This is a genomic window from Arthrobacter sp. GW460-12-1-14-TSB2 (assembly GCF_059423525.1).
The window spans coordinates 57,672-113,971 of sequence record NZ_JBWKYC010000015.1 but is presented as its reverse complement, the minus strand read 5'-3'; the positions used below and the strand labels follow the sequence as shown (position 1 = coordinate 113,971).

The following is a 56,300-nucleotide window of genomic DNA, read 5'->3' as shown; positions in this document are numbered from 1 at the left end:
ACAGTACGTGCTTTCCGGCGGCGAGCAGGCCTTCCACCACTTCGCGATGGAGGGAGTTGGCGATGACCACGCTGACAACGCCGATGTCATCGGCTTCAGCGATTGCCTGCCATGAGGTGTCGTTGCGCTCGTAGCCAAAGCGGCGGGCGGCCAGCGAGCCGAATTCGGCGTTGACGTCGCCGATCGAGACCAGCCGGACCGGGGGAAGGACGGGGCTGTACAACGTAGACGCGGTCCGGTAGGCAGCGGCGTGGGCCTTGCCGGCCATCCCTGCGCCAATAACGGCTACGCCGAGGCTTTCAGCCATTGATTTCTCCTTTGAAATGTGGGCAGGACGATCGCCTGTCCGGGAAAATTGTAGCGCTACAAAAATGTCCGCTGGAAAAAGCGTAGCTTTGTCTATATGTCCTGTCAATCATCGTGCAGCTATCCTCGATAGCGAGACACGAAAGGCCCTGCCATGACGCTGAACACTCCTCGGACCCGCCGGCCCACGATCTACGACGTCGCCAAGACCGCCGGCGTGTCGCCGTCGCTGGTGTCCCTGGTCCTGCAGAATCCTTCGCGGGTCAGCGACAAGCGCCGCGAGGCCGTGCTGGCAGCGATTGCGCAGCTCGGGTACCGGCCCAGCCGTGCCGCAACAGCCCTCGCGAGCAGCCAGACAAAGAGCATCGGGCTGGTGATCGACGACTTCCGGAACCCGTGGTTCGTCGATCTGTTGCGCGGCATGGAATCCGCGCTCTCGGTGCACGGCTACCAGGTCACGGTGGCGGACTCACAGCCCGGGCAGAACCGGATCAAGGAGGCGACCGACGGCCTACTGGCCCTGCACGTTGCAGGCCTCGTGATCGCCGCGGAACCCAGCGAGTCGATGCTCTCCGGCACCTGGGTACCCACGGTCGTCGCGGGCTGGCGGAAAGGTGTCCCGGCCGGCGCCGACCTCATCACGAACGACGACGACGGCGGGGGCCGCCTGGCAGCCAGCCATCTGTTGGAGCTCGGCCATACCCGGATCGGCCACCTCACTGGCTCGGACGGGGCGGCGGCACACCGGCGTGAGGGCTACCGGAGCCGGATGGTTGAGGCCGGCCTTGGGGTTCGGATTGCCGGGGAATCCGGGGGAACGTCGGAAGAGGACGGCTACGCGGCGGCCTGCTGGCTGCTGGACCACCACCCCGACACCACGGCCATTTTCACGGCCAACGACACCATGGCACTGGGCGCGCTGGCAGCAGCGAAAACGCGGGGCCTTTCCGTGCCGGAAGACCTGTCGGTGATCGGCTACGACAACTCGCCGCTGGCGAAATCGCGGTATCTGGACATCACCACCGTGGACAACCGCAGCGACGTGGTCGGGGCTGACTCCGCACGCACGCTGCTGGCAAGGATCCAGGATCCCGCGCTGGAACCCGAACGCAAGCTGATCGAACCCGTCCTGGTGGTCCGTGGCACCACGGCCCGCATTTCCGGCTGACAACCACCGGGCCGGACCTGCGCCCGGCACCCCTTGCTACGCTGGAACCATGAAATCCCGCCTCGCCGCCCTGTCCGTTGCCGCCCTCATCGTTGCACTGACCGGTTGCGGCCAGGTCCAGGAGGCAGCCGAAAAAGCCGTGAGCGACGGCGCCTCCCAGATAGCCACCGCTGCCGCGGACCAAGTCAAGGGCCAGGTGTGCGCCCTCGTGGAAGACGGTCTGGTCAGCGTCAAGGACAAGGAACTCCTGGGCGGCCTCGTGGCTGGCGCTGAGACGGCGGGCGTGCCTTCCGAGATCACCACTCCGCTGCGCCAGATCGCGGCATCGGGCGATCAGGTTCCGGCGGAATCCGTCACTGCCCTCAAGGATGCCTGCACCGCCTAGCCTTAGCGGCAGGTGCGTATCACTGCACCGCCTGGACCTCGACCGTCTCAATGATCCGCGTGGACGGTTCACCGACCAGCGCAGGAGCAGTCACTCCGGTCTTCCAGGTGTCGGTCTGCAACCGGGCCAGAAAGTCCACGGCGGCCTCCTGCGTGTCGAAGTCCAACTCCAGCATCACGTAGTCCTCCTGGTCGAGCGGACGCGAAATCCGGTAGGACCGCACCCCCGACGCCAAGCGGTCCAGCGGGTCACTGTCGAAGGCCTTCCGCCACATGGCGAAGTCCCGGACCTGGTGTTCAATCTGCAGGGTGATCATGAAGGTTGCTCCCGTCGAAGGTTCCACACGCCCAACCATAGGCCCGGAATGCCGTTCAGCGCTTGCCTTTTTTCCGCGAACCTTTGCCCCGGCCCTTGTCCGGATTAGGAGCGTAGCGCTGGGCCACTTTGGGCTTCTTGACGCCGGTCCCCCGACGGTCAGGCTTCGGCTCCTTCTTGGGTGGCTCCACCTTCGCCGACGGCTGGCGGGAGCTCTGGGCGGTCCGGCCCCGGACAATGCCGATGAACTCCTCGATCACTTCACCAGTCGGCTGGTCCGCAGCGTCTGCCGCTGCCTCGCGGGTCGCCTCGTTGAGCCAGGCCAGCGCAATCTGGGTGGTGGGTGCGCCGGTGAGTTTCCGCGCCACCGTGTCCTTGACGTTGAAATGGCGGGCAACGGACATCGGAAGGATGGCGAGCCCCGCACCGGATGCCACCACCTGCAGGGCGGCTTCCGGGCCGCCGAGTTCCGCCACGTCCAGGAATGTTTCCGCGTCAAGGTCCGCCAAGGCCACTTCTTCAAAGACCGAAATCTCGTGCCCCTTGGGAGCAACCACCACTGGCTGCTCCTCATAGAGGGGGATCACGTTCAAGCCTTCGCGCTCCACCGGGAGCCGGACGAAGCTGAGGTCCGCGGAACCGTCACGCAGGACCGAAAGCTGTGTGCCGTCGTCGGACATGAAGGAGTGCAGCGGAACGTCCGGCATCCGCTCTTCCCACCGCCGGATCCACTTCCCCGGCGTCACGCCGGCAACGTAGGCGAAGCGCAGCTCCCGCACTGCATCGTCGGCCGGGATGGCGGCGGTTTCGTCGGGGGTCTGGGGTGCTTCTTCTGCTGCGGACACATGTTCACAGTACCGCCCGGGCGGGTGCTGAGTTCAGTACCGGTGCCCACTCAGGCTCTGGCCGGATACCCTTGAAGCATGACCTCTGCAAACTCCCAGTCCATGAAGCCGGCCACCGTTGCCAAGAAGCTTGGCATCTACCTGCCCGCAACACCCCAGGAGTTCCAGGATTCGGTTATCACCCGCGCCGATTTCGCCGAGCTCCAGGCCAACCCGCCGGAGTGGCTGGCTGAACTCCGCCGCAACGGCCCGCACCCCCGCCCGGTGGTGGCGCAGAAGCTGAACGTTTCCATCAGCGGCCTGGCCCGCGGCGGCGTCGAGGAAGCACTCACGACGGCGGAAATCACCGCGCTGCTGCAGGCTCCCCCGGCCTGGCTGGTCACCGAGCGCTCCACGCACGCCGCAGTCCGCGCCGAAGCACAGCGCGTCAAGGACGAGGCCGCCAAGAAGGATGCCAAGAAAGCCCGCGCCAAGGCGGAGTAGGCCCCTGAATTCCTAAGCTTGTCCGCGCATCCGCGCCGTGACAGCCGGGATCCGCGGACAAGCTTCTGACACGAGCGTGTTTAGCGGACGGGGCGAAGGTCGTCCGGGTCCTCGCGGTGGAACATGCGCCGCGGCGCTACGCCTTCGAACAGCACCCACACGGTGGAGGCGTCGTCGGTCATGGAGTCAACAATGCCCGACGCCGTGACCCGGTTGCCCCGCACAACCGCCACCTTGTCTCCGGGGCGCAGCTCCGACCAGTCGGTTTCCGGCCGTGCGGATCCGGCCGGCACGTTGTCGGCCTGATGACCGTGCGGAACCTGCGGTTCCGCGCCGAACAGCCAGGCGGACACGTCACTTCGCAGCACAAGGTGGGGACCGCCCGTTGCACTCACGCTTCCCGTGGGCACATAGTAGCCCCGGCCCGCGCCTGCCCCGCCGGCCGCCCTGTCCAGTGCGTCAACGAGGCGCCTGGTGAGGTGCCCCTGCGGACCAATCTCCCGGAGCTCGTCGAGCTCTTCCGGAGTGAGCCGTCCCAGCACAGCAGCAATGTCGGCCATGGTGGATCCCTTCTAGCGAATGGTGCCTGAAGGACCACGCTAGAACCCCGCCATTAACGGCGCATGAAATCCGGACGGCGAACAACGAACAAGTTCTACGGGTTCTACGGGGGACAATCCGGTCCGCCGCCTCGTTGAACCATTGACGCCACGCGCTGTACAGACCGCCCGAACGAAACGAGCCACCCTGCTGATTGTCCTCACCGGAATTGACGGTGCCGGAAAGACCACCGCTGCACGCGCAGCCGTTGACGCCGCACGCCTGGCAGGCGGCCGCGCCCTGCTGCTGCGCAACCACGCCGGCCGCCGCAACATGACCCAGTGGTCGGAACGCTCCGGCGTTCCCCTCAGCCCCCGCCTGGCTGACGCACTGGAGACAGTGATCCGGACGGCCAACGTGCTGGTGTCGCACGCCCGGGCACGCAGGTTTTCCGGCCTGGTGGTCATGGACCGCCACCTCTACTGCCAGCTTGCCCTGCGCAGCGTCCGGGGGATCCGGGCCGGCCGGTTCATCCCCTGGCTGCTGCGGCGCCTCCCTGCGCCGGACCTGGTGATCCACTTCGACGTCGCTCCGCAGCGGGCACTGGAGCGCATCCTCCGGCGGGGTACGGACAGCGAAACACTGGAGGAACTGACCGCGCTCAGTGAAGGCTACCGCGCCCTTCCGGACTTTCCGCGGTTTGTCCTGATCGACGCAGGCGCCACCCAGGACGAGGTCCTTGCCGAGCTCACCGACGCCATCCACGGCGCAGCCAGCGGTACAGCGGGCAATCCGGCCGGTGGAGCCCGACGGATCAGCGTGAAACAATCGACGTCACTGCGCTGACGAAGGGAGGCAGGGCCGCCACCGCTGCCAGGCCGAGAACCGCGCGCCCCGCCCAGTCAACGGCCCCTCCGCGACGGCCGGTCCCTGGCTTCCTGGCCACACGCGCCTCGCGGCCCGCACGCAGCCGCCGGGCCCGGATAACTGCAGCCGCCTGCGCCCACACCATCACCCCCAGTGCACCGGCGCCCAGCAACACGCCCGCAGGCACGAACAGCACGGCCGCCAGCAGCGGCAGGTAGTACTTCCAGTTCTGTCCGGAAGGAAGCGGAAGGCCTTGACTGAATGCCCCCGCCGCAGCCGCCACCACGGCACCGTGCAGGATGGCCATTACGGAGAAGAGCACCGCGGACAGCCAGCCCGGACCCACAATGGAAAAGTCGATGTTGTCTGCGCGGAACGGTTCCACCGAGGCACCGAAAACGAGAAGAATCAAAACGCCCAGCACCGGCCCTGCCCACCGGCCGGCAGGGAGCCACCGGTGTATGAGCACGTAAATGATGGCGGCGGCGAAGCCTGCCGGAAGTCCCGCGAAAAACAGCAGGGCAATACTGCCCTCAATGGTGGGAAAGCCCACATTGGCCTGGGCCTCGGTCAGGCGACCCTGGGCTGACGCGGGCGAAGTGACGGCCAGCACCCGCATGACCAGCCTTCCGCCGGCCCACCCGACCAGCAGCCCCGAAGCGACCCCGGCCACCGTGGCCACGTTGGCCCACCACCAGTACTTGCGCAGCGCCGAGACCTGGGCGTCCACGACAGCATCCCGTACGGGCGCTGACGAAGGCACCGGAAGATCCGCCGTTAAAGCCGCCGGCGCCGGTGGTCCACTTATGGAGCGTCCTCCCCAGACGATGACAATTGCCAAGGCAACCAACAGCAGGAACGTACAAACAACCACAATTGCCAGCGCCACGGGTCATCACCACCAAGATAAGGGTGGATTCATTGTGCTCCGGCCTCCGGCGGTTGAATAGGGACCCGTGCACATCCAGGGTGCTGCCATGCCCTCTGGTTGTGCGGGGCTCGGTTGCGTCGCCGGCTTCAGAGGTGCCGCCCTCAGATCAGGCAGTCACTCCTTGGGCATGATGATCCACAGCGCGATGTAGACCAATTCGCCCACGCCAAACAGGCCGAACAGCACAAAGCCGATGCGGACGAGGGCTGTTGAAACACCGAACCTGGCTGCGAGCCCGGCGCAGACGCCGGCGATCATTTTGCCATTCCTGGGCCGAACCAATGCTGCTGTCATGCGGCCACAGTACCAGCCGGCGCCTTGGTGGAGTCCAGAGTCCTTTAGCCCCTAGTCCTGCTGCAAAAGGTCTAGTCCTGGTGCAGCTGGACGAAGTTTCCGCAGCCGTCGTCCAGCACCACCGAGGTTCCGGTGGGGCCCTCCGCCGGTTCGTCCTGGAAGATGACGCCCAGTGCCGCGAGCCGCTTATGCTCGGCCCGCACGTCCGGAACGCCGAACACGATCGCCGGCATCCCGGCGTCGTGCAGGGCGTTCATGTAGTTCGCGCCGATGGGGTTGTCGCTGGGCTCCAGCAGGAGTCCCACTGACCCCGAACTGCCCCCGGCGGAGCCGGGATCCTTCACGATGTAGAGGTTGTATTCGGGCATGGCCATGAGCGTTTCAAAACCCAGTGTCTCCGTGTAGAACTGGTGGGCCGCGGCCGGATCCTTGACGTGGATGCTGCACATTTTTAGTCGCATGGTGCCTAGGCTACCGGTGCCCCGCCTCGCTCGGAACAGGGGCCGGCCCGCAACGCCGGGCGCACCACCCGTCAGGAAGTCCTGCCCATTGACGGCCGGCTTTGCCGGGATTCCAATGGAAGTAGCGGAGCCACCCAGCCCGGGCAGGTTCTGTTGGAGGTGGAACGGTGTCTGTCATAACGGAGTCGGTCCCCATGGGGCCCCTGCAGCTGGCGGTCTGCGCCGCCGTCGTGGTGTGCGGCGTGGCCGGCGCCGTATTTTCGGCGCGATATCACGCCAGGCGTGACGCCGGACAGCTAACGGACGCCGTCTTTTGGGACGGCTTCGCCGGGCTGGTGATTGTGTTCCCGGCCGTCCTGATACCTTCGCTCGCGTCCCCATGGCTGGGGTTCGCTGTAGGCACGCTCGCCGCCGCCACTGCCGCGGCCGCGTATGTGTGGAGTCCCCGCGTCATGGCCTGGCGGGACGCCCGGATCCACACGGGAACCGCCCGGGCGGAGATCGAAGCGGCAGCGGCCCGGCACCGGACCGTGCTGACCCGGTGGCAGCGCTACGAGCTTGATCCCGCCTGCTGCATCGACTACCCGGACATGACCGATGTGCGCCGTCCGGAAACGGCGGCCCTGATCAAGGCCATGAAGGAGGCCGAACGGCTCCGGGCGGCCGAGGCAGCCGGCTACGTTCCCGCCGTCGACCGGCTGGAACATGCCCTGGGCCGGGCGGAAGCCGCGGCGGGCGTGCCCTCCCGGTAAAGACTGGCGCCCTCGCAGGGAGCCGCGCTTTGGGTGAGTCCAGCCCCGCGGACGTTAACTGGTGTGTCGGGACCGTTGGCAAGGCCGGAACCGGCGGCGGTAGCATCCCATAATGGAGCCTTTAGTCACGGACACACGAGACCAGCACGGCAGGTTGCGATCGGACCGGGGAGTCTGGCGGCAGGCCACAACCCTCGCAGCGGCGGGCGAACTCACCGCGCGGTGGCTTGAATCCCACAGCGAATTCCAGCCGGGAACGTTTGCGCCCAGCTTCGATGAGGAGACCCGGCCCATCGCCGCCGAGCTGGCGGAAATAAACCGGAACGGCCTCTTCACCAAAGAATCCCAGCCCGGCATTCGCGCCGACGCCGGCCACGCCCAAAGACAACTCGCACAGAGGCAGTACGTGACCGGCTTCTGCAGCGCGGAGGCCGCGGCTGAACTCATGGCCCTGTCCACCAGGACCGAGCTGATCACCGTCGGCCATGCCCCCGGTGAAGTGAGCGCCGCGGCCATCCCGGTAACGTTCGACGGCGATGCTGTGGTCACCGTGCTCGGGTCCAGTGAGAACCCGGTGGACGAGGACCAGCTCCGCGACTGGTCGGACGAGACCAACGAAACGCTGGCCCTGCTCCTCGCCGATTCCTGGTACGTGGAAGTCCTGGATCCCGTGTGGGGCCGGAACGACGTGCTCCTCCCGGAGGTCCTTTCGGCCCTCCGGCAGCTGCCGTAGGAGTGCGGGGGGCTGTAAGGACTACAGGTCCACTGTCCCGCTTTCGCCGACGCTCATGCGGCTGTGCGTCACCTTGGACTTGATCCACTGAAGCACCGTTGCCGCCCTGCCGCCGGGGCTGGTCCAGTACTCCGCCGAATCCGAGTCGACCCGCAGCAGCACCACTTCCGGAGTGTCCGGCCCGTCCGGGAACCAGGCTTCAACCACCTGGTTCCACATGTCGTGGATCTTCTGCCTGTCCGTGACCACTTCCGCCGTGCCGGCCACCGAGACCCATTCGGTGTTCTTGCCGAAGGAGACGTTCACCCGCGGGTCGGCGCGCACGTGCGCTACCTGGGACGTTTCCGATGACGTGAAGAACCACATGTCGCCGTCGGCCTTGACTTCCTGGACAGCAAGCGGCCGGCTGACCAGGGCGCCTTCTTCGTTGATGGTGGTCAGCATCCCGATATGGGAACCGTTGATGATCTCTGTGACTTTGCTGATGCTCTCAGTGTCAGACATGCACTCACCTCGTTCGTGTCCAACGGGGAAGTTCCCCGCCAACCAAGAGTATTAGTAAGTTTGCTTACTTTCAACGGCTGGCGGGGACCTGTCCGGGCAGTTTGGCCACAGCCCTAAGCCGGAGCGCCCACCCTGGCGACGGCGGCAACCCGGGCGGCAGTCAGCTGGCCCATCCGGATGGCGCCGTCCACGTGCTGGTAACCCTCTGCCGCCAGGTCGGAGGAACTCCAGTAGATGGGACCTACGGGCTGGTGCTGGTCCTTGCCGTACCGGTGCAGTCCGCCGAGGTCGTAGCTGGAGGCGTAGGCGCCGCGGGTCCATTCCTCCGAGCCCCAGTCGGATTCGTAGTACACCTCGGGCTCCAGGGCCTGATCCCCCAGGAAGGCCGCGATCGATTCCAGGATGGCGCGGCGGCGGTCTTCGACACTGAGCTCGAAGACGGTGTCGGCCTTCTCGTCCGAGACGAAACCCACCAGCGTGCCGCGGGAATCCCCGTGGTTGGTGTTGTCGTACACCTCCTGCACCAGCGATCCGGCGCTGAAGCAGGTGCCGGACAGCCCCTCGCCGCGCCAGAACGGCGTCTTGTAGACGGCGTGCACCTTGATGACCAGGCCCAGCGACTGGTGCTGGTGCATCTGGTGCTGGCGGCGGGGCAGCGGCGGGTTGAAGGAAACCCGCGAATACAGGTTCGGCGGCACCGCCATGATCACGTAGCGGGCATTGACCGCGGCCCGCTCCGACACCACGGTGACGCGCGGGCCGCCGTCGCGCTCTTCCGTCCAGTTAATGGTGCGCACCGGACTGTTAAGCACGACGTCGTCACCCAGTTCGCGTGCCTGCAGCAGCGAAACCTGCTGCATCCCTCCCACAACGCGCTTGTCCAGGATGAAGTCCTCGTCCGTCAGGTGGCTGAAAGACCCCGCGGACGCGGCCATCAGGACGGCCTGCAGCGCGGAGAATGCGTGCGCGGGCTTGGTGAGCATGCCACCGGCAATGAACAGGCCGATGTTGTTGCAGGCTTCCTCATCCGGCGAGTTCTGCCGGAGCCAGTGATGGAAGGAGATGGTGTCCAGCTGGCGCGCCTTGGGGTGGGCCCAGGGTTCGGAAGCGCCAATTTCCGCAGCAAGCCCGTCCAGCAGGCCGATCAGCTTGTCCATTTCGGCCGCCGTGGTGTCGCTGACCGGGAAGGAATCGCCGGTGTAGCGGGTCTTCCTGCCGTCGGCCCCCACATAGATGGATTCACCCTCGCGGTAGCGGGAGTACGTTTCCAGTCCCAGCTCGTCCAGGAGTTCCAGGAGTACCGTCTGGTCCGGCGAGACCCACTGGCCGCCGATTTCCAGCATGGCGCCGTCAATGGTGTCCGTCCAGGTGCGGCCGCCCACGCGGTCCCGCGCCTCCAGCACGGCGACAGTGAGGCCGGCCTTCTTCAGTTCACGGGCTGCGGTGAGACCCGAGGGGCCGGCGCCTACGACGACGACGTCGCGGTCAAGTTCCAGCATGATGTCCTCTCCGTGGCCGCTCGAGTGATGCGTACCACTAAATGAATGCCATTCATTTATTAATGACTATAGCGGTTCCAGCACCGCCACGGAAGAGGTCAATGGAATAATGCTGGGGACCCCGCCAGCAGAAAGGCCAGCGATGCCGGCAGCCGCCCGCCCGAACACCAAGCCCCCAGCGGTATCGCGTGAAGCCGCGCCCCGCGCGGCCGCGACCCCGGCGAAGCGACGCGCGGGCAGGCCGGCCACAGCGGTGCTGGATCAGACAGTGATTACCTCGGCAGCCCTGCGGCTGATCGGGAAGAGCGGCTACGACGGCCTCACCATGGCTGCGCTGGCCCGCTCACTGGATGTGGCGCCGTCGGCCCTGTACAACCATGTGGCATCCAAACGCGACGTGCTGGTCCTAGTGGAGGACCACCTCGCCGCACTGGTGGACGTATCCGCTTTCGGTGCTGAACCGTGGGACGAAGCCGTGCGGCGGTGGGCCTGGAGCTATCGGGACGTCTTCTCCAAGCACACCCCGTTGATCCCGGTGATCGCGGTCCTGCCCGTCACGGATGCGCCGCAGACCCTGGCCATGTACGAGGCCGTCAGCCAAGGACTGCGGGAGGCCGGCTTCCCGGAGGAACGCATCATCTCCTCGATCGTGGCGCTGGAGTCCTTCATTTTCGGCTCGGCCTTCGATGTCACAGCCCCCGCGGACATCTTCGATCCGGGCAGCATGGCCGAATCCACGCCCAGTTTCACGGCCGCAGTGCGCAGCCTTGCCGACCAAGGCCACGAAAAGCCTGCCGACGTCGCCTTTGGCCTCGGTCTCGAGGCGTTGATTTCGGGCCTGGGGGCCTTGCGGCGCTAGCCGGTCCGCGGCGGAAGCCGGACTGCGGTCAACCTGCCGGACGCGCGGAAAGGGGCGGCCGCGGCCCTGTGAAGGTCTCGCGTACCGCCCCTGGATGGATACTGGCCGCTTAAAAGTGCGCGCCGTCGGCCTTGACGGCCAGGACCGGCCGGTCAGCCTGCATCAGGATGCGCTGGGCGTGGCTGCCCAGGATGAACTTGCCCACCTGGGAGCGGTGCCTCAGGCCAATGACGATCAGGGACGCATTCGCTTCACGGGCCACGTCCAGGAACTCATCGGCGAGGTCGTGGTGGTACGGCGGCTGGATCACCTTTGCCGTGACGCCAGCCTCCTCCGCACGCTTCGCGGCCCGTGCCAGGACGTCCTCTCCCGCCACGGACTTGTCCACCAGCGCGCCTTCACGTGCAGAGTTGACGATCACCAGGTCCTCGTTTCGAAGGGTTGCCTCGGCGATGCCGGCCGAGAGCGCCGCCTCGCCCGCGGGCGTGGGAACGAATCCGACGATGATGCTCATACCTTCTCCTTGATTTTGGTGGGTGCGGGCTCTACCGCAGCGGGGGCTTTGCGCTTGGCCAGCATGGATTTGAGGGCGGGAAGCACGGCGACCAGCACGAACACCACAAGCAGCGTGGCGGAGATCGGGCGGCCGAAGAAGCCCATGGGGTCGCCGCCGAAGACCAGCAGTGAGCGGCGCATGGAGCTTTCGAGCAGTTCGCCAAGCACAAACGCGAGCACGAGCGGTCCGGGTTCGAAACCGAACTTCTTCATCAGGTAGCCCACGATGCCGAAGACCACCACCAGCGAGACCTCGAACATGCTGTTGTTGATGGTGTAGGCACCCAGGAGCGTGATGAGGGCGGTGACGGGAGCCAGGATGGCGGCGCGGACGCGGAGGATCTTCACGAAGATTCCCACGAGCGGGAGGCTCATGATCAGCAGCAGGACGTTGCCGATGTACATCGAGTTCACAACACCCCAGAAGAGCTCGGGATCCTGTTCCACGAGCTGCGGTCCCGGGGTCACGCCCTGGATCAGCAGGGCACCGAACATCAGCGCCATGGTGGCGTTCGCCGGTATGCCCAGGGTCAGCAGCGGGATGAAGGACGACGTCGCTGCCGCGTTGTTGGCTGTTTCCGGACCCGCGACTCCTTCGGGGGCGCCCTTGCCGAATCGCTCCGGCTGCTTGGCCCTTTTCTTCTCCATGGCGTAGGACGCCATGGAGGCGATGGTGGCGCCGCCTCCGGGGAGGATGCCCAGGAAGAATCCCAGGACGGAGCCGCGCCCGATCGCGCCCGAAGCCTGCTTCAGTTCCTTGCGTGACGGCCAGACGTTGGCCACCTTGGACGGAGCCTTGGCGGCGCGGTGCCGTTCCTCCAGGTTGTAGAGGATTTCGCCAAGGCCGAAGATGCCCATGGCGATCGGCACGAAGTCGATGCCGTCCGCCAGGTCAAGGCTGCCGAAGGTGAAGCGGCTTTCGCCCGTGAAAATGTCCCGCCCAACCGTGGCCAGCAGCAGTCCGAGGGCCGCTGCGATGAGTGCCTTCGCCTTGGCGCCGCTGCTGATGGTGGCCACCAGCAGGATGCCCAGGAGCGCCAGCGCGGTGTATTCCGGCGGTCCGAAGTCCAGCGCGAAGCTGGCCACCACCGGCGCCAGGAATGTCAGGCCGATAATCGCCGCGGTGCCGCCGACGAATGAGCCGATGGCTGCCAGGCCCAGGGCCGTGCCGGCCTTTCCCTGCTTGGCCATCTGGTAGCCGTCGAAAACGGTGACGACGGACGACGCCTCGCCCGGCAGCCGCAGCAGCACGGAGGTGATGGTGCCGCCGTACTGGGCACCGTAGAAGATGCCCGCCAGCATGATGATGGCGGTGACGGGCTCCACGTTGTAGGTGAGCGGAAGGAGGATGGCGATGGTTGCCGCGGGCCCCAGTCCGGGCAGCACCCCGATCAGCATTCCGATGACGACGCCGATCAGGCAGTACAGGAGGTTTGTCGGCTCCAGGACAACGGCGAATCCGTTGATCACGGGATTTAGAAAATCCACGGGGGTCTCCTAGAAGAGGTGGGGGATGGAGGTGCCGAGCGCCAGCACGAAGATGCCGTAGAACGCCGCGACGACGATGGCGCTGATGAGCACCGTGGAGCGCCAGGTTTCGCCGCCCAGGAACCGCATCCAGATGATGCACAGCACCAGCGCCGGCAGTTCAAAGCCGATGAGCGGCATCACGGCCACCATGGCGGCAAGCGTCACCAGGCCGGTCAGCGGGGAGATGGACATGCGGGTGAACTTTTCCGCATCCCTGTTGTGCCGCCCGGCAATCAGCTGGAACAGTCCCAGGGCCACCATGACGCAGCTGATGATGAACGGCCACAGTCCGGGCTGCGGTGCCGACGGAGTGCCGAGTCCCATGGCAACAGACAGGATGACGGCAGCGATGCCGACGCCGAGGACCACGAGGGATGACGCTGCATTGGCCAGGGGTCCGGCGGCCGGCGGCTTTTCGTCCTCCCACTGCGCGGCCAGCTGTTCCGGTGTCAGGTCGTCCTCGGCCACCGGGTCCGCGGAGGTTTCCTTCACTGGAATCACTTCGTTCCGCTGAGGCTGATGTCGTACTTCTCAACCAGGGACTTGTACTTGGCGGCGTATTCCTTCCACTGCGTGACCACTTCCTCGCCGGAGATCTCCTTGGGGGTCAGCATGTTCTTCTTGTTGAACTCCTGGTAAGCCTCCGACTTGAAGGTCTCCTTGAAGGCCGCGAGCAGCTTGTCCTTCACATCCTGCGACGTTCCCTTGGGGGCTGCTACCGCCCGGTACTGCGCGACAGGGACGTCGTAGCCGGATTCCTTCGCAGTGGGAACGTCGGGGAGGAACGTGTTGCGCTCCTCGGAGAAGACCAGCAGCGGGGCCACCTTCCCTGCCTGGATCTGCGGCATGGCTTCACCCAGCTGGATTGTTGCCAGCTCCACCTGGTTTCCCAGGACGGCCGTCAGGGCGGGCTTGCCGCTGTCGAACGGAACGTCGGTCCCCTGCACCTTGGCCTGCTTGAACAGCACCGTCTGTGCCAGCTGGCTGCCGGTGCCCACGCCCGTGGTGCCGAATGTGATGTTGCGGCCCGCACCGGTCACGTCCTTGATGGTCTTGAAGCCGGACTGAGTGCTGGCAACCAGGACGTAGTCGTCCTGGGAGAGGCCGGTGATGATGTCCAGGTCGTCGATGTTGACGGCTTCATCCGCCGTGACGGCCAGCGGCGTGATGGTCACGAGCGACGCCGTAACGAGCAGGAGGTTCTGCCCGTCGGCAGGCTTGCCCGCCACTTCCTTGGTGGCGAGGGCGCCGTTGGCGCCGGGCTTGTTGACTACCGGCATCGGCGTGCCGAGCGTCTTGGAGGCGCCCTCGGCGACGGCCCGGGCAATCAGGTCAGTACTGCCGCCGGCCGCCTGGCCGACGGTCACGCTGATGGGGCCGCTGGGATATTTCGAAGAATCCTTGCTGCCGCCGGCGACGTTGCCGCAGGCGGTCAATGCCAGGAGCGTCATGGCAGACGCCGCTCCGAGTACGGCTCGGCGGGTGGGGAAGTGCATCATTGGAACTCCTCGTTGGCGCTATAGGGCTACGCCCCAAATACGTTTGTGAACCGGATCACTGCCGGTCGGCTGTATCGAGTGTAGGAACCCTCTATGATGCATGTCTAAGCCCAAATATGCATCGAGTGATACCCGGAGGGCATCATGTTTACCTTTGACCAACTGGCGGGATTCATCGCCGTAGCTGAGGAGCTCCACTTCGGGAGGGCGGCGGAACGGCTCAACATGACCCAACCGCCACTGAGCCGCCAAATCCAGAAGCTGGAAAAGGCCGTGGGTGCCGAACTGCTGGAACGCGACAACCGGAAAGTCCAGCTGACGGCTGCGGGACGGGCCTTCCTGGACGAGGCCCGGCGGCTGATGGCCCTGGCCAGCCGGGCACCCGTGACAGCACGGCGGATCGCCTCGGGGCGCTCGGGCCTGCTCCGGATCGGGTTCACGGCTGCGAGCGGCTTCAGCATCCTTGGCCCCCTGCTGGAGGAAATCACCGCAACACTGCCCGACGTCGACATCGACCTGCAGGAGCTCGTGACGGGCGAGCAGATCGCCGGGCTCCTGTCCGGCGAGCTGGACCTTGGCCTGGCAAGGCCGCCCTTTGACAACGAAATCTTCGATTCGCACCTGCTCTACCGGGAAGCGATGGTCCTGGCGGTGCCGTCCGGCCACCCGCTGGCCGGACTCAACAGGGACATCACCGAGAAGGATCTCCGGGACGCGCCGCTGATCATGCACTCCTCCACCCAGGCCCGGTACTTCTATGACCTGGTGGTCCGGATGATCCCTATCCAGCACTCCAACGTGGTCCACACCGTCAGCCAGATCCTCACCATGGTGTCCCTCGTTGCGGCCAAGCGCGGCGTGGCCTTCGTTCCGCACTCGGCAACCCTGCTGGGCGTCCACGGCGTGGAATTCCTGCCACTGGAAAGCAGCGTGAACGACCCCGTCGAACTGCACGCCATCTGGACCCGCACCATCACCAACCCGGCACTCGCACTGGCCTTGAGGACCCTCGACTTCCAGGAAAACTGAGCCGCCCGGCCGCAACGGCCACTGGAATGCCACCTTACAAGGCCGCCGCACCATGCACGAAGGGTATCAATGCATACAAAAATGAACTTAGACAGGCATCAACTGGCTCCCTAGGCTGAAGGAGAAATCATCTACTGCCGCACCGACGCGGCGCCGACATGGAGGACTCATCGTGGCCAAACATTCACCCCAGGAACTTGCCAGCGTTCTCAAAGACGGGTTGCTCTCCTTCCCGGTGACCTCGTTCGATTCGCAACTCCAGTTCGACGAGGAGAACTACCGCAAGCACCTTGCCTGGCAGGCCAGCTACCCGGTGGCGGGGCTCTTCGCCGCCGGCGGCACGGGCGAAGGTTTCTCCCTCACGCCGGCGGAATCCGCCCGCGTGGTCCGCGCCGCCGTCGAAGAAGTCGGAAATATTGTTCCCGTGCTGGCATCGGCCGGAGGTTCCACGGCGCAGGCCATTGAAAACGCCCAGGCTGCAGAGGCCGCGGGAGCCGAGGGCATCCTGCTCCTTCCGCCGTACCTGACGGAAGCGGACCAGGGCGGTCTGATCGAGCACGTCAGCGCCGTCTGCAGTTCCACCTCGCTCGGCGTCATCATCTACAACCGCGCCAACGCAATCTACAAGGACACCACTGTTGCAACCCTGGCCGACCGCCACGCAAACCTGATCGGCTTCAAGGACGGCGTGGGCGACCTCGAACACGACGCCCGCGTGTACGCCAAGCTCGGCGACCGGCTCTTCTACCTTGGCGGCCTCCCGACGGCCGAGACCTTCGCACTGCCGTTGCTGCAGCTGGGCATGAGCACTTACTCCAGCGCCATGTACAACTTCGTCCCGCAGTTCGCCCTGGACTTCTACCAGGACGTGCGCAACCAGGACCGCGTAGCCGTCAACAAGAAGCTCAACGACTTCGTCATCCCGTACCTGGACATCCGCGACCGGGTCAAGGGCTACTCCGTTTCCATCGTCAAGGGCGGCCTGGACGCCATAGGCCGCTCGGCCGGAGGCGTCCGCCCGCCGCTGCAGAACCTGGCGCCGCAGGACCTGGCGGACCTCAAGGCACTCATCGCCACCGTTTCCTGACCTGCCGTTTCCTGATCCACCGTCTCCTGATCGATCCCCTTCCTAGGAGTTACCACCGTGACACTCACCGGACATTCCCTGATCGCCGGGCGTGCCGTCGTCGGCGAAGGCAAAGCCGCCTTTGGCTTCAACCCCGCCAGCAACGAACAGCTTGAGCCCCCTTACACCCTGCTCACCGAGGACCAGCTCAAGGCAGCCACGGCCGCGGCCGCTGACGCCTACCCGTCCTTCAGCACGCTCGATCCCGGGACGCACGCACGCTTCCTGGAAGCAATCGCGGACAACATCGAGGCCATCGGCGACGAGCTAATCGTCCGCGCCGGCCAGGAGACGGGACTGCCGGCGGCCCGCCTGCAGGGTGAACGTGCCCGCACCACCGGCCAGCTCCGCCTCTTCGCCAACGTGGTCCGCCAAGGCGACTTCCGCGGCGTCCGCATCGATCCGGCCCTGCCGGAGCGCACGCCGCTCCCCCGGGCGGACATCCGCCAGCGCCAGATTCCGCTGGGCCCCGTGGCCGTCTTCGGTGCCAGCAACTTCCCGCTGGCCTTCTCGACGGCGGGAGGAGACACCGCCTCGGCCCTCGCCGCAGGTTGCCCGGTGGTCTTCAAAGCGCACAACGCCCACCCGGGCACAGGCGAGCTTGTCGGCCAGGCCATCGTCAAGGCCGTCAACGACATCGGACTCCACCCCGGCGTCTTCTCGCTCATCTACGGACCCGGCAGCAGCATCGGCCAGGCCCTCGTGGCGGACCCGGCCGTCAAGGCCGTGGGCTTCACCGGGTCGCAGAGCGCCGGCATCGCGCTGATGCGCACCGCGGCGGCACGCCCGGAGCCCATCCCTGTCTACGCGGAAATGTCTTCGCTCAACCCGGTCTTCGTCTTCCCTGGCGCCCTCAACGGCTCCGCCGAACACATTGACGCCCTGGCGCAACAGTATGTCGCTGCCGTCACCGGCAGCTCCGGCCAGCTCTGCACCTCCCCCGGCCTGTTGTTCGCCCCCGCCGGCGAGGCAGGGGACAAACTGGCTGCCGCCGTCGGCCGCGCAGTATCCGCCTGTGCCGGACAGACCATGCTGACCGCCGGCATCGCCGGCTCGTGGAACACCGGGGCCGAGGCGCTCGGTTCGGCCGACAATGTGACCATTGTCGGCCAGGGCACTGCAGGCCCCACCGAAAACGCACCGGCACCCACCATCTTCGGGACCGAGATTGCCGACTTCGTGTCCAACCACGTCCTGCACGCCGAGATTTTTGGGGCCGCGTCCCTGGTGATCCGCTACTCCACCGTCGCGGAACTGATCGAGGCCACCAACCGGCTGGAGGGACAGCTCACCGCTTCCCTGCAACTCACCGAAGAGGACTACCCGACGGCGGCGCAGCTGCTGCCCGCCCTCGAACAGAAGGTGGGGCGGATCATCGTGAACGGCTGGCCCACCGGCGTCGAAGTGGGCCATGCCATGGTCCACGGCGGCCCCTTCCCGGCGACGTCGGACACCCGCACGACGTCGGTCGGCACGCTCGCGATCAACCGCTTCCTGCGGCCGGTCGCCTACCAGAACCTGCCCCAGGAACTGCTCCCGGCTCCGCTGCAGGATGCTAATCCGTGGCAGCTGAACCGCCGGATCGACGGTACGGTCGAAGCCGTAGCCGACGCAGAAGATAAGGTCAACGCATGAGCACCCAGCCCACCATCGCCAAGGTTGAGGTAGTTCCCGTCGCCGGGTACGACAGCATGCTGATGAACCTCAGCGGTGCGCACGGACCGTTCTTCACCCGCAACGTGGTGATCATTACCGACTCGGACGGACGCTCCGGCCTGGGTGAGGTCCCCGGCGGCGAGAAAATCCGCACCACCATCGAGGAGGCCGGGGCCTTCATCGCCGGCAAGCCGGTGGCCCGGTACCGCTCCCTGCTGCGGGAAATCGCGGCGGAATTCGCGGACCGCGACGCCGGCGGCCGCGGGCTGCAGACCTTCGACCTCCGGACCACCGTCCACGCGGTCACGGCCGTCGAATCCGCCCTGCTGGACCTCCACGGCCAGTTCCTGGGCGTCCCGGTGGCCGAACTGCTCGGTGACGGGCAGCAGCGCTCCTCCGTTCCGATGCTCGGCTACCTCTTCTTCATCGGCGACCGCCGGCGGACGGACCTGCCGTATCTGGTGGAGGATGCGCCGGCGGACCGCTGGGAGCGGCTGCGCCGGCAGGAAGCCATGACACCTGCAGCCGTAGTCGCCCTGGCCGAAGCCGCGCAGGAGCGGTACGGGTTCAGCGACTTCAAGCTCAAGGGCGGAGTGCTGTCCGGCGACGACGAAGTGGACGTGGTCACCGCCCTGGCCAAGCGCTTCCCCGAAGCCCGCGTCACATTGGACCCCAACGGCGGCTGGCTCCTGGAGGAGGCCATCCGGCTCGGCAAGCGGATGCAGGGCGTCGTGGCCTACGCCGAGGACCCCTGCGGCGCCGAAGGCCGCTTCTCCGGGCGCGAAGTCATGGCGGAATTCCGCCGGGCCACCGGTCTCAAGACGGCCACCAACATGATTGCCACGGACTGGCGGGAAATGTCCCACGCGATCCGCAGCAACGCCGTGGACATTCCGCTGGCCGACCCGCACTTCTGGACCATGCACGGCTCCGTCCGGGTGGCGCAGCTCTGCCACGAATTCGGCCTCACCTGGGGCTCGCACTCGAACAACCACTTCGACATCTCGCTGGCGATGTTCACGCACACCGGCGCGGCAGCCCCCGGCGAGATCACCGCGCTGGACACCCACTGGATCTGGCAGGACGGGCAGGGCCTCACCAAAGAACCGCTGCAGATCCGGAACGGCGCCATCGAGGTGCCGGACGCTCCCGGGCTGGGCATCGAACTGGACCGCGACGCCCTGGACAAAGCGCACCAGCTGTACCTGGAGCACGGTTTGGATGCCCGCGACGACAGCATCGGCATGCAGTATTACGTCGAGGGCTGGTCCTTCGACCCGAAACGGCCCTGCCTGGTGCGCTAAGCGTCCTGCGAAAGAACTGAAGCTTCCGCACGGCCGGCCCTCCCGACGCAACAGGGAGACGGCCGTGCGGAAACCCAAGACGTACAGATAAATAGAAGGGCGCACTTTTGGGCGGCGTTGTCTCCGGAATACTCATCGTCTCCGCTGTCATTGCCGTGGGGTATTTCGCCGCCCGCTTCCGGATCCTGGGACCGGAAGTCCAGGGCGCGCTGACCCGCACCGCCTTTTACGTCACCAACCCGGCTCTGCTGTACACCGTGGTGGCCGGCAGCGATATCCGGGCAGCCCTCGGAACGGACGCCCCGCTGGCGCTGCTCTCGGCAGCGATAGTGGGGCTTCTCTACTGCCTCGCGAGTTTCCTGTTCTTCCGCCGGCCGGCGGCCGAAACCGCCGTGGGTGCCATGGCCAGCAGCTACGCAAACGCCAACAACATCGGCATCCCGGTGTCGCTCTACGCCGTCGGAACGGCACAGCACGTGGCCCCAGTACTCCTGGTGCAGATCCTGGTGATGGCGCCGTTCTACCTCACGGTGCTGGGCCTGGTTTCCGGCACCAAAATCTCCTGGAAGAAGCTCCTGCTTCAACCCTTCGCCAATCCCATGATCATCGCCTCCGGACTGGGGGCCGCCGTGGCGCTGACCGGCTGGAGCGCCCCGGACCTCCTGCAAAAACCCATCGACATGCTGGCCGGCGGCGCCGTGCCCATGGTGCTGCTTGCCTTCGGGCTCTCACTCGCCGGCCGGGCCCCGCTGCAGAAGGACGACGGCCGCACAGAGACCCTCGTGGCCACGTTCCTGAAAATTGCCGGAATGCCGCTCATTGTGTGGGTCCTCGGACGTTTTGTCTTCGGACTGGAGGGGCAGCACCTGCTGGCCAGCGTGATCATGGCCGCACTCCCCACCGCCCAGAACGTCTTCCTCTTCGCGTCCCCGTACGGCCGCGGCATGACCGTAGCCCGCGACGTCATCCTCTGTACCACCGTCTTGAGCATCGGGGCGCTGCTCGTGGTGGCGTGGCTGGTGGGCTAGGCGCGTGACAACCACTACTTGTAATACAAGTTTCCAACTTGTAGCATAAGGAGTGCGGGCGACGCTGCCCCCTACCGATTTTCCGAGGAGCCCCCATGAGCACCGTAGACCTCATCCGCCACGTCAAACTTTCCACCGCAAGGCTTCCCCTTGCCGTGCCGATCAGCGACGCCAAAGTGTTCACGGGCCGCCAGAAGCCCATGACCGAGGTGGCCTTCCTCTTCGCTGAAATCACCACCGAGCAGGGCCACAGCGGCATCGGCTTCAGCTACTCCAAGCGCGCGGGCGGACCGGCCCAGTATGCGCACGCCAAGGAGGTGGCCGAGGGCATCATCGGCGAGGACCCCAACGACATCGGCAAGATCTACACCAAGCTGCTCTGGGCCGGCGCCTCCGTGGGCCGCTCGGGCGTAGCCACCCAGGCACTGGCCGCCATAGACATCGCCCTGTACGACCTCAAGGCCAAGCGCGCGGGCCTGCCCCTGGCCAAGCTGCTGGGCTCCTACCGCGACTCCGTCCAGACCTACAACACGTCCGGCGGCTTCCTCAACGCCTCCCTGGACGAAGTCAAGGCCCGCGCCACCCAGTCCATCGACGAAGGCATCGGCGGCATCAAAATCAAGGTGGGCCTCCCCGACAGCAAAGAGGACCTGCGCCGCGTCGCCGGAATCCGCGAACACATCGGCTGGGACGTGCCGCTTATGGTGGATGCAAACCAGCAGTGGGACCGCGCCACCGCACTGCGGATGGGCCGGCAGCTGGAGGAGTTCAACCTCATCTGGATCGAAGAACCGCTGGACGCCTACGACTTCGAAGGCCATGCCCACCTCGCCCAGGTCCTGGACACCCCCATCGCCACCGGCGAGATGCTGGCCTCCGTGGCCGAGCACAAGGGCCTGATCAACGCGAACGGCTGCGACATCATCCAGCCCGACGCCCCCCGCGTCGGCGGCATCACGCAGTTCCTGCGCCTGGCCGCCCTGGCGGACGAGCGGGGACTGGGGCTCGCACCGCACTTCGCCATGGAGATCCACCTGCACCTCGCCGCCGCCTACCCCCGCGAACCATGGGTGGAGCACTTCGACTGGCTGGACCCGCTGTTCAACGAGCGCCTCGAAACGAAGAACGGCCGCATGCTGGTTCCGGACCGCCCCGGCCTCGGCGTGACACTCAGTGACCAGGCCCGCGCCTGGACCACCGAGTCCGTGGAGTTCGGCGCGTAACCTTGAACGCATGAGCCGGAACCTGACCGCGGACCTCGCCGCCGATCTTCGCACCCGCATCGTTGACGGCGTCATCCAGCCCGGCGACAAGCTTCCCAGCGAAAACACGCTGATCGGCGAGTTCGGTGTGAGCCGCACGGTGGTCCGGGCTGCCCTGACCCGGCTCCAGGCTGAAGGACTGGTGGAAACCGAACGCGGGCGGGGCAGCTTCGCGCTGACCCCGCCCCCGCACGGCGATCCGCACTCCCCCGGCGGACGGCCGGTGGCAAGCCTTGAGGACCGGCTCCACCTGCTCGAGTTCCGCATCGGCGTCGAGGCGGAGGCCGCCGCCCTCGCCGCCCGCAACCGGACGGACCGGCAACTGAAGGCCGTCCTGAGCGCCCTGGAGGAGTTCACTGCCAGCGGCGACCACCCGGCGCATGCCATGAAGTCCGACTACGAATTCCACAAGGCCATCGCCGCGGCGACGGGAAACCCCTTCTATTCGGACTGCCTCGCGTCCCTGGGCCAGACCATGATCGCCATGCCGCGCACCCGGCTGATGACCGGCGTCGAACACTACGCCCGTGACCACTTCGAACAGGTGGTCCACGAGCACGAATCGATCTATGCGGCCATCGCGGAAGGTGACGTGCCGTCGTCGTCTGCTGCCATGCGCAGCCACCTGGCCAACTCGAGGCGACGGCTCAGGGACGGACGCCAGTAGCGGCGGCCGGCTCCTGCCGGCCGGGGCGCCGGGGGGCCGGGTGGGCCGCTCAGGCGTTGAGGTCAGCGAGCCGTTCAGGCGTGTCGATCAGCCTGAGGAGCCGCAGGACTGCGGGGTTGGCTGTTTCTTCATTCCATGCCAGCTCCAGGTCCACGCGGTTCAGCTCCTGGATGCCGTGCCTTCCATCAATCTCGTGGAATTCCACCCCGGCGGGCGCGAAAGCCATGGCCGAAGCGGGGACTAGCGTCACCCCCAGACCCGCCTGGACGAAGGCCAAAAGGGCCGGAACCTGGCTGGCGTACTGGGTGATGTTGGCATGGGCGCCGGCGCTGGCAAACAGCCGGAGCACCAGGTCGTGGAAGTACCGGGCCTCCTTGGTGGAATACATCAGCAACGGCAGACGGTCCAGGGACCCAAGCGGCAGCGGCTCCCCCTTCGGCGCCGCCATGTTGCCCAGCAGTGAACTCCCCTCCGGCAGCGCCACCACCAGGCGGTCCTGCATGAGCGGCCGGGACACAACGCCCGGCCGGGCGACGATGGGCCGCAGCAGGCCGATGTCCACGCTGCCCTTCACCAGCCCGTCCATCTGGTCCGTTGAGACCAGTTCCCGGAGCACAAAGGACACTCCCGGCATCCCCTCCGCGGCGCGCCGCAGCATCAGCGGCAGTGCGCTCTGGCCGGCAATGGCGGTGTACCCCACCGTGATGGCGCCTGCCTCGCCGGAGGACACCCGGCGGACATCCAGGTCGGTCTTGATGCACATATCCAGGATCTGGCGTGCCCTCGGCAGCAGCGTGGCGCCCGCGGCGGTCAGCTCCACCTTCCTGCTGGTGCGGCCGAAGAGCTGGGTTCCCAGCTTCTTCTCGAGCATCTGGATCTGGCGGCTCAGCGGCGGCTGGGTCATGTTGAGCCGCTCGGCCGCCGCGCCAAAGTGGAGCTCTTCAGCGACGGCAACGAACGCCTCTAACTGGGGTAGGGAAAACATTCATACCTTTACTGAATTGTTGAGTGCACAAATTAGCTTGGACTTGGATCGATGACTCCCCTTATGGTCGGTGAACGGAGCAGGTAAATCAACCCCCGAGGCAACCCAAGGAGCACAGCGCTGTGGACCAGGCATACGATCCCGCCCAGTACATCAACCAGGCCAGGATTACCGGCGTCTCCATCACGCCGGTGGCCTTCAAGGACCCGCCGCTCCTGAACACCGTGGGCGTTCACGAACCGTTCGCGCTGCGGGCCATCGTGGAGGTCCAGACGGATGCCGGCGTATCGGGCTTCGGTGAAACCTACGGCGATGCCGGCCACATTGCCCGGCTCCGGCTCGCGGCTGCGGCCGTTCCCGGGACGGACATCTTCAACATCAACGTGCTGCGCAGCCGGATCGCCCAGGCGCTGCAGCAGGACACCATCCAAGGCGGCCACGGCATGAGCGGCATGGTCACCGGTTCGAGCACAGCCGACCGCGTGCTGTCCGCGTTCGATGTCGCCGCCCTGGATATCCAGGGCAAACTCCTCGGCCGCCCGGTCAGCGACCTCCTGGGCGGCGCCGGCCGTGGCTCCGTGCAGTTCAGCGGGTACCTGTTCTACAAGTGGGCGGGCCACCCGGGCCAGGAGGACGACGCCTGGGGTGCCGCCCTGGACCCTGCCGGGATCGTGCAGCAGGCCCGGACCATGGTGGACCGCTACGGCTTCAGCGCACTCAAACTGAAGGCCGGCGTGTTCCCGCCGGAAGAAGAGATCGCGGCCATCCACGCCCTCCGCGCCGAATTCCCCGGCCTCCCCCTCCGCATCGATCCCAACGGCGCCTGGACAGTGGAGACCTCCATCCGCGTGGGCAAGGAATTGCACGGCGTCCTGGAGTACCTTGAGGACCCCACACCAGGCATTGACGGCATGGCGGCCGTCCGCCGAGAGGTCGGCATGCCCCTGGCCACGAACATGTGCGTGGTCAGCTTCGCGGACGTGGCCCCTGCCGTGGCGGCCGGCGCCGTGGACGTCATCCTCTCGGACCACCACTTCTGGGGCGGCCTCCGCCGGACCCAGTTCCTGGCCGGCATCACCGAGACGTTCGGCTTGGGGCTGTCCATGCACTCCAACTCCCACCTTGGCATCAGCCTCGCCGCCATGGTCCATTTGGCGGCGGCAACCCCCAACCTCGACTACGCCTGCGACACGCACTGGCCGTGGAAGGACCCGTCGGAGGATGTCATTGCCGGCGGTGTGTTCACGTTCAAGGACGGCGCCGTCCAGGTCCCCACCGGGCCCGGCCTCGGCGTCGAGGTGGACCGTGACGCCCTGGAACGCCTGCACCGCCAGTACTTGGACTGCGGGATCACCAGCCGGGACGACACCGGCTACATGCAGCGGCTCCACCCGTCCTACGAGCTTCAGGGCCCCCGGTGGTAACCACCGGGGAGCAGGCTCCGGACCGCCTGGAATCACTGAAGATCGTGGTCACCGATCCCATTATCAGCCGCTTCGAGGACCGGTTAAGGTCCGACGGCGGCACTCACCAGTGGGACATGGCTGCGGCTTGGACTCCGGAACGCCGGCTGGACGCACTGGCGGGCGCCGACGTCGTGGTTTGCTCCTCCCTGGGCTCCGTGGAAGCGGAGGCTGCCGGCCGCGTGCGCCTGGTCCACGTCACGGGTGCAGGCTACGACAAGATTTCCTTCCCGCACCTGGCGCCGTCGGCTCTGGTGGCCAACACCTTCCACCACGCACGGCCCATCGCCGAGCACGTCCTGATGGTCACCCTGATGCTTTCCCGCAATGTTGCGGCAGCCGACCGGGAGGTCCGCCAGGGGCAGTGGCGGACCATCGCAACGGCCGACGACGTGCCGTTCCATCCCGTCCTCGCCGACCTGACCCTGGGCCTGGTGGGCCTGGGATCCATCGGCGCCGAGGTCGCCCGCATGGCCGGATCGCTGGGCATGAAAGTCCGCGCTGTGCGGCGCAATCCTGCGGCCGCCCTGCCGCAGGGGGTCAGCCTCGACCGGGTAGGCGGAAATAATGAGCTCCACGAACTCCTGGCGGCGTCCGACGTCGTGGTGGTGACCGTGCCGCTGGATCCCGGCACGGAAGGGATGATCGGGGCGGCGGAACTGTCCGCCATGAAACCGTCAGCGTTCCTTATTAACGTGGCACGCGGGCCGGTGGTGGATCAGGCGGCACTGTACGCGGCCCTGAAGGAGCGGCGGATCGCCGGAGCCGGCCTCGACGTCTGGTGGGGATCGCCCGCGGACGGCGTGGTTCCGCCTGCTGAACTGCCCTTCGCATCCCTGCAGAACACGGTGCTGACCCCGCACCATTCCGGCCATGCACGCACCACCTTTGAACGCCGCGCGGCAGACATCGCCGCCAACATCCGGCTGCTTGCACAGGGCGGGGAGCTCGTGAACCTGGTGCCGCGGCCCGTTCCGGCTACGTAGCCGCCAGGACCAGCTGCACGATCAGCAGGGCGCTTCCCAGCGCTGACGCACCCAGGGCCAGGGCCTTCAGGCGTGCGGCATTGAGGAAGCGGTTCACGAACCGGGATGCCGCGTAGCCGCCAACGGCCGCAGGAACCATCCAAAGCGCCAGTGAAAGCATGTCCGTGGTAACAGCTCCTGCCAGCCACAGCATTGCCATGGAAATGGATGAGCCCACCATAAAGAAGGCGCTCATGGTGCCGCGCAGCCGGGGGCCGTCGTGCCCGTGCCACACCAGGGCCATGGGCGGTCCCCCGATGGACGTGGCGGTACCCATGATGCCGGAGGCCGCGCCGGCAGCGATCAGGTTGGCGCGGACCGGCCGGGGAGCCCAGCCGCGGCCCGCCAGCACCAAACCGGCCAGCACCACCGCCACCACCACCCACGCCAGGCCTTCGCGGGACAGTGCCGTCACCAGCCACGCGCCCAGGAAGCTCCCGGGAATCCGGCCCACCAGGGCCCAGCCCGTGCCTCGGAGGTCCAGGCTTTGCCGCTCCCGCACGGTGACCATGAGGGTGACGAGCAGGGCCAGGAGGATCAGGGTGGCGGGAAGCAGCGCCGGATCCACCATCGCGATCACCGGCGCTGCCAGCATGCCCATGCCGAAGCCGCTGGAGGCCTGCAGGCAGGCTGCCAGGAAGATCACCCCGGCTATGACGGCATATTCGGCACCAGTCACTCGGGTCCCGTCACTGGATGGGCACAGCGGAGGTAGCAGTGGCAGTTGCCGCGGCGCCCGTCAGGCCCTTGAGGGAATCGAGCGGGAAATGGCATTCCGCCACGTGCCGCGTGCCGTCAGGGGCTGCCAGGACCTGCGGTTCCGGTGATACTTCGGCGCAGATATCCTGCGCCTTCCAGCAGCGCGTCCGGAAGCGGCAGCCCGACGGCGGATCCAGCGGAGAGGGCAGCTCACCTTGAAGGACAATCCTGTCCCGTCTGGTTCCGCTGACGTCCAGCTTCGGGGACGCCGACATCAGGGCCGCCGTGTAGGGGTGCCGGGGATGGTCAAAGACTTCCTCGGTGGCCCCGGTCTCGATGATTCGTCCGAGGTACATCACAGCCACCCTGTCCGCCACATGGCGGACCACGGTCAGGTCGTGCGAGATGAAGATGTAGGAAACACCGAGTTCCTGCTGGAGCTCATTGAGCAGGTTCAGGACCTGCGCCTGCACGGAAAGGTCCAGGGCCGAGACGGGCTCGTCGAGGATGATGACGTCCGGGTTCAGGGCCAGGGCCCGGGCGATCCCGATGCGCTGACGCTGGCCGCCGGAGAATTCCTGCGGCGACTTGCGGGCATCGGAGGGACGCAGCCCCACCATGTGCAGCAGTTCACTTACCCTTGCCTGGCGCTCCCGGGACGTCGGGTAGAGGCCGCGGTGGGTGGCCCACGGTTCGGCGATGATGTCGCCGGCGTTCATCCGGGCGTTCAGGGAGGCAAACGGGTCCTGGAAGACCATCTGCACGCGCCGCCGCCAGCTCAGCAGTTCCTTCCCGCGGAGCCCGAAGGGGTTGGTTCCTTCGAAGGTCACGGTCCCTTCATCCGGTGTTTCCAGCATCATCAGGGTCCGCGCCAGGGTGGACTTGCCGCAGCCGGACTCGCCCACCAGTCCCAGGGTCTCACCCCGGCCCACGGTCAGGCTGATCCCGTCCAGGGCCTTGAGCCGGGTGTTGCCGCTGGCGCTCCTGGCCACGTGGAACGTCTTGGTCAGGCCCTCGATTGTCAGAAGCGGCTCAGACATTGCTGATCTCCTCGCTGAAGTGGCAGGCGGCCGTGCGGGCAGGCCGCGGCTGGACGCCGGAAGGGATGTTCACGGGGGTGCCGCCGGTGCCCGCGGCTCCGGCTACCGGGCGGGCTTCGCCTACCGGGCGGGCTCCGGCTACCGGGCGGAGCACGGGACGTTCGGCCCGGCAGATGTCCTGCACCAGCGGGCAGCGGGACTGGTAGACGCAGCCGGACGGGATGTCGTGGAGCTCCGGCGGGCTGCCGGCAATGGACTTGAGCTTGGCGCCCCGCTCCAGGTGGACGGGCACCGATTCCAGCAGCCCTTTGGTGTAGGGATGGCGCGGGTCGGCGAAAACTTCGGAGACCGGTCCGCTCTCCACCACGTTGCCGGCGTACATCACGGCCACGGCGTCGGCTTCCTCGGCCACCACGGCCAGGTCGTGCGTAATGAGGATGACCGCCATCTGGCCCTCCTCACGGAGCTTCCGCAGAAGCTGCATGATCTGCGCCTGGACCGTGACGTCCAGTGCCGTGGTGGGTTCATCGGCGATCAGCAGGCGCGGGTTGAGGGCCACGGCCATGGCGATGAGGATGCGCTGGCGCATGCCGCCTGAGAACTGGTGCGGGTAGGAATTGATCCGGGATTCCGGCTCGGGAATGCCGACGCGTTTCATCAGGTCAATCGCTTCAACCCGGGCTTCCTTGGAGCTGAGCCCGCGGTGGATGCGGAAGGCTTCGCCCAGTTGCGTCCCCACCGTATAGACGGGGTTCAGGGCAGTCAGCGCGTCCTGGAAGACGATGCCCAGCTCGGGCCCGGCAAACTTGAGCCGTTCCTTGGCGCTGAGTGCGGCGAGATCGGTGCCGTTGAGGACGATCTCGCCGTCGGCGAGGTCGCAGACGGGGTCCATGATCCCGGCGAGTGCCTTTGCTGTCATGGACTTTCCGCACCCTGATTCCCCGAGCAACGCCAGCGTTTCCCCGGCACGGGCTTCGAAAGCCACGCTGTTGACGGCGCGCACGGTGCCGCGGTGTGTGCGGATGTCCACGGCAAGGTCACGGACCTGCAGGACGACGTCGTGCGCCTTGGTCTGGCCTGTGGCAGCGCGGGCAGCCTCGCCGGTGCGCTGGATGGGGGCTTGCTGGGCGGCTGTTTTCACGGCTGTGCCTCCTTGGCTGGGATACGGGCGATCAGCCGCTTGCGGGGAAGTGCCAGGCGCCAGCGCTGGGCCGGATCGGTGGCGATCCGCAGCCAGGCGGCCAGGACGTTGGCGGCGATGGTTGTGACCACGATGGCAACGCCGGGGAAGATCGAGAGCCACCAGGCGGTCTGCAGGTACTGCCGGCCCTGGGAGACCATTAGGCCCCAGCTGACGTCCGGCGGCTGGATGCCGATGCCCAGGAAGCTCAGGGAGGACTCGGCGAGCATGACGTAGCAGAACTCGAGGGTGGCCAGCGTCAGGAGCGTCGGCAGCACCACGGGGATGACGTGCCGGAGGATGATCGCATTGGGTTTGGCACCAAAGGTCCGGGCGGCGTCGACAAATGTCCGGCTCTGGAGTTCCGCCGACTCGGCGCGCGCGGTGCGCAGGTAGATCGGGATGCGGGTGAGTGCCAGGATCAGCACGATGTTCGCCGCGCTGGGGCTAAAAACGTAAAGCACGACGACGGCGAGCAGCAGGGACGGAAAGCTCATGATCACGTCGGCGATGCGCATGGACACGTTCTCCCGCCAGCCCCGGTGGTAGCCGGCCCAGACGCCCCACAGGGAGCCAACGACCAGTGCCACGGCCACCGCCGGCAAGGCTACGGACAGGGTGGTCCGGCTCGCCACGACCAGCCGGGCCAGCATGCTGCGGCCCAGCGAGTCGCTGCCCAGGAAGTATTCCCAGCCGTGCGCCAACGTGAATGGTGCCTTGTTGGCGAACAGCAGGTTCTGTTTGGTGGCCAGATCGCCCATCAGCGCAGGGCCGACCAGGGCGGTCAGGCCGATAAAGATCAGGATCAGCGCAGAGACGGTGGCAAAGCGGTCCTTGAGCAGGAGGCGGAAAAGACTCAGCTGTCCCACCTGCTTTTCGTCCTTCTTTTCGTTCTGGTGTTCGCGGGCCGCCGGCAGCTTCTCCGGCGCCGCGCCCTCAGTCAGTGAACTCTTCATGGCTACTCCTAGGCCTTAACCGTGACGGGCCGGACGCGCGCGTCCAGCAGCGCGTAGCCCATGTCGATAAGGATGTTCAGGGCAAAAATCGCGACGGCGGTGAGCAGGACGGCTGCCTGCAGGACGGCGAAGTCCCGTTGCAGGATCGAATCGATCATGAGCTTTCCAATGCCCGGCCAGCCGAAGATGGTCTCCACCACCACGGCGCCGTTCACGAGGCCCACGGTCAGGTCGCCGGCCACCGTCAGTGCGGGGGCGGCCGCGTTGCGCAGCGCGTGGTGCGTGACCACCCGGAGTTCGCCTGCTCCGCGGCTGCGGGCCAGTTTGATGTAGGGCTCCGAGAGGGCGGAGACCATGGAGCCGCGGACAATCTGGACCAGCACGCCGAACGGCCGCAGGAGCAACGTGGCGATGGGCAATACCCAGGCGCCGGCCCCCGACACACCGGATGTCGGGAGCCAGCCCAGGGTGATGGCGAAGACCCAGATGCCCACGATTGCCAGCCAGAAGTCCGGTATCGAGGCTGCAGCCATGGAGACGAAACTTGAGATACGGTCCGCGATGCCATTCGGCTTCAGCGCAGCCCAGCACCCGACCACCAGCGCCAGCAGCACAGCCAGCACCATTGTGGTGGCGGCCAGCTGCAGGGTGGCCGGGAAGGCGCGCAGTGCCATGGCCGCGGCATCCTGCCCCGTGCGGAGTGACTGTCCGAAGTCGAGCCGGAGCACTCCGCCGAAGTAGTCGGCCATCTGTACCAGCAGCGGCTGGTCCAGTCCATTGCGTGCGGTGAAGTCGTCGCGCATCTGCTGGGTGGCGTTCAGCGGCAGGTACAGGCTGGCAGGGTTTCCCGTCATCCTGGCCAGCGCGAACACACCAACGATCACCACCACCAGCGGTAGAGCGCTGGAGACAATCCGCTTTCTCAAGTAGATCAGCATGGCTGTCCTTATCTCCGGGTCCGGGCTAGTTTGCCGGCGTCATTTCCGAAACACGCAACTCGTCGCCACTGGACGAATTGGGCGTGTACTTCACGGACTTGGCCTTGCCGATGATGCCGGTCTGGTGCGAGATGTGGGCAAACTGGACCACTTTGTCGTTCTGGTACGCGAAGATGTCCTCAAAGTCCTTCTTCCGCTCGTCGCCGGAGGCCGCATCCGCCTTCTTGATCATGGCGTCGAACTCGGGGGTGCCGAAGTAGCTCTGGGCTCCGGTGGACAGCATGTACTGGTCCACGGTGAAGGCTGCATCGCCGGCCTGGTTGCCGTGCTGGGTCATCAGGGCCACCGCGCCTTCATCATCGGAGAAGGGACGGACCTGGTAGGTCAGGTGCTGGCTGGTTTCGAGCATCTTGAGCTTGACGTTCAGGCCGGCCTGGCTCAGCTGCTCCTGGAGGACCTGAGCGAGCTCAGTGATCTTCGGGAACTGCGCGCTCCGGACTACCAGCGAGATCTGCGCGGACGTATCAACGCCGTCGGCCTTGGCGTCGGCAACGAGGGACTTCGCCTTGTCCAGGTCGAACGGCCAGGCCTTCAGCGCCGCGTTGTGCCCCACGATGCCTTCGGGAACCAGCTGGGCAGCCACCTGGTGCTTGCCCTGGTAGAGCGAGTTGACGATTCCCTCCTTGTCGAGGGCGTAGTTGACCGCCTGGCGGACACGGAGGTCGTTGAGCGGCGCCTCATTGGCATCGAGCCGCAATGCCACTGTCTCGTTGTTGGGGTAGTCGACGCCAAGGTCGCCGATGTTGTCGTCCGGGCTCAGTCCCATGGCAACATCTGCCTCGCCGCTGGTGATCATGGCAGCGCGCACTGAGCTCTCGGAACGCCACTGGTACTCCGCCTTGGCGTAAGCGGGCTTGTCCCCCCAATACCCGTCCCAGCTGGACAAAGTGATCTTCTGGCCGGCGTCCCACTTCTCGATCTTGTAGGGACCCGTGCCGATCGGCTCACGGACCTTCGCCGTGGTACTTGTGGACGTCGGCACCACCTCGAGGAACGAAAGGCGCAGCGGCAGGATGGGATCAGGTTCGGGAGTGGTGACGGTCAGGGTGGTGGCATCCACGGCCTTCACGGCGAGGTCCGCGTCGCCGAAGACGTAGCCTTCCACGTTGCAGCCGAGCTTGGAGTTGACTGCCCTTTCGATGGTGAAGGCGGCGGCTTCGGCATTGAACGGCGTGCCGTCCTGGAAAGTCACGCCTTCGCGCAGCTTCAGGGTCCACTCAGTATCCGTAGTGGCCTTCCATTCAGTGGCGAGCTTGGGCTCGAGTTCGCCACTGGTCGGGTTGCGTTCAATCAGCGGTTCGGTGACGTTAGAGCGCACCACAACACCGGTGGAGGTCAGGTTGGACTCACAGGCTTCCAGCGTGGGCGGTTCCTGGCCGAGGACCACGCGCACCGTGTTCGAGGAGGCGGCGCCGGCGTCGGAATTGGCCACCGAACAGCCGCTCAGACCGAGCACCGCGACGGACGCCAGGGCCGGCCATTTAAGCAAGGCGGCGGGAAATGGGGACTTTGAAGAAGACGTCATTGGATTCCTCCGAATTGGGTGTTTGCGGCAGGGGTGGGCTCGTGCACCAGTGGAACCGGGCAACAAGATCAGGTAGTTCGGGCCGCGCTGGACTCAAGCTAGTTGAGGTCCACAGGCTCCACAAGGTTTTTACCGGCCGCCGGTGGCGCGCGCCGGGGCGGTTCCAGCCACCGACGCCCTGTGACGGGCACCACTTATCCCGGAAATCCGCGCGGTTCCGCCCGAGTACCTCAATCGATTCACTTCCGGCATCGAACAATGCCATTTACATGTTGGACGCGTATGGATCCGAAACCTAGGGTGCAGATATGAAGAACACCGCCGTCCTGCAGGTAGGGCCACTCATGCCAGCCGTCCAAGAAGCCATCCGGAGCGAGTACGACGCCGTGCGCCTCCCCGACTCAACCCCCGAGCGGGAAGAATTCCTGCATCTCCACGGCGAATCCTTCGAGGTCGCCGTGACCTCGGGCAAGTTCGGCGTCGGCCCGGACCTGATGCGCGCACTTCCCAGCCTGCGCGCGGTCATCAACTTCGGTGTCGGCTATGACACCACGGACGTTGCCCAGGCCGCCCGGCGCGGCATCACGGTCAGCAACACCCCCGACGTCCTCAACGACTGCGTGGCGGACACCGCAATCGCCCTGTACCTGGACGTCCTGCGCCGGGTGAGCGCCGCGGACCGCTTCGTCCGCCGCGGTGACTGGCTCAGCAAGGGCAACTTCCCACTCGCCACCAAGGCCAGCGGCAAGAGAGTGGGCATCCTCGGGCTCGGCCGGATTGGACGGGTCATCGCCCGGCGCCTGGAAGGCTTCGACTGCAGCATCAGTTACCACAGCCGCAATCCGGTGGACGGGGTCAGCTACGCGTACAAGGCCTCACCGCGCGAACTCGCCGCCGGTTGCGACGTCCTGATTGTCGCCGCCGCCGGCGGGTCCGGCTCGGCCAAACTCGTGGACGCCGCCGTCATCGACGCGATCGGGCCTGAGGGCTACCTGATCAACATCGCCCGGGGAAGCGTGGTGGATGAGGACGCCCTTGTGGCTGCCCTGCTGGCCGGGCGGCTGGCCGGTGCCGGCCTGGACGTCTTTGCGGAGGAGCCAAAGGTCCCGGAAGACCTCCTCGCCCTGGACAATGTAGTCCTGCTGCCCCATCTGGGGAGCGGCACCCACGAAACGAGGGCCGCAATGGCAGAACTTACGCTCGCGAACCTTCGGCAGTTCGTTGAGTCCGGTTCGGTCCTGACGGCGGTGCAGGCATGAGCGTCGCAGTGGGATACGTGGCCGGCCAGGAGGGCCGCGCCGCCCTGAGTGCCGCCATCGGGGAGGCTGCACTGCGAAAGACCGCGCTGCAGATCATGGGCCCTGTTGCGGGCGACGCGTCGGCCGAGGCGGAGGGGGACATCCGAGAAGCCATTGCTGCCGCGGCCGCAGCGGGCGTCCAAGCTACACTCCGCCCTAACGAGGGCAGCGACGCAGCGGACGTCATGATCGACGCCTCCTACGAGGAGGATATTGAACTGATAGTGATAGGAGTCCGGCGCCGCTCCCCGGTGGGGAAGCTGTTCCTCGGCAGCACTGCCCAGCGCGTCATCCTTGAGGCCGGCTGCCCGGTCACGGCGGTTAAAGCCGAGGTCGGACCGCGTTCGTGAGCACCGGGGCGACCCGCGGTGCGCCATAGGTATCACGCAATGCAAAAAGCGTGTTGGACGTGCATCGCTGCAGGTGAATAAAGTCAAGGGAAAGCTGTGGCGAGGACCACAAAGGGCTGGCCTCCCGGTCCCCCGCAGCGCAAGATTTTTCACCTATACAGAGGATTTTTCCCATGCAGTCTGTCGACATCGCTGTCACGGATCTGGCGTCCGCCACCAAGAAGTTCTTCCGGCGCGTCCTGCCCATCATGCTGGTCATGCTCGTCTGCAACCAGCTGAACCGTTCGAACATCGGCTACGCCCACGAGCACCTGGAAGCGGATGTCGGCATCGGCGCCGCCGCCTACGGTTTCGGGGCTGGCCTGTTCTTCATCGCCTACGCGATCTTTGAACTGCCCAGCAACGTGATGATGGAGAAGTTCGGCGCCAGGGTCTGGCTCACCAGGATCATGGTCAGCTGGGGCATCGTTTCGTTCCTGATGGCGTTCGTACAGAACGAAATGATGTTCTATGTGCTGCGCTTCCTGCTGGGAGCGGCTGAGGCCGGGTTCTTCCCCGCCGTCATCTTCTATTTCGCCCGCTGGGTACCGGCCGGCCAGCGGGGCAAGGCCACCGCCATTTTCATCGCCGGTTCCTCGGTTGCCGCCGCTCTTTCGGGACCCATCGCAGGAATGCTGCTCAGCCTCCAGGGTGCGCTGGGATTCCGCGGCTGGCAGTGGCTCTTTGGTTTCGAAGGACTGCTCTCCGTCGTCGTTGGCATCACCGTGTACTTCCTTTTGGACGCCAGGATCGAGGACGCCAAATGGTTGACCCTCAAGGAAAAGGCTGCGCTCATCGGCGCCATCGCCAGCGAGGATGCCCGGCACAACCCTGCCACGGGCAAAGACACCAAAATCAACCGCTGGAAGATGCTGCTGAACCCGCAGATCCTCCTGCTGTGCGGCATCTACTTCTCAGTGCAACTGTCCATCTATGCCAACACCTTCTGGCTGCCCAGCATCGTCAAACAGATCCCCGGCACAACGGACCTGAGCGTAGGCTTCCTATCCGCCATTCCCTGGGTCTGCGCCGTCGTCGCCATGTACTTCGCGGCCAAGTGGCAGGACAAGGCCACATCCAAGCGCCCGCTGCTGGTGGTTGACCTGCTCGTGGCCGCCGTGGGAACGTTCGCGGCAGCCGTCGCCACTCCGGTACTGGCGCTGGTATTCCTGGCTGTGGCCGCGATGGGATTCAAGAGCGCGTCACCCCTGTTCTGGACCATCCCCCAGTCAGGCCTGCACCCCCTGGTCCTTGCACCGGCCATCGCCATCATCAACTCGCTCGGCAACCTGGGCGGCTTCGTGGCCCCCTTCGGCTTCGGCATCATCAAGGAACAGACCGGAAGCGTGGTTCCGGGACTGTTCGCCCTGGCGGCCGCGTCCACCCTCGCCGCCGGCCTGGTGTACTTCCTCAAGGAACGGACGACGACGGCGGAACCGTCCGCCGTCGTGCCTACCGAAAGCGCCTCCGCAGCGGAAACCCGCCAGCCTGCCGCAACCCGCTAGGCATCGCCCTCGCAGCTAATCCCCGCCCCATGGTCGCATCCCCCGGCAACGCCAAGGGGAAAAGACCGCGGGGCGGGGATATCAGCTACCCGGACGCTGACGGCAACCTCCCGGACCTCCGCAGCATGGTCTCCTCGAGCAGCGCCACCACGGTGTAGAGGATGATCGACACCAGGGTGATCACCACCACCGACGCCCACACTTCGTTGTTCCTGGCCCGGGACACGGCAGAGATGATGGCGTAGCCGATTCCCTTGCCTGTGGCGAGCCACTCTGCCAGCAGCGCGCCGGTAATCGCCCCCGGAATGGAGACCTTCACCGCGGTGAAGAAGGCCGGCAGGGACGACGGCAGGGCAACCTTCAGCAGGGCGGTCCAGCGTGATCCGCCATAGACGTCGATGACTTCGAGCATGGCCGGGGAGGCCGAGCGCAGCCCGAACACAATCGTGACCAGGGCGGGGAACAGCACCACGATCCCGCCGATGGCCGCGACCGCCGGTTCCTGCCGGCCGAAGATCAGGATAATGATGGGTGCCAGCGCCACGAGCGGAACGGAGCGCAGCAGCATGGCGACCGGCATCAGGGCGTTCTCCACACCGCGGAACAGGACGAACACACCGGCAATCATCACGGCGCCCACCATTCCCGCGGTGAACCCGAAGAACGCGTCCACCATGGTCTGGCCGAGGTTCTGCAGGACGGCCTGCCGGTTGGTTTCCGCGGCCGGGACAGCGAACAGGAAGTTGAACACGTCCAGTGGGCCCTTGCCGACAAACGGCGAGATGTTGAAGACCTTGAGCAGCGCAACCCACAGCAGCAGCACCACGGCCAGGGAAACCAGCAGGCCCACACCCGCGCGGCCCGCGCCTTTCAGTGCGGCCACGCCGGCCGCCGTTGCCGGCCTCATGATGCCCCCTGGCGCCCGGAGGACCACGGGGTCACGAACCTTGCCAGCAGCGCGAACACTCCATAGCCGGCCCCGGCAACAAGACCCGCCACCAGGGCAACACCCCACGCCCTGGCGATCTCGAGGTTCTGCTGCGCATTGACCAGTGCCGGGCCGATCCCCCGGTCCACGCCGCCCACGTATTCGCCCAGCACGGCTCCCAGGACGGCGGCCGGGACGGCGATCTTCAGCGCGTTCAGGATTCCCGGCAGTGCGGAAATGAGCTGGACCTTCACCAACTGCTTGAGCCGGCCCCCGCCGTAGACCGCCACGAGGTCCAGGCTGGTCCGGTCCGCGCTCTTCAGCGCCGCCAGCGCGCCCACCACGGTGGTGAAAAAGACCGAGATGCCCGCCAAGAGGACGGCCGTGCCGGACGACTCCCCGCGTGCGGGCGAACCGATGACGATGAAGGCCAGCGGTCCGATGGCCACGATGGGCAGGCAATAGCTGATCACCGCCAGCTGGGTGACCAGACGTTCCAGGGACGGAAGCACCAGGACACTCGCGGACAGCAGCAGCGCAGCGGCGTTCCCCCACAAGTACCCTGCGGAAGCCTCCGACATGGTCACCACAAGGTTGGGCCAGTAAAACCCGACGCCGTCGCTCGCCAGTTGCCCCAGGACTTCCGGCGGCGTCGGCACGGCACCGCCGGAACCGTCCGCACTGGCGCCCACCCCGGAAAGAACCGTCGCGGCGGCCAGCCACCAGAGCGCAACGGTGGCCGCCACGCCGATCCCCGCCGCGGCCCATGGCGGCAGCGGCCGGGCCGCCGTCGTACTCACCACCCTCGTACTTAACAGGAAAGGCCGCGTCACGGTGACTCCACTTCCTCAAGGGGTGCGCCGGCGTCGCCGAAGAGGAGCTCCGACGCCCGGTCACACAGGGCATGGAATTCCGGCGTGCGCATCATCTCCGGAGTCCGGGGGCGGGGCAGGTCCACGGTGATGATTGCCTTGATCCGTCCCGGCCGGGCGCTCATCACAGCCACCACGTCGGAGAGGAACATGGCCTCGGCGATGCCGTGGGTGACCATCAGGGTCGTGGCGGGCTTCTCCGTCCAGATCCTAAGGAGCTCCAGGTTCAGCCGCTGGCGGGTCATGTCGTCCAGTGCGCCGAAGGGCTCATCCAGCAGCAGCACCGACGGCTTGAGCGCCAGGGCCCGGGCGATGGACACCCGCTGCCGCATGCCGCCGGATAGCTGGGCCGGCTTTGCCTTTTCGAAGCCCTTCAGGCCGATCAGCTCCACCAGGTCGTCCACCATCGCGTGGTCAACGGGGAGGCCTGCCACCTCGAAAGGCAGCCGGATGTTGGACACCACACTTCGCCAGGGCAGCAGCGCCGGATCCTGGAAGGCGATCCCCAGTTCATGCCGCGTCCGCAGCTCGGCCGGCGTGTGGCCGTCCACCGTCACTTGCCCGGTGGTGGGGGTTTCCAGGCCAGCAAGAATCCTCAGGATGGTGGACTTGCCGCAGCCGGAGGGTCCCAGCAGGGAGAGGAACGTCCCCTTGGACGTCATCAGGTTGGCATCCTCCAGTGCCACCACGCTCTTCCGGCCCATCCGGAAACTCTTGCCCAGGTTGCTGAGCGATATGCCTGTCCCGGAGAGCAGCCCTGCTGTGACGGCTTCCGTGCTCACGTCAGTCATGCGTCCTACTTAAGGTCGGGGTTTTCGGCGTAGACCTCATCGAGGAGGCTCAGGTCGAAGATCGCGTCCGCGGTGGTGTCATAACCGGCCAGCTTGAGGATTTCGATGTTCTTGTCCATCAGCTCCTTGGAAACCGTGAACAGGCCGTTGCTGTCCGTCTCGGGCGTGGCAATGAGCTTGGTGTTCTGGGATTCCGCCTGGCCCTTTTCCTTGGCCATGGTCAGGCCCAGCTCCTTGCCGTAGACCTCGACCGCGAGCCGTGCCGACTCCGCCGGATCGGACAGGGCATCCTTCCAGCCCTTGATGGTGGCCACGAGGAACGCCTTCAGCTCCGGCCGCTTGTCCTTGATGGATTCCTCCGTGACCACGAAGCTCTCGGCAATGAAGGGAAGGCCGTTGTCCGCGAACGGCAGGACCGCCGTCTTGTGCCCGCCCAGCTCAAGGGTGAGCACCTCGTTGGTCAGGTACGCAAAGAAGCCCTCGACGTCGCCGTTCAGCAGCGGCTGCGGATCGTACTGCACTGGCACCTTGGTGACCTTTGACGCATCGATCTTGTTGACCTCCAGCAGGGCATCGAACAACGTTTCATTGACGCCGGCCTGGACGCCGATCTTCTTGCCGATGAGGTCTTCCGGGGCGGTGATGGAGTTGGCCGCCAGCGAAACGATGGTGAACGGGTTCTTCTGGTAGGTGGAGCCAATGATCTTCAGCGGCGCACCCTCGTTGAGGACCACAGGAGCAACACCCACGGGCGAGGAGGTGCCCACCAAGGCCTTGCCGGACAGGACCATGGTCTCCGCCGAGGCCCCTCCCGGGCCACCGGCTATCAGGTTGACGGCGCTAAAGCCCGCCTCCTTGTAATAGCCCTTGCTGTCGGCAAAGTACTCGCCGGCGAATTCCGCATTCTTCAGCCACGAAAGCTGGACCTCAAGCGTGCCGAGCTCGGCGGCCGCCCCGGAAGCCGTACCTGAAGCGGCCGGAGCCGTGGCGCCCGATTCGGCTGCGCAGCCGGTCAGCGCCACCAGCGCCGCCGACGAAAATCCTGCCAGCACCATCCGCCGCGATGGACGCAGTGGTCCTTTGTCCGAACTGAAAGCCGTCATTCTTCTACTCCAAATCGGCAGGCGGTCACATGTGAAAGCGGCCCCCGGGGGCCGTCTGGCACCGACACTATGGAACGGTTGTTTCAGGAATCTGCTTGAGCCGTTTCAGCGAAGTTAACTGTCATTTAGCCATGGCGGCTGCACCCGGTTCCGGCGTACGGTACGAACATGACAACCGGAAACAGCGAACCACCCACCGTCCGGCAGCTACGGCTCGTGGTGGAGGCTGAGGACTACGACGCCGCCGTCGCGTTCTACCGGGACGTTCTCGGGATGCCGGAAGAAGCAGCGTTCCAAGGCGACGGCGGTGCCCGCGTGACCATCCTTGATGCCGGCCGGGCCACGCTCGAGCTCTCAAACCCCGCCCAGGTCCGGCTGATTGACAGCGTCGAGGCGGAAGGCCGGCCCAGCGCACGGCTCCGCGTCGCCCTGGAAGTTGATGATGCAGAGGGCGCAACCCGAAGGCTCGTCGAAGCGGGGGCCAGACTCATTGCCGAACCCAGGGAAACCCCGTGGCGGTCCCTGAACTCCAGGCTGGACGGGCCGGCGGGACTTCAGCTCACCCTGTTCCAGGAGCTCGACGCCGGCACCTAAAGCCTCGAGTTAAAGCAAAGAGCCCCGGTCCTAAGACCGGGGCCCTTCATTTGCGTGCGCGAGGGGGGATTTGAACCCCCACGCCCTTTCGGACACTGGCACCTGAAGCCAGCGCGTCTGCCGTTCCGCCACTCGCGCGCAACTTCTTTCACTCGAAAAGGAGCCCGTTTTCCGGACTGCCAACCTCGTAAAAGCAGCGAGATCAAGCATAACGGACAACCACGGGAAAACACCAATCGGCCTTCCCGGGACCCTGCATGGCAGAAAAATCGCGCAGGTCAGGCACGTGGATACGCCTGTGCGGAGACGACGAAAGGCCCTCGGCGGCTCAGCCCCTCATGAACTAATCTCCGCGCCCCGGCGTTGTGCATTAAGGTCATTCACAGCCCCGGCCAGTAGTATCAGATGTAGGAGTGCCCGTCCCCGGCGCACTCCCGGCAATGTTGTGAACTGAGTTCCGAATCGTGTGCTGCCGCGCAGCCGTAGGGAGAGGAGAGGTGCCATGGGAATGCTGGACAAAGTCGAGCGCGGCATCGAAAAGGCCGTCCGCGGTGTCTTCTCCACCGGTTCGAAGGCCCAGGTTGAGCCTGTGGAAATCGCCAGCCGGCTCCGCCGGGAAGTTGACCACAAAGCCATCACCGTCGCCGCTGGACGAACACTTGCCCCCAACGTGTTTGACGTCCGCCTCAGCGAGGATGACTTCAAGCGGGCGCAGGAATGGGGCACTCCCCTGGCCGAGGAACTCTGCGACGTAGTAATCAACCACGTCAGAAGCCAGGGCTACACGCTCCGCGGCTCGGTCCGCATTTCCTTCCGGCGCGACGAGGCAATCCGCGCCGGTGACTTCGAAATTGATTCGAAAACAGAGAACGCCTCCGGTTCCGCCGTGGCCCCGCCGATGCCACGGAACAACGTGCCCGCCGCGCCGAGCCGCCAGCCGGTTCGCCTTCAGCCGGTCCTGGACATCGACGGCCAGCGCTATTCGCTGAATGCCGCCTCCATCGTTTTGGGCCGGTCATCGGAGGCTGACATCCTGGTGGATGACACCGGGGTTTCACGGCGCCACCTCGAAATCCGCACCACAAACGGCACAACAGAAGCCGTAGACCTGGGATCCACCAACGGCAGCTACGTCAACGGACACAAGGTTGTCGGCAGCGTCGACCTTACTGACGGCTCCACCATCACGATGGGACGGACCAAAATCATCTTCCGCCTTTTGCCCGCCAACTCCGGTGGCCGCCCGTGAGCGAACTGACCATTACGGCCCTGCGGTTCGGATTCCTCCTGCTGCTGTGGGTCCTTATCTTCAGCATCGTGTCCGCCATGCGACGGGACCTGATGATCGGCAGGAAGGCGGCCATGGGCGCTCCCACTGCCCGCCAGGTACGCAAGCACCCCGAACTGGCAGAAACGGCACCGCCGCCCGCGAAACAGCAGGCCCGCCAACTGGTTGTGACGGAAGGCCCGCTTAGGGGACACACCATTCCTCTGGCGGAAAGTCCCATCCTCCTGGGCCGCGCGCAGGAGGCCACGCTGGTCCTTGAGGACGATTATGCCTCGGGCCGGCACGCCCGGCTCTTCCCGCAGGGCAGCCGCTGGTTCATCGAGGATCTAGGCTCGACCAACGGCACGTACCTGGCCAATCAGCAGCTCACCCGCGCCCTCCCGGTGGAGCTCGGTGTCCCCGTGAGAATCGGCAAGACGGTCATCGAATTGAGGCCATAGCCGTGGCCGTCCCGGAAACTCCCGCCGACAAGGGCCCCGCCCCGACGCGGCCGCTCATCATGCGCTACGCCGCCCGCTCGGACGTGGGACGCATCCGCGCCAAAAACGATGACTCCGCCTACGTCGGCCGGCACCTGGCCATCGTGGCGGACGGCATGGGCGGACACGCCGGGGGTGACGTGGCCTCCGCGGCCACCGTCCTGGACATGCTCCACCTGGACCACGGTCATTACGACGGCGACGCCGGGACCGTCCTGGCGGACGAGATCCAGACCGCCAATTCCCTCCTGTCTGAACTCGTGCACATCAATCCGAAGCTTGCCGGCATGGGAACCACTGTGACGGCCCTTCTCCTCGCCGAAGGAAAACTGCACTTCGCGCATATCGGCGACTCCCGGGCCTACCGGCTCCGCAACGGCGAATTCAAGCAGATCAGCGTCGACCACACGTTTGTCCAGCGGCTCATCGACGAAGGCAGGCTGCGGCCCGAGGAAGCGGAAACCCATCCGCACAAGAACGTCCTGATGCGGGTCCTGGGCGATGTTGATGCCAGCCCCGAACTCGACCTCGCAACCCTCGACGTCGAACCCGGCGAACGATGGCTGCTCTGCTCCGACGGGCTGAACTATGTTGCGGGACACGTCGTGGAACGCACTGTTCGCGAAACCAAGGATCTGCGCGAATGCGTCGAAACCCTCGTGGACCTCACCCTCGAGGCCGGCGCACCGGACAACGTCACTGTTGTCATGCTCGAAATCGCCGAACAGACTCCCGACGACGTCCGCACTGCCGCGGTTGAAATCGTCCAGCCGCTGGCTAGCAGTACCGACGAGACAAAGCCCGCCGCCCTGGCCAAGACCCCGGCAGCTTCGTCAGACGATTCGAAGCCCAAGCCCGCCGGCGACTCCGCCGAGGCGGACGGCACCGCGGCCGTCGAAGCTGCCGCGGCCGTCGGGCCGGCTGGCACCGGGGACACCGCGGTTGCCGGGGATACGGCCGCTGCCGCCAAAGATGACGCCGGCACGAAGCCCCCCTCAAAACCTGGTGAACCCACCACCACCACGGACCCGCATTTGGGCGAGCACCTGTCGGCCGCTGTCCTCCGCGAGGAGCTCTCCACGCGTCCGCATGAACTTGTCGGAGCCGCCGCTGCCGCCGCAGAGTCCGGGTCGATTCCAACCATCGCCGGCCGGACTGTCGCACGCCGCGCCGCTACCGTCCTCACCCACAAGTCGGATCAGGGCCGCGAGGAAACTGACGAATACAAGCCGCCCGCCAAGCCGCGCCGCTGGGTCACGATCGCAACGGCCGCCGCACTCCTGGTCATCCTGAGCGTCGGCTTGTGGCTCGGGTATGCCTGGACTCAAACGCGCTACTACATCGGTGAATACGACCAGCGGGTTGCCATTTTCAACGGCGTATCACAGCGGCTGGGACCAATCCAGCTCTCCACGCTGGAGACGGTGACGGACATCCGCATGTCCGACCTCCCGGAGTTCTCGCAGCAGCGGGTCCGCCAGACAGTCCCTGCACGTGACCTTTACGACGCACAACGGATCGTCAAGAACCTCGATCTGACCGGCACAACATCGCCGGCGGACGAATGCGCCAGCCCGACGGCCACGCCGACAGCGTCCGCGCCGGGCGCCGCGCCCGCACCAAGCGGCACCGCAGCACCGCCCGGAACACCCTCGAAGTCCGCCACACCCAGCCCGTCCGCCAACGCTTGTGAGGAGGCCAAATGACACAGATTGAGGCCACCCCAAAGCCACGACGGAATACCGAACTGGCACTCCTGATCCTGGCGCTTGCCGTGGGCATCGGCGCCAACGCCCTTGTCGGCGTTGACCAGCAGAAAGCCTTTGACTCCGACTTCTGGTTCCAGTCCAGCCTGCTCGCTGCGGCTGCCCTCGTCTTCCATGTGGTGCTAAGGATCCGGGCAAAATATGCCGATCCGGTAATACTTCCCTTGGTGGTTGCCTTGAACGGCCTGGGACTGGCGATGATCCACCGCCTGGACCGGGTGGGCGAGGACACCGGCAACAACCAGCTCCGCTGGACCTTGATGGCAATGGGCGTTGCCATCGCCGTCATCTGGTTCCTCAAGGACCACCGGATCCTGCGCCGGTTCACCTATATTTCCCTTGCCGTGAGTGCCCTGCTCCTGATTCTGCCACTCGTACCGGGGATCTCCGCGGGTGAGATCCTCGGCGCAAGCGTCTGGATCAAGATCGGGCCGATGACCTTCCAGCCGGGCGAGATTGCCAAGATCACGCTGGCCATATTCTTCGCCGGGTATCTTTCGTCCAACCGGGACCTCATTCTGCTGGCGGGCCGCAAGATCGGGCCGCTCCAGTTCCCGCGCTTCAAGGACATGGGACCCATGATCACGGCGTGGCTGGTGAGCATCGGGGTCCTGATCTTCCAGCGCGACCTCGGCTCCTCGGTGCTGTTCTTCGGGCTTTTCATCGTGATGATCTACGTGGCCACGAGCCGGATCAGCTGGGTGATCATTGGCGTGGGACTGCTGCTCGGCGGCGGCTTTGTGGCCTCCCGTGTCTTCTCCCACGTGGGCCTTCGCATCGACGGGTGGCTCAACGCCTTCACGGACGAGGTTTACGGACGGCAGTTCGGCGGCAGCCTGCAAATCGTCGAGGGCCTGTTCGGCATGGCCAACGGCGGCCTCGTGGGCACAGGCCTTGGCCAGGGGCGGCCGAACCTGGTGCCGTTTGCCAACAGCGACATGATCATCGCCTCGTTCGGCGAAGAACTTGGCCTGATCGGCCTCTTCGCCATCGTGCTGATGTACCTGCTCCTGTTCACACGCGGTTTCCGGGCGGCCCTGGGCACCCGTGACGCCTTCGGCAAGCTGCTGGCCTGCGGACTGTCCTTCGCCATCGCCCTGCAGTGCTTCGTGGTGATCGGTGGCGTGACGCGCCTGATCCCCCTGACCGGGCTCACCACTCCATTCCTGGCAGCCGGCGGCTCATCCCTGCTGGCTAACTGGATCATCGTTGGCCTGCTGCTGATGATTTCGCACACCGCACGCGGCCCGGTGGACACCACGCCCATGCCGCACGGTGCCGAGCCCGGCGAGCAGAAGCCGGTTCCGCCTTCCCCGCCGCGTCCGGCCAAGCAGCCCGGTCGCCAGCCTTCCTCCGCCCATCCCGACGCGCCAACTGAAGCGGTGAAACAACTGTGAACCACGCCATCCGGAATTCATGGATCGCCGCGGTAGCCATGTTCGCGCTGATCTTCGGCGCCCTCAGCTATGTCCAGGTGGTGGGTGCCGATGAACTGCAGGCGAACCCCTGGAACAAGCGGGCCATCCTGCAGAACTACTGCAACGACCGCGGCGCCATCATCGTCGGCGGGAAACCCATTGCGCAGTCCGTCGCCGCCTCGGAAAGCTGCAAGTTCCAGCGGACCTACACGGAACCCGAACTGTATGCCGGCATCACGGGATACTTCTCCAAGAACTACGGTGTCACCGGCCTGGAAAGCGCGCTGAACGAGCAGCTGGCCGGCAGCTCCGACCAGCTCTTCCTGGACCGCATCGGCCAGCTGTTCCTCGGCAACCAGCCCAAGGGCGCCTCGGTTGAACTCACCATTGATCCGGCACTGCAGAAGCTTGCCTACGACGCGATTCCGGACGGCCAGCGGGGCTCCATTGTGGTAACTGACCCGAAAACGGGCAACATCCTGGCCATGGTGTCCAAACCGTCCTACGACCCGAACCTGATCGCAACGCAGGACGCCGAGGCCGAAGCCGCCAACTACAACGAGCTGAACAAAATCCCGGGAATCAACCTGAACCAGAACGTCAGCGGCCCCACCGGCGCGCTCCTGGCGCCGGGCTCTGTCTTCAAGCTCGTCGATACGGCGGCGGCGCTCAGCTCAGGCAAGTACAACAAGGACAGCGTCCTGCCCAACCCCGCCGAGATGAGCTTCCCCGGCATCCAGTACAAGCTGCCGAACTACGCCGGCGGCAACTGCTACACCCAGAACACCGCCAGTTTCGCCTTCGCCCTGCAGCAGTCGTGCAACACTCCGTTCGCAGACATCGCCCGGGACCTGGGACAGGAAGCCATCGCCGATCAGGCCGCAAAGTTCGGCTTCGGCGAGGACCTCGGCGACCAGCTGAAGCTGGACTACGCCAAGAAGGCCTTCCCTGCGGAGGAGCTGGACGCGGCCGGGCTCGCCCAGTCCGCCATCGGCCAGCGCGACGTTCGCGCCACGCCGCTGCAGATCGCGCTGATGACGTCGGCCATCGCCAACGGCGGTGTCCAGATGCAGCCGAACCTGATCAAGACCGTGCGGTCGCCGGACCTGCGCATCATCAGCGAACCGAAACCCGAAGTCCTCCGGACGTCCACCAGCCCGGAGATTTCGCGGCAGATCACCGAGTGGATGACCAGTGTGGTCAGTGAAGGCATCGGCCGCGGGGCGGCCGTTCCCGGCATCCAGGTGGCCGGCAAGACCGGCACTGCCGAGCTGGGAACCGACGGCTTGAACAACTCATGGTTTACGGGGTTCGCCCCGGCCAACGACCCGCAGGTGTCGGTGACCATCGTCATGCAGGGCGTGGACATCACCACCGGCGCACAGCTAACCAGTCCGAACGCGAAGAAGATTTTTGAGGCGGTGTTGAATAAGTGAGGCCTACATCGGGAATCACCCTCGGCGGGAGATTCCAGCTGACCACGCGTATTGCGATTGGCGGAATGGGTGAAGTCTGGAAAGCCAAGGATCTTATCCTTGGCAGGATCGTCGCCATCAAGGTGCTCAAAGAGGAGTACACGGGCGATCCCGGGTTCCTCCAGCGCTTCCGTGCCGAGGCGCGCCACACGGCGCTGCTGAATCACGTCGGCATCGCCAATGTCTTTGACTACGGCGAAGAAGAGGGCTCGGCCTACCTGGTTATGGAGCTGGTCCCGGGCCACCCGCTGAGCAGCATCATCGAGCGCGAACAGGTGCTGTCCCCGGACCGCACCCTGTCCATGATCGCCCAGACCGCCCGCGCCCTGTCCGTGGCCCACTCACAGGGCCTGGTACACCGCGACATCAAGCCGGGCAACCTGCTGATCACACCGGACGGCCGCGTCAAGGTGACCGACTTCGGCATCGCCCGGCTGGCGGACCAGGTCCCGCTGACCCAGACCGGACAGGTCATGGGCACAGCCCAGTACCTCGCACCGGAACAGGCCACGGGTCAGACGGCCACGGGCGCCTCGGACATCTACTCCCTAGGCGTCATCGGCTACGAGTGCCTCACCGGTCATCGTCCGTTCTCCGGGGAATCGCAGATCGCCATCGCGCTTGCCCAGGTGAACGACGCCCCGCCGCCCCTTCCCGAGACGCTGCCGACGCCGGTACGGGCCCTCCTGATGTCCATGCTCGCCAAGGACCCCAAGAACCGCCCGGCCAACGCCATCAAGTTGTCCGAGGCAGCGGAAGCCATCCGCAACGGTGACATCGCCGCTGCGCATGCCGCCGTCCCCGGAATGCTGCTCTTCGAGGCAGCCACGGGGCCGATCACCGCACCGGTGGACATCCCCACCGCCGCAACCGGCGTCATCGAATCCCCTGAAAAGGACAAATCGACGACGACGACTTCCGCACTTCCGGTCGTCGGCGCCGCCGGCGCCGGCGCGGCAGCAGGGCTCGCGGCAGGGGCGGCAGCTGCCGGAGCCACCGGTCCGCACAGCACTCTCTCACGCGCCGACGCCCTGGCCGCGCAGCGCAGCTGGGACCAGGAAGAGGAGCAGGACCGCTACGACGAACCGGTGGACGAGCCGCAGCGCAAGGGCCGCAGCCCGTGGACGTGGCCGCTCATCGCCCTTATCGTGCTCGTCCTGTTCGCGCTTATAGGTGTCATGCTCACGCAGGCCGGCATCTTTTCCCCGTCCGGCCCGGCCGAGTCCTCGTCGACGTCCACCAGCGCCAAGCCCACCAGCCGCAGCGCCTCGCCGACGTCCACCTCGGCCAGCCCCACCGCCTCGAGTGCGAGCCCGACTCCCACGCAGTCCACTCCGGAAACCATCAACCTGATCCCGGATGCCTACTTGGGCCAGCCGTACAACACGGTCCGCAGCCAACTCGTGGGCATGGGGCTGACCGTCAAGGGTGACCCGGTGTTCAGTGACAAGCCGGAGGGCACGGTCACCAACATCGAGCCGTCCGGTCCGGTGGCCCCCGGCGAGACCATCACCGTCACTTACTCCAAGGGCCCGGAACCGGCCAAGGAATCCTCCGTGCCCGCGATCGGGGTAGGCAGTTCCGAGTCGCAAGCACAGAAGGCCATCGAGAACGCCGGTCTGCGCTGGGTCAAGGGAGCAGATGTTCCCGGCAGCGCCGGGCAGCAGGCCGGGACCTTCGTCAGTTCGGAACCGGGCGCCGGCAGCAAGGTGCCCGCCGGATCCGTCGTGACGTACCACCTCGCCCAGGAACTCCTGCCCACCCCCACCACGTCGACGTCGAACTAAGGCGCACAGTGCCGGACTCACCCCGCCTCCCGTCACACAGAGAGGACAGCCTTCCAGTGAATACCCAGCGCGTCCTCAACGGACGGTACGAACTCGGTGAGCTCATTGGCCGCGGCGGCATGGCAGACGTCCACCGCGGCGTTGATACCCGGCTGGGCAGGACAGTGGCCATCAAGCTGCTGCGGCCGGATCTTGCCCGGGATCCGCAGTTCCAGGCACGGTTCAAGCGCGAAGCCCAAGCCGTGGCCGCTCTGAACCATCCTTCGATTGTTGCCATTTACGACACCGGGGACCACGCCGTGCCGGGCGGTCCCGAGGACACCGTCCGGGTGCCGTACATCGTGATGGAATTCGTGTCCGGGAAGACCCTGAGGGATCTGATCCGTGCGAAGGAAGTCAGCATCGACCATGCCATCGACTTCACCCTGGGCGTGCTCTCCGCCCTCGAGTACAGCCACCGCGCGGGAATCGTCCACCGGGATATCAAGCCCGCGAATGTGATGTTCTGCGAAGACTCGGACACCATCAAGGTGATGGATTTCGGGATTGCCCGGGCCATGGCGGATTCGTCCGCCACCATGACCCAGACCCAGGCTGTGGTGGGCACCGCCCAGTACCTGTCTCCGGAACAGGCCCGCGGTGAAACCGTGGACGCCCGCAGCGACCTGTACTCCGCAGCTTGCCTGCTGTACGAAATGCTGACGGGGCGGCCTCCCTTCGTTGGCGACAGTCCCGTTTCCGTGGCATACCAGCACGTCCGTGAGATTCCAGGACTTGCCAGTAGCCTCAACCCCGAGGTGTCAGAGGCCCTGGACAGCGTGCTGGTCAAGGCCCTGCAAAAGAACCGGGCCGACCGTTTCCAGGACGCAGCCGCGTTCCAGCGGGCCCTCCGGGCGGCCCGCAACGGCATCTCCGTACCCGACGTGGCGGCGGGCGAGGAACCCACGGATGCTAACAACACGGTCCCGGCGGCGGAGCGGACGGCGCAGGCCGCCCCCTACTCGCTGACGGGCGCTGCCTTCCTGGACGATTCGCCCAGCGGCCGGCTCCGGCCGCTCAATGACACGCTCGGCGACGACCAGGCGATTCCCGCCCAGGTTTACGAACCTTCGGAATCCAACGATCTTCCGCTCGGCTTCCCGCCGGAACGTGAGCGCACCCCGCGGCAGAAGTCCCGCCGTCGGACGTGGATTGCCACGTTGGTGATTTTCACCCTGCTGGTCCTGGCCGGCGGCGGCCTCTGGCTCTACAACATGATGAACCAGACGCCTCCTCCCGTGGCGAAGATCGAGGTGCCCGCCGTTTCGGCGCTCAGCGAATCCGAGGCGCTGCAACGGCTGTACAACGCCAGGCTGAGCCCGCAGATCAACAGGCTGCCGCACGACACCGTCACCAAGGGAACGGCCATCGGCACGGTGCCGGCGGCCGGTACAGCGATGGAACCCGAATCGAAAATAACCCTGAATATCTCCGACGGTCCCAGCGCCGTCAAAATCCCGGCTGACCTGCCGGGACGCACGGAAGCTGCTGCCCGGGACGTCCTCCGGCAGATCGGCCTTGCGGGTGCCCCCGGCACCACCATGGCGAACAGCGCCACGGTGCCGTCCGGAATCGTGATCACCACCAAGCCTGCTCCGGGCGAAACGGTCCCCATCGGAAGTACCGTGGAAATCGTGGTGTCCACCGGCAAGGTGGCCATGCCCGAACTCCGCGGGCTGCCCAAGGCGGAAGCAGAGACGGCACTCAAGAACCTTGGCCTGGGGATCGACGTTAAGGAAGTCGAGAACTCCGAAGTTGAACCCGGCAAGGTGACCGAGCAGAGCGACGCGGTCAATGCCCTGGTGGAGCAAGGGAAGACCATCAGCATTGTCGTTGCCAAGGCGCCGGCGCCCAAACCCACACCGACCCCCACGCCTACGCCAACCGAGACGGGCCGGAGCCGCGGCTAGAGGCTACGCCTGGGCGCCTGGCTCCGGGCGCCGGCGCGGAGCCCGGACCGTTAGTGCTGGATCAGCGGGCTCAGTTTGGCGGCCCGCTCCGCCGCACCGGTCATGCCGAGGGATTCCAGCCAGTTGCCCAGCATCTGGTATCCGCCCTCGGTGAGGACTGATTCCGGGTGGAACTGCACGCCGCAGAGCGGTGCCGTCCGGTGCTGCAGGCCCATGATCACGCCGTTGGCCGTCTGCGCGGTGATCTCGAGGACGTCGGGGATGGTTTCGCGGACAGCAGCCAGGGAGTGGTAGCGCGTTGCCGTGACAGGGGAGGGGAGTCCGGCGAACACGCTGGCTCCTTCATGCTCCACAAGGGATGTCTTGCCGTGCATCAGTTCGGGGGCGTGCGTCACCGTGGCGCCGTAGGCCTCAGCCAGCGCCTGGTGACCCAGGCACACGCCGAACATCGGCTTGTCGTGGCCGCCGCACCATTTGATCAGGTCGATGCAGACGCCGGCCTCCGCGGGGGTGCCGGGACCCGGAGAGATGAGGACGCCGTCGCGAGCGTCCGCCATCTCGATTGCCTCGGCGAGGGTGACGTCGTCGTTGCGGACCACCGTCGTCTCGGCGCCGAGCTCCTGGAGGTATCCCACCAGGGTGTAAACAAAGCTGTCGTAGTTGTCTACGACCAGGATCTTGGTGGCGCTCATTGTCGAGTTACTAAACCAATCGTTGAGTCGGTGAACTGGGTGAACTGGGACATCCAGGGGAACAGGAACTGAACCATCAATACCAGCACGCCGGCAAGCAGCACCAGCGACGTGGCAATCCTGAGCCACAGCGGTCCCGGCAGGTGGCGGAAAATCCATCCGTACATGGCGTCAGACCTTCCCGAGTGCCTTGGCCACCTGGGCCGCGATTTCTGCCGGCGGTCCCGCCGACGCCGGCTGCCAGTGCTCCAGCAGGGAGTACGCAATGATGCGCTCCTGCGCGCCGAAGCGGGGATTGCAGCTCGTCATGGTGAGGTAGGCCTCCGTGGGCTTGGCTGCGGGCTGGGTGGGCACCGGAAGCAACACGTCAGTGGCCGAAGGAAGCACGATCTGGTTGTTCCGGAAGACGTACACATAGAATCCGTCCCGGGTCTGGACATAGATCTTGTCGCCCGGCACAAGGGTATGGATATTGTCCAGAACGGCCCCGTGCGTCTGGCGGTGGCCGGCCACGGCAAAGTTTCCGGTTGCCCCGGGCATCGCGGTGTCGTTGTAGTGGCCAAGGCCCAGCGTGTCCAGGACGTCCGTGGAGGTTCCCTGCACGATGGGCCGGGTGTAGTCCGCGCCGAAGCGGGGGATGTACATGATGCCGATGGTTTGGCCGTGTCCAGGCGCTTCGGCGACCTTCGGCGGGCCGTAGCCGGCGGGCAAGGATGCCGCTGGGCCGGGCGACTCCGCGGGGGCAGGGGAACCGCCCAGTTCCTGGGCGAAGTTCCGGATTGTCTCGCTCTGCTTGGCATCGGATTCCACGTTGGTCCACCACAGCTGCCAGGCGACGAACAGGAGGAGGACAACTCCCACCGTGATCAGCAGCTCGCCAACGATCTGGATGAGGGTCCGGAGAACTCCGACGCCGCGCGCCGGCGCGGCAGCAGTCGTCTCCTTCTCCAGCAACACCACGTGGTCTCCTCAATTGGCGGCATGGGCTGGCGCGGGTGTGTTCTGAACTACAGCTAGAATTGGCTGCTAGTAAGAATTCAGACCTGACCCAAGGCGCCAACCCCGCCGGCATGTTCCTTCCTGCAGGATATCAAGCCGGAGGCCCCGCCCTTGATTCAGCCCGACGAGGAGGACCCGTGCCCGAGTCAAAGCCACGAAAGAAGACCGCCGCCGCGGACAGGCCGGCTTCTGCATCGCAGGCATACAAGCCCAACGCGGTGTGGTTCAAGCCCGTCATGTTTGGCCTGATGATCATCGGGCTGCTGTGGATCATCACGTTCTACATCAGCGAGGGCGCCCTCCCTGTCAGGGCGTGGGAATCCTGGAACATCGTTGCCGGATTCGGCATTGCCATCGCAGGGTTCCTGATGACCACCCGCTGGCGTTCCTAGCCACAGACTTTCGGGGGTATCGGCCCCCACGGAACCTGCTTCACAAGAAAGTCGGACCGGCACGTTGTGCCGGTCCGACTTTTTGTTGCCTGCGCCTACTTCAGTGCAGGGTTGACCACATGGATCGCGAGGTCGGTGCCGACGTCGGACGTTACGGAAATCTCCACGCCGTGACCTGCAACCTTGACGCTTCCGTAGGGGTTGTCGGCGCTGTAGTAGGCCAGCGGATCACTGTCCTTGAAGACCCCGATCGGCGCGCTGCTTACGGCACAGGCATCGAGTGAACTGATTGTCGAACTGCGCTTGGTGCCGGTCTGCACTTCCTTCGCGATGCAGAGCGGATCCGTGGCCTCCAGCCCGAACGTCGCGTCGAACGGCTGGCGGCTGTTGCCGGGCATGGTTCCGTCGGACCACTTCAGCGGGGCAGGCCTGGCATCCACCGGCAGAGCCGAGCCGGCGCCCGGGTGGGCCGAAACATTGTTGTCCGCGTAGGAGTCGTCGATGTACCAGACCAGCATGCCGTTCTGGTACTTGAAGAAATCGACCCAGTTCGGCTTCGTGATGCTGTGGGTGAAGGCATATGGCCCTTCCGCGAGCGTTGCGTCGAAGCCCACGTACTCACGGTTCTCCACGAGGTAGTACTGCTCGGTGGTTTGCGTTACCGAGCCGCTGCTCACCTGCCACAGGCCGCTGACAGTCCACTGGCCCGCACCGGATTCGACGTCGTCGCTGAGGATCACGGTCTGTCCCGCGGAAATCTTCACGTCGTCAATGAAGGCACCCGGGTTATGGACGCCGCCGTCGGTCTGGTATCTGAATCGGAACAGCGATTCGAGGCCGGCAGCGTCGTAGGAGTATCGCACCTGCCCCCACGCGGCCGCTCCGCTGAGCGCACGCCCTGCGGATTTCCAGGTCTTGCCGCCATCAGTGGAGTATTCGCCGTAGAGGAAGTCGTAGTTCGCCTCGATGTCGTACCAGGCATTCGCCGTGACGGTCACCCTCGACTGCGCCGGGACGGCATGGGTCAGGGATTCGTTGAGGCCGTCCGCGCTGCCCGTCCACCACGCGTTGCTCCCCGAGGCGGGAACGGTGTACTTGGTGGTTGTGGTCTTGTCCGGCAGGTTGACCTTGACGGCCTGGTCCTTGCCGTCGACCTGAAGCTGGGACGGGTTCAGGACAAAGTCACCCGTGGCGCCCGCTTCCACCGTGCTGTGGTCCAGCCAGCCGAGGAAGAGCTTCTCCTCGGGTCCCATCAGTCCCGGGGTGGTGCCGATTCCGGCTCCTGCCGCCGAACCGTGGCCCAGCCAGGACCCCGAACTCATGAGGGTCCAGAATGCCGTGCTGTTGGTCGCGGCGCCCGTGGTGTCGTAGAAGTCCGGCAGCCCGAGGTCGTGTCCGAATTCGTGGGCGAAGACGCCGACTCCGCCGTTTTCGGGTTCGGTTGTGTAGTCGCCGAGCCAGTACTTCGAGGACCCGATCCGGGTTCCGCCGGAAAGGTTGCCTTCCGGTCCGGCAGCGCCGAACTGGTTGCCATAGGCGTACCAGCGGTGGGACCAGATGGCATCCTCGCCCAAGGCACCGCCGCCGCCTTCCTCACCTTCGCCGGCGTGGACCGCCTGGAAGTGGTCGATGTAGCCATCGGGCTCATCAAAGTTGCCGTTGTTGTTGAAGTCGTAGCGGTCCCACACATCGAATTGTGCAAGGTACGCGTCGATTTCGGCCGGTGTCTTGCCAGCCGCCACCTGGGAATCCCACCAGGCATTGCCGGAGTCCCTAACAAAAGCCCATGCCCCGCCGGTGTCCTCTGTGGCGTTGTCGCCGTAGAAGGATCCGTTGTTGGGCACCGTGACCCAGTCCGTCACGGTGTTGGTGACCGAGTACTTATTGTTGGAAACGGCCTCGTAGTACCCCTTCATTGATTCACCGCTGCCGTTGAAGAGTCCTTCGTAGTAGGCGGGGCTGAAGTTGTCGGTCCACAGCGTGGTGTTGTCCACCAGACGGTCCGGCTTCGCAATCGTGTTATGCAGAGGCCCTGGCGCGGTTCCGAAGCGGCCCGAGCCCTGGGTACCGAACTCGGCGAGGATAGTGAAGATCTTGTCCTGCTTGGCGGTTTCGACTTCGGCGAACTTGTCCGGCGCCAACTGGACCACGCCGTCGTCGCTTGCCTTCGCCTGTCCCTTGGCCACCTTCTCAATGGCCGCTTTGCGCCGTTCCACGAGTTCCTTGGTCCGCGGTCCGGGGCGGTTGTCCTGCCGGACTGCCGCAGCGGGATTGTTTGACCCGTCGTCGACAGGTGGTGCGGCTACGACCGGGGCCTGGATGCTGAGCATCCCGAGAACGACCCCCGCCACGCCAGCCACGGCAATTTTGGTTTTCCTCACACGTACCTCCCAGTAATTTGTGATCAGAGCCACAGCATAATGTGAGAGTCGTCGTTCGGCTATGAAATGCGCGATCGCCGGGGCATGTCCAAGCCCGGGCGGCTGAATATGCTGGACGCAGCACCACCTCGCTGAAAACCTAAGGAACCCACATGACCCCGGATGAACGCGCCACAATCATCGGCAGCGACGGTCTGGCCCGTCCGCCGTGGGCGGCCGCGGATGCGCTGCTCCAGGAGTACTACGACACCGAATGGGGCATGCCCGTCCGCGACGAACAGGGCCTGTTCGAGCGCATCAGCCTGGAGGCCTTCCAGGCCGGACTGTCCTGGGCCACCATCCTGAGGAAACGGCCTGCCTTCCGGTCAGCGTTCCACAGCTTCCAGCCTGATGCGGTGGCGGCCTTCACCGACGACGACGTCGAACGCCTCATGCTCGACGCCGGCATCGTCCGGAACCGGCTCAAAATCCGGGCGGCCATCACCAACGCCCAGGCCACCATCGCGTTGCGGAGTGAAGGCGGGCTGGTGGACTTCGTCTGGAGTTTCCAACCGGAGGTAACGCCGAGTCCGCTCACACATTCCGAGATCCCCACAACTTCGACCGAATCCATTGCCCTGTCCAAGGCCCTGCGTGCCAAAGGCTTCGCTTTTGTGGGGCCAACCACGATGTACGCGCTCATGGAGGCCATCGGAATGATCGACACCCATCTTGTCGACAGCCATCGGCGCGGCTCGTCCGGCGTATGGACTGACGAGGCCTGAACTTATCCCGGCCCTGTGGGGAAAGTTATCCACAGTGTTGATAAGTCTGGGCCGATGAGGCGATCCTTCCGCGGGCCATGGCCTGTGGATGACCCGGACCCCGGAAGAATCCCACGGCCCCGAGTTATTAACAGTGTGGATTGCCTGTGGATAACGGGTTCCAAGCGGCAAATCGCCAAGCAGGCCGCCTGGATCCAGCAGCCACCCCGCCACTTTGCGCAGGGAACCGCGGCAAGGACCGCGGGCACCAGGCGCGTTGAACTTATCCACTTAAGAACAACGCTATCCCCAGAAGTTATCCACAGGTGGGGATAACGCAGGGGATAAATCAGTGATCTGATGCTCTATCAGGCTCCAGCCCGCCAATTGGCATCGTGCTCCTCAGCCCTCCGGAGTTATTAACAGTGTGCATAACCTGTTGAAGAGCGTATCTCCAGCGCCCAATCGACGGCGGGATATGCCGTTTCAGCGCCAAATGCTTGCCAAGGAGAGCCGGGTTTCCCATGCGAAGCCTGGTACTTGGCCGGCGGCATCCTCGCTTCCGGCCCTTGAAGCACCTCACCGGCAGCCCGCCGCGGGCAGCTGAGTTGTCCACTTAACCACAGCCCCGCCGGACTGCTTTATCCACAGTTGTGGACAAGGAGGAGCGCTCTTGTCGATAATCGCCAGCTGGCAAGGGCATCACCGGGGAGGGGGAGTGAACTACAAGCATGTAAGTTACCAACAATGTGGATAACCCCTGTGGAAAACTCCGTCTAAAGAAGTCTTTACGTTCTCATTAGAGATTGAACTTGATGATGTCGAGGCGGCCCAGCAGTTCAACGAACAATGGGAGAGCCGTAGTGGGGTAATGGACGGGCCAGAAGTTTCACCTCCGGACGAACGAGAGTTGGCTTCGAAGCCTTCAGTACGACTCATCGCCCAGGCGTTTACTTCCCAGCACAAGGAAACGGGCCTTAAC

Annotated in this window: 57 protein-coding genes and 1 tRNA gene (1 of these 58 only partly in view); 29 read left to right on the top strand and 29 right to left on the bottom strand. The window is 65.7% G+C overall.

Annotated features, from left to right (window positions below; translation table 11 throughout):
• On the bottom strand, positions 1-307 hold the 5' end (the start) of the coding sequence (locus tag AC07YR_RS17165) for a Gfo/Idh/MocA family protein (RefSeq protein WP_494734661.1). 872 nt of this gene lie to the left of the window's left edge; 307 of the gene's 1,179 nt are visible here — the first part of the coding sequence; the start codon lies at positions 305-307; its stop codon lies off the left edge, out of view.
• 153 nt (positions 308-460) lie between these two features.
• Between AC07YR_RS17165 and AC07YR_RS17160 the strand changes: the two genes are divergently transcribed.
• Together AC07YR_RS17160 and AC07YR_RS17155 are read left to right on the top strand one after the other, a co-directional pair.
• On the top strand, positions 461-1,474 hold the full coding sequence (locus AC07YR_RS17160; RefSeq protein WP_436056234.1) for a LacI family DNA-binding transcriptional regulator: 1,014 nt from the start codon (positions 461-463) through the stop codon (positions 1,472-1,474).
• Between the two features lie 49 nt (positions 1,475-1,523).
• Entirely contained in the window at positions 1,524-1,859 is a 336-nt protein-coding gene (locus tag AC07YR_RS17155; RefSeq protein WP_494734660.1) for a hypothetical protein, read from the top strand.
• Between the two features lie 19 nt (positions 1,860-1,878).
• On the opposite strand, the gene AC07YR_RS17150 is transcribed toward AC07YR_RS17155, so the two are convergent.
• Together AC07YR_RS17150 and AC07YR_RS17145 are read right to left on the bottom strand one after the other, a co-directional pair.
• Positions 1,879-2,202: a hypothetical protein gene (locus AC07YR_RS17150; RefSeq protein WP_494734659.1), complete on the bottom strand. Its 324-nt coding sequence runs from the start codon at positions 2,200-2,202 to the stop codon at positions 1,879-1,881.
• A gap of 28 nt (positions 2,203-2,230) precedes the next feature.
• A complete protein-coding gene (locus AC07YR_RS17145) occupies positions 2,231-3,019 on the bottom strand; it encodes a LysR family transcriptional regulator substrate-binding protein (RefSeq protein WP_494734658.1) in 789 nt (262 codons plus the stop codon).
• 78 nt (positions 3,020-3,097) lie between these two features.
• Between AC07YR_RS17145 and AC07YR_RS17140 the strand changes: the two genes are divergently transcribed.
• On the top strand, positions 3,098-3,502 hold the full coding sequence (locus AC07YR_RS17140; protein ID WP_028272288.1) for a DUF5997 family protein: 405 nt from the start codon (positions 3,098-3,100) through the stop codon (positions 3,500-3,502).
• A gap of 80 nt (positions 3,503-3,582) precedes the next feature.
• Here AC07YR_RS17140 and AC07YR_RS17135 read toward each other — a convergent pair whose 3' ends face one another.
• Positions 3,583-4,062: a hypothetical protein gene (locus tag AC07YR_RS17135; RefSeq protein ID WP_436056231.1), complete on the bottom strand. Its 480-nt coding sequence runs from the start codon at positions 4,060-4,062 to the stop codon at positions 3,583-3,585.
• 142 nt (positions 4,063-4,204) lie between these two features.
• Between AC07YR_RS17135 and AC07YR_RS17130 the strand changes: the two genes are divergently transcribed.
• A complete protein-coding gene (locus AC07YR_RS17130) occupies positions 4,205-4,888 on the top strand; it encodes a nucleoside/nucleotide kinase family protein (protein ID WP_494734657.1) in 684 nt (227 codons plus the stop codon).
• On the opposite strand, the gene AC07YR_RS17125 is transcribed toward AC07YR_RS17130, so the two are convergent.
• From AC07YR_RS17125 to AC07YR_RS17115, 3 genes are all read right to left on the bottom strand, one after another.
• The gene (locus tag AC07YR_RS17125; RefSeq protein ID WP_494734656.1) at positions 4,857-5,672 is read right to left on the bottom strand and encodes a hypothetical protein; all 816 of its coding nucleotides are present in this window, start codon (positions 5,670-5,672) and stop codon (positions 4,857-4,859) included. The two genes, AC07YR_RS17130 and AC07YR_RS17125, sit on opposite strands and share 32 nt — an antisense overlap.
• Positions 5,673-5,954: 282 nt before the next feature.
• On the bottom strand, positions 5,955-6,134 hold the full coding sequence (locus tag AC07YR_RS17120; protein WP_051629032.1) for a PspC domain-containing protein: 180 nt from the start codon (positions 6,132-6,134) through the stop codon (positions 5,955-5,957).
• Between the two features lie 71 nt (positions 6,135-6,205).
• Positions 6,206-6,595, bottom strand: coding sequence for a VOC family protein (locus AC07YR_RS17115; protein ID WP_055797525.1), 390 nt, complete (start codon positions 6,593-6,595; stop codon positions 6,206-6,208).
• Positions 6,596-6,762: 167 nt separating this feature from the next.
• Between AC07YR_RS17115 and AC07YR_RS17110 the strand changes: the two genes are divergently transcribed.
• Entirely contained in the window at positions 6,763-7,347 is a 585-nt protein-coding gene (locus tag AC07YR_RS17110) for a hypothetical protein (protein WP_436056229.1), read from the top strand.
• Positions 7,348-7,459: 112 nt separating this feature from the next.
• On the top strand, positions 7,460-8,080 hold the full coding sequence (locus AC07YR_RS17105; RefSeq protein ID WP_055797519.1) for a DUF6919 domain-containing protein: 621 nt from the start codon (positions 7,460-7,462) through the stop codon (positions 8,078-8,080).
• A 21-nt stretch (positions 8,081-8,101) separates the two neighbouring features.
• Here AC07YR_RS17105 and AC07YR_RS17100 read toward each other — a convergent pair whose 3' ends face one another.
• Positions 8,102-8,584 carry a pyridoxamine 5'-phosphate oxidase family protein gene (locus AC07YR_RS17100; protein ID WP_494734655.1) on the bottom strand — a complete coding sequence of 161 codons (483 nt, stop codon included), beginning with the start codon at positions 8,582-8,584 and terminating at the stop codon, positions 8,102-8,104.
• A gap of 113 nt (positions 8,585-8,697) precedes the next feature.
• Complete coding sequence (locus tag AC07YR_RS17095; protein ID WP_494734654.1) at positions 8,698-10,083, bottom strand: flavin monoamine oxidase family protein; 1,386 nt, start codon at positions 10,081-10,083, stop codon at positions 8,698-8,700.
• A 109-nt stretch (positions 10,084-10,192) separates the two neighbouring features.
• Between AC07YR_RS17095 and AC07YR_RS17090 the strand changes: the two genes are divergently transcribed.
• Positions 10,193-10,942: a TetR/AcrR family transcriptional regulator gene (locus AC07YR_RS17090; protein ID WP_494734653.1), complete on the top strand. Its 750-nt coding sequence runs from the start codon at positions 10,193-10,195 to the stop codon at positions 10,940-10,942.
• 109 nt (positions 10,943-11,051) lie between these two features.
• On the opposite strand, the gene AC07YR_RS17085 is transcribed toward AC07YR_RS17090, so the two are convergent.
• Genes AC07YR_RS17085 through AC07YR_RS17070 form a run of 4 tightly spaced genes read right to left on the bottom strand, consistent with a single transcriptional unit; the run spans position 11,052 to position 14,526 of the window.
• Entirely contained in the window at positions 11,052-11,456 is a 405-nt protein-coding gene (locus AC07YR_RS17085; protein WP_436056226.1) for a universal stress protein, read from the bottom strand.
• Positions 11,453-12,985 (bottom strand): tripartite tricarboxylate transporter permease, encoded by a 1,533-nt coding sequence (locus AC07YR_RS17080; protein WP_494734652.1) that lies wholly within the window; start codon positions 12,983-12,985, stop codon positions 11,453-11,455. The genes AC07YR_RS17085 and AC07YR_RS17080 overlap by 4 nt, the downstream gene beginning before the upstream one ends.
• Positions 12,986-12,994: 9 nt before the next feature.
• On the bottom strand, positions 12,995-13,519 hold the full coding sequence (locus AC07YR_RS17075; RefSeq protein ID WP_235505594.1) for a tripartite tricarboxylate transporter TctB family protein: 525 nt from the start codon (positions 13,517-13,519) through the stop codon (positions 12,995-12,997).
• Positions 13,520-13,524: 5 nt separating this feature from the next.
• Positions 13,525-14,526: a Bug family tripartite tricarboxylate transporter substrate binding protein gene (locus tag AC07YR_RS17070; protein WP_494734651.1), complete on the bottom strand. Its 1,002-nt coding sequence runs from the start codon at positions 14,524-14,526 to the stop codon at positions 13,525-13,527.
• 144 nt (positions 14,527-14,670) lie between these two features.
• Between AC07YR_RS17070 and AC07YR_RS17065 the strand changes: the two genes are divergently transcribed.
• The 7 genes from AC07YR_RS17065 to AC07YR_RS17035 all read left to right on the top strand — a co-directional run bounded on the left by AC07YR_RS17065 (position 14,671) and on the right by AC07YR_RS17035 (position 22,598).
• Positions 14,671-15,555 carry a LysR family transcriptional regulator gene (locus tag AC07YR_RS17065; protein WP_055797499.1) on the top strand — a complete coding sequence of 295 codons (885 nt, stop codon included), beginning with the start codon at positions 14,671-14,673 and terminating at the stop codon, positions 15,553-15,555.
• Between the two features lie 172 nt (positions 15,556-15,727).
• A complete protein-coding gene (kdgD, locus tag AC07YR_RS17060) occupies positions 15,728-16,642 on the top strand; it encodes a 5-dehydro-4-deoxyglucarate dehydratase (protein WP_055797496.1) in 915 nt (304 codons plus the stop codon).
• Positions 16,643-16,699: 57 nt separating this feature from the next.
• Positions 16,700-18,316 carry an aldehyde dehydrogenase (NADP(+)) gene (locus AC07YR_RS17055; protein ID WP_494734650.1) on the top strand — a complete coding sequence of 539 codons (1,617 nt, stop codon included), beginning with the start codon at positions 16,700-16,702 and terminating at the stop codon, positions 18,314-18,316.
• The gene (locus tag AC07YR_RS17050) at positions 18,313-19,641 is read left to right on the top strand and encodes an enolase C-terminal domain-like protein (RefSeq protein WP_055797490.1); all 1,329 of its coding nucleotides are present in this window, start codon (positions 18,313-18,315) and stop codon (positions 19,639-19,641) included. Before AC07YR_RS17055 ends, AC07YR_RS17050 begins: the two co-directional genes overlap by 4 nt.
• 107 nt (positions 19,642-19,748) lie before the next feature.
• Complete coding sequence (locus AC07YR_RS17045) at positions 19,749-20,669, top strand: AEC family transporter (protein ID WP_436056223.1); 921 nt, start codon at positions 19,749-19,751, stop codon at positions 20,667-20,669.
• A gap of 95 nt (positions 20,670-20,764) precedes the next feature.
• Positions 20,765-21,892, top strand: a complete 1,128-nt coding sequence (locus AC07YR_RS17040; protein ID WP_055797484.1) for an L-talarate/galactarate dehydratase — start codon at positions 20,765-20,767, stop codon at positions 21,890-21,892.
• A 10-nt stretch (positions 21,893-21,902) separates the two neighbouring features.
• On the top strand, positions 21,903-22,598 hold the full coding sequence (locus AC07YR_RS17035) for a FadR/GntR family transcriptional regulator (RefSeq protein WP_055797481.1): 696 nt from the start codon (positions 21,903-21,905) through the stop codon (positions 22,596-22,598).
• 49 nt (positions 22,599-22,647) lie between these two features.
• Here the strand turns inward: AC07YR_RS17035 and AC07YR_RS17030 are convergent, their stop codons facing one another.
• Positions 22,648-23,583, bottom strand: coding sequence for a LysR family transcriptional regulator (locus AC07YR_RS17030; protein ID WP_436056221.1), 936 nt, complete (start codon positions 23,581-23,583; stop codon positions 22,648-22,650).
• A gap of 122 nt (positions 23,584-23,705) precedes the next feature.
• Between AC07YR_RS17030 and AC07YR_RS17025 the strand changes: the two genes are divergently transcribed.
• Positions 23,706-25,007 (top strand): glucarate dehydratase family protein, encoded by a 1,302-nt coding sequence (locus tag AC07YR_RS17025; protein ID WP_494734649.1) that lies wholly within the window; start codon positions 23,706-23,708, stop codon positions 25,005-25,007.
• Complete coding sequence (locus AC07YR_RS17020; protein ID WP_494734648.1) at positions 25,001-26,032, top strand: 2-hydroxyacid dehydrogenase; 1,032 nt, start codon at positions 25,001-25,003, stop codon at positions 26,030-26,032. The genes AC07YR_RS17025 and AC07YR_RS17020 overlap by 7 nt, the downstream gene beginning before the upstream one ends.
• Here AC07YR_RS17020 and AC07YR_RS17015 read toward each other — a convergent pair.
• From AC07YR_RS17015 to AC07YR_RS16990, 6 genes are read right to left on the bottom strand one after another with little or no spacing between them, the layout of a single operon-like run.
• A complete protein-coding gene (locus AC07YR_RS17015; RefSeq protein ID WP_436056218.1) occupies positions 26,025-26,750 on the bottom strand; it encodes a sulfite exporter TauE/SafE family protein in 726 nt (241 codons plus the stop codon). The two genes, AC07YR_RS17020 and AC07YR_RS17015, sit on opposite strands and share 8 nt — an antisense overlap.
• A 10-nt stretch (positions 26,751-26,760) precedes the next feature.
• A complete protein-coding gene (locus AC07YR_RS17010) occupies positions 26,761-27,810 on the bottom strand; it encodes an ABC transporter ATP-binding protein (protein ID WP_494734647.1) in 1,050 nt (349 codons plus the stop codon).
• The gene (locus AC07YR_RS17005; protein ID WP_494734646.1) at positions 27,803-28,951 is read right to left on the bottom strand and encodes an ABC transporter ATP-binding protein; all 1,149 of its coding nucleotides are present in this window, start codon (positions 28,949-28,951) and stop codon (positions 27,803-27,805) included. The genes AC07YR_RS17010 and AC07YR_RS17005 overlap by 8 nt, the downstream gene beginning before the upstream one ends.
• On the bottom strand, positions 28,948-29,946 hold the full coding sequence (locus AC07YR_RS17000; RefSeq protein WP_494734645.1) for an ABC transporter permease: 999 nt from the start codon (positions 29,944-29,946) through the stop codon (positions 28,948-28,950). Before AC07YR_RS17000 ends, AC07YR_RS17005 begins: the two co-directional genes overlap by 4 nt.
• 8 nt (positions 29,947-29,954) lie before the next feature.
• Positions 29,955-30,884 (bottom strand): ABC transporter permease, encoded by a 930-nt coding sequence (locus AC07YR_RS16995; RefSeq protein WP_028272355.1) that lies wholly within the window; start codon positions 30,882-30,884, stop codon positions 29,955-29,957.
• A gap of 25 nt (positions 30,885-30,909) precedes the next feature.
• Positions 30,910-32,469: an ABC transporter substrate-binding protein gene (locus tag AC07YR_RS16990; RefSeq protein ID WP_055797471.1), complete on the bottom strand. Its 1,560-nt coding sequence runs from the start codon at positions 32,467-32,469 to the stop codon at positions 30,910-30,912.
• 308 nt (positions 32,470-32,777) lie between these two features.
• On the opposite strand from AC07YR_RS16990, the gene AC07YR_RS16985 reads away from it, so the two are divergent.
• The 3 genes from AC07YR_RS16985 to AC07YR_RS16975 all read left to right on the top strand — a co-directional run bounded on the left by AC07YR_RS16985 (position 32,778) and on the right by AC07YR_RS16975 (position 35,661).
• The gene (locus AC07YR_RS16985; RefSeq protein WP_494734644.1) at positions 32,778-33,728 is read left to right on the top strand and encodes a 2-hydroxyacid dehydrogenase; all 951 of its coding nucleotides are present in this window, start codon (positions 32,778-32,780) and stop codon (positions 33,726-33,728) included.
• On the top strand, positions 33,725-34,117 hold the full coding sequence (locus tag AC07YR_RS16980; RefSeq protein WP_436056213.1) for a universal stress protein: 393 nt from the start codon (positions 33,725-33,727) through the stop codon (positions 34,115-34,117). The genes AC07YR_RS16985 and AC07YR_RS16980 overlap by 4 nt, the downstream gene beginning before the upstream one ends.
• 173 nt (positions 34,118-34,290) lie before the next feature.
• Positions 34,291-35,661 (top strand): MFS transporter, encoded by a 1,371-nt coding sequence (locus AC07YR_RS16975; RefSeq protein WP_494734643.1) that lies wholly within the window; start codon positions 34,291-34,293, stop codon positions 35,659-35,661.
• Positions 35,662-35,746: 85 nt separating this feature from the next.
• On the opposite strand, the gene AC07YR_RS16970 is transcribed toward AC07YR_RS16975, so the two are convergent.
• Genes AC07YR_RS16970 through AC07YR_RS16955 form a run of 4 tightly spaced genes read right to left on the bottom strand, consistent with a single transcriptional unit; the run spans position 35,747 to position 39,355 of the window.
• Positions 35,747-36,568, bottom strand: coding sequence for an ABC transporter permease (locus AC07YR_RS16970; protein ID WP_436056211.1), 822 nt, complete (start codon positions 36,566-36,568; stop codon positions 35,747-35,749).
• Positions 36,565-37,422 carry an ABC transporter permease gene (locus AC07YR_RS16965; RefSeq protein WP_494734642.1) on the bottom strand — a complete coding sequence of 286 codons (858 nt, stop codon included), beginning with the start codon at positions 37,420-37,422 and terminating at the stop codon, positions 36,565-36,567. Before AC07YR_RS16965 ends, AC07YR_RS16970 begins: the two co-directional genes overlap by 4 nt.
• Positions 37,419-38,252 (bottom strand): ABC transporter ATP-binding protein, encoded by an 834-nt coding sequence (locus AC07YR_RS16960; protein ID WP_494734641.1) that lies wholly within the window; start codon positions 38,250-38,252, stop codon positions 37,419-37,421. Before AC07YR_RS16960 ends, AC07YR_RS16965 begins: the two co-directional genes overlap by 4 nt.
• A gap of 5 nt (positions 38,253-38,257) precedes the next feature.
• Positions 38,258-39,355: an ABC transporter substrate-binding protein gene (locus tag AC07YR_RS16955; RefSeq protein ID WP_494734640.1), complete on the bottom strand. Its 1,098-nt coding sequence runs from the start codon at positions 39,353-39,355 to the stop codon at positions 38,258-38,260.
• Positions 39,356-39,523: 168 nt separating this feature from the next.
• On the opposite strand from AC07YR_RS16955, the gene AC07YR_RS16950 reads away from it, so the two are divergent.
• The gene (locus tag AC07YR_RS16950; RefSeq protein WP_494734639.1) at positions 39,524-39,949 is read left to right on the top strand and encodes a VOC family protein; all 426 of its coding nucleotides are present in this window, start codon (positions 39,524-39,526) and stop codon (positions 39,947-39,949) included.
• Positions 39,950-40,004: 55 nt separating this feature from the next.
• Here the strand turns inward: AC07YR_RS16950 and AC07YR_RS16945 are convergent.
• Positions 40,005-40,087, bottom strand: a tRNA-Leu gene (locus AC07YR_RS16945).
• A 364-nt stretch (positions 40,088-40,451) separates the two neighbouring features.
• Here AC07YR_RS16945 and AC07YR_RS16940 point away from each other — a divergent pair.
• Genes AC07YR_RS16940 through pknB form a run of 7 tightly spaced genes read left to right on the top strand, consistent with a single transcriptional unit; the run spans position 40,452 to position 50,111 of the window.
• On the top strand, positions 40,452-41,198 hold the full coding sequence (locus AC07YR_RS16940; RefSeq protein ID WP_055797452.1) for an FHA domain-containing protein: 747 nt from the start codon (positions 40,452-40,454) through the stop codon (positions 41,196-41,198).
• Entirely contained in the window at positions 41,195-41,677 is a 483-nt protein-coding gene (locus tag AC07YR_RS16935; RefSeq protein ID WP_055797451.1) for an FHA domain-containing protein FhaB/FipA, read from the top strand. The genes AC07YR_RS16940 and AC07YR_RS16935 overlap by 4 nt, the downstream gene beginning before the upstream one ends.
• Positions 41,678-41,679: 2 nt before the next feature.
• Complete coding sequence (locus AC07YR_RS16930) at positions 41,680-43,422, top strand: PP2C family protein-serine/threonine phosphatase (RefSeq protein ID WP_436056206.1); 1,743 nt, start codon at positions 41,680-41,682, stop codon at positions 43,420-43,422.
• Entirely contained in the window at positions 43,419-44,879 is a 1,461-nt protein-coding gene (locus AC07YR_RS16925; RefSeq protein WP_055797447.1) for an FtsW/RodA/SpoVE family cell cycle protein, read from the top strand. The genes AC07YR_RS16930 and AC07YR_RS16925 overlap by 4 nt, the downstream gene beginning before the upstream one ends.
• The gene (locus tag AC07YR_RS16920; protein WP_494734638.1) at positions 44,876-46,336 is read left to right on the top strand and encodes a peptidoglycan D,D-transpeptidase FtsI family protein; all 1,461 of its coding nucleotides are present in this window, start codon (positions 44,876-44,878) and stop codon (positions 46,334-46,336) included. Before AC07YR_RS16925 ends, AC07YR_RS16920 begins: the two co-directional genes overlap by 4 nt.
• Positions 46,333-48,162 (top strand): protein kinase domain-containing protein, encoded by a 1,830-nt coding sequence (locus tag AC07YR_RS16915; protein ID WP_494734637.1) that lies wholly within the window; start codon positions 46,333-46,335, stop codon positions 48,160-48,162. Before AC07YR_RS16920 ends, AC07YR_RS16915 begins: the two co-directional genes overlap by 4 nt.
• 56 nt (positions 48,163-48,218) lie before the next feature.
• Positions 48,219-50,111 (top strand): Stk1 family PASTA domain-containing Ser/Thr kinase, encoded by a 1,893-nt coding sequence (gene pknB / locus AC07YR_RS16910; protein WP_494734636.1) that lies wholly within the window; start codon positions 48,219-48,221, stop codon positions 50,109-50,111.
• A gap of 50 nt (positions 50,112-50,161) precedes the next feature.
• Here the strand turns inward: pknB and AC07YR_RS16905 are convergent, their stop codons facing one another.
• Genes AC07YR_RS16905 through AC07YR_RS16895 form a run of 3 tightly spaced genes read right to left on the bottom strand, consistent with a single transcriptional unit; the run spans position 50,162 to position 51,763 of the window.
• Positions 50,162-50,803 carry an aminodeoxychorismate/anthranilate synthase component II gene (locus tag AC07YR_RS16905; protein WP_436056202.1) on the bottom strand — a complete coding sequence of 214 codons (642 nt, stop codon included), beginning with the start codon at positions 50,801-50,803 and terminating at the stop codon, positions 50,162-50,164.
• Positions 50,800-50,970, bottom strand: a complete 171-nt coding sequence (locus AC07YR_RS16900) for a hypothetical protein (protein WP_305942939.1) — start codon at positions 50,968-50,970, stop codon at positions 50,800-50,802. Before AC07YR_RS16900 ends, AC07YR_RS16905 begins: the two co-directional genes overlap by 4 nt.
• A gap of 4 nt (positions 50,971-50,974) precedes the next feature.
• Positions 50,975-51,763 (bottom strand): class E sortase, encoded by a 789-nt coding sequence (locus tag AC07YR_RS16895; RefSeq protein ID WP_494734635.1) that lies wholly within the window; start codon positions 51,761-51,763, stop codon positions 50,975-50,977.
• 176 nt (positions 51,764-51,939) lie between these two features.
• Here AC07YR_RS16895 and AC07YR_RS16890 point away from each other — a divergent pair, with 176 nt between their 5' ends.
• On the top strand, positions 51,940-52,194 hold the full coding sequence (locus AC07YR_RS16890; protein WP_028272337.1) for a cell division protein CrgA: 255 nt from the start codon (positions 51,940-51,942) through the stop codon (positions 52,192-52,194).
• Positions 52,195-52,289: 95 nt separating this feature from the next.
• On the opposite strand, the gene AC07YR_RS16885 is transcribed toward AC07YR_RS16890, so the two are convergent.
• On the bottom strand, positions 52,290-54,575 hold the full coding sequence (locus AC07YR_RS16885) for an immune inhibitor A domain-containing protein (RefSeq protein ID WP_494734634.1): 2,286 nt from the start codon (positions 54,573-54,575) through the stop codon (positions 52,290-52,292).
• A 152-nt stretch (positions 54,576-54,727) separates the two neighbouring features.
• Between AC07YR_RS16885 and AC07YR_RS16880 the strand changes: the two genes are divergently transcribed.
• The gene (locus AC07YR_RS16880; RefSeq protein ID WP_494734633.1) at positions 54,728-55,339 is read left to right on the top strand and encodes a DNA-3-methyladenine glycosylase I; all 612 of its coding nucleotides are present in this window, start codon (positions 54,728-54,730) and stop codon (positions 55,337-55,339) included.
• Positions 55,340-56,300: the final 961 nt, after the last annotated feature.

Bases quoted from the DNA above. Each gene is read 5' to 3' on its own strand.
- AC07YR_RS17155 (WP_494734660.1), top strand. From the start codon at position 1,524: ATGAAATCCCGCCTCGCCGCCCTGTCCGTTGCCGCCCTCATCGTTGCA.
- AC07YR_RS16905 (WP_436056202.1), bottom strand. From the start codon at position 50,803: ATGAGCGCCACCAAGATCCTGGTCGTAGACAACTACGACAGCTTTGTT.
- AC07YR_RS16975 (WP_494734643.1), top strand. From the start codon at position 34,291: ATGCAGTCTGTCGACATCGCTGTCACGGATCTGGCGTCCGCCACCAAG.
- AC07YR_RS17035 (WP_055797481.1), top strand. From the start codon at position 21,903: ATGAGCCGGAACCTGACCGCGGACCTCGCCGCCGATCTTCGCACCCGC.
- AC07YR_RS17065 (WP_055797499.1), top strand. From the start codon at position 14,671: ATGTTTACCTTTGACCAACTGGCGGGATTCATCGCCGTAGCTGAGGAG.
- AC07YR_RS17000 (WP_494734645.1), bottom strand. From the start codon at position 29,946: ATGAAGAGTTCACTGACTGAGGGCGCGGCGCCGGAGAAGCTGCCGGCG.
- AC07YR_RS17120 (WP_051629032.1), bottom strand. From the start codon at position 6,134: ATGACAGCAGCATTGGTTCGGCCCAGGAATGGCAAAATGATCGCCGGC.
- AC07YR_RS17040 (WP_055797484.1), top strand. From the start codon at position 20,765: ATGAGCACCGTAGACCTCATCCGCCACGTCAAACTTTCCACCGCAAGG.
- AC07YR_RS16980 (WP_436056213.1), top strand. From the start codon at position 33,725: ATGAGCGTCGCAGTGGGATACGTGGCCGGCCAGGAGGGCCGCGCCGCC.
- AC07YR_RS16955 (WP_494734640.1), bottom strand. From the start codon at position 39,355: ATGACGGCTTTCAGTTCGGACAAAGGACCACTGCGTCCATCGCGGCGG.
- AC07YR_RS17095 (WP_494734654.1), bottom strand. From the start codon at position 10,083: ATGCTGGAACTTGACCGCGACGTCGTCGTCGTAGGCGCCGGCCCCTCG.
- AC07YR_RS16970 (WP_436056211.1), bottom strand. From the start codon at position 36,568: ATGAGGCCGGCAACGGCGGCCGGCGTGGCCGCACTGAAAGGCGCGGGC.
- AC07YR_RS17010 (WP_494734647.1), bottom strand. From the start codon at position 27,810: ATGTCTGAGCCGCTTCTGACAATCGAGGGCCTGACCAAGACGTTCCAC.
- AC07YR_RS17100 (WP_494734655.1), bottom strand. From the start codon at position 8,584: ATGTCTGACACTGAGAGCATCAGCAAAGTCACAGAGATCATCAACGGT.
- AC07YR_RS16960 (WP_494734641.1), bottom strand. From the start codon at position 38,252: ATGACTGACGTGAGCACGGAAGCCGTCACAGCAGGGCTGCTCTCCGGG.
- AC07YR_RS16985 (WP_494734644.1), top strand. From the start codon at position 32,778: ATGAAGAACACCGCCGTCCTGCAGGTAGGGCCACTCATGCCAGCCGTC.
- AC07YR_RS17050 (WP_055797490.1), top strand. From the start codon at position 18,313: ATGAGCACCCAGCCCACCATCGCCAAGGTTGAGGTAGTTCCCGTCGCC.
- AC07YR_RS16900 (WP_305942939.1), bottom strand. From the start codon at position 50,970: ATGTACGGATGGATTTTCCGCCACCTGCCGGGACCGCTGTGGCTCAGG.
- AC07YR_RS17105 (WP_055797519.1), top strand. From the start codon at position 7,460: ATGGAGCCTTTAGTCACGGACACACGAGACCAGCACGGCAGGTTGCGA.
- AC07YR_RS16925 (WP_055797447.1), top strand. From the start codon at position 43,419: ATGACACAGATTGAGGCCACCCCAAAGCCACGACGGAATACCGAACTG.
- AC07YR_RS16940 (WP_055797452.1), top strand. From the start codon at position 40,452: ATGGGAATGCTGGACAAAGTCGAGCGCGGCATCGAAAAGGCCGTCCGC.
- AC07YR_RS17070 (WP_494734651.1), bottom strand. From the start codon at position 14,526: ATGATGCACTTCCCCACCCGCCGAGCCGTACTCGGAGCGGCGTCTGCC.
- AC07YR_RS17030 (WP_436056221.1), bottom strand. From the start codon at position 23,583: ATGTTTTCCCTACCCCAGTTAGAGGCGTTCGTTGCCGTCGCTGAAGAG.
- AC07YR_RS17085 (WP_436056226.1), bottom strand. From the start codon at position 11,456: ATGAGCATCATCGTCGGATTCGTTCCCACGCCCGCGGGCGAGGCGGCG.
- AC07YR_RS17140 (WP_028272288.1), top strand. From the start codon at position 3,098: ATGACCTCTGCAAACTCCCAGTCCATGAAGCCGGCCACCGTTGCCAAG.
- AC07YR_RS17090 (WP_494734653.1), top strand. From the start codon at position 10,193: ATGCTGGGGACCCCGCCAGCAGAAAGGCCAGCGATGCCGGCAGCCGCC.
- AC07YR_RS17160 (WP_436056234.1), top strand. From the start codon at position 461: ATGACGCTGAACACTCCTCGGACCCGCCGGCCCACGATCTACGACGTC.
- AC07YR_RS16990 (WP_055797471.1), bottom strand. From the start codon at position 32,469: ATGACGTCTTCTTCAAAGTCCCCATTTCCCGCCGCCTTGCTTAAATGG.
- AC07YR_RS17135 (WP_436056231.1), bottom strand. From the start codon at position 4,062: ATGGCCGACATTGCTGCTGTGCTGGGACGGCTCACTCCGGAAGAGCTC.
- AC07YR_RS17115 (WP_055797525.1), bottom strand. From the start codon at position 6,595: ATGCGACTAAAAATGTGCAGCATCCACGTCAAGGATCCGGCCGCGGCC.
- AC07YR_RS16950 (WP_494734639.1), top strand. From the start codon at position 39,524: ATGACAACCGGAAACAGCGAACCACCCACCGTCCGGCAGCTACGGCTC.
- AC07YR_RS16880 (WP_494734633.1), top strand. From the start codon at position 54,728: ATGACCCCGGATGAACGCGCCACAATCATCGGCAGCGACGGTCTGGCC.
- AC07YR_RS16995 (WP_028272355.1), bottom strand. From the start codon at position 30,884: ATGCTGATCTACTTGAGAAAGCGGATTGTCTCCAGCGCTCTACCGCTG.